We start from the raw sequence: 42,006 nt of genomic DNA, 5'->3' as shown, positions 1-42,006 counted from the left end.
GCCCCGGTCAGCGCGGCGGTGCCGCGGGCGCGTTCGGCCGCCCCGGTGGCGCCCCCAAGCGTGGTCGCAAGTCGAAGCGGGCGAAACGCGCCGAATACGAGAACATGCAGGCCCCGGTCGTCGGCGGCGTCCGGCTGCCCAAGGGCAACGGTGAGACCATCCGGCTGGCCCGCGGCGCATCGCTGTCCGATTTCGCCGAGAAGATCGACGCCAACCCGGCCTCGCTGGTGCAGGCGCTGTTCAACCTCGGCGAGATGGTGACCGCCACGCAGTCCGTCGGCGACGACACCCTCGAACTGCTCGGCAGCGAGATGAACTACAAGGTCCAGGTCGTCTCCCCGGAGGACGAGGATCGCGAGCTGCTGGAGTCCTTCGACCTCACCTACGGCGAGGACGAAGGCGGCGAGGAGGACCTCGAGCAGCGGCCGCCGGTGGTGACCGTGATGGGTCACGTCGACCACGGCAAGACCCGACTGCTCGACACCATCCGAAACGCCAGCGTCCGCGAGGGCGAGGCCGGCGGCATCACCCAGCACATCGGTGCCTATCAGGTCTCGGTGGAGCACGACGGCGAGATGCGGCCGATCACCTTCATCGACACCCCCGGTCACGAGGCGTTCACCGCCATGCGTGCCCGCGGTGCGAAGGCCACCGACATCGCCATCCTGGTGGTCGCGGCCGACGACGGCGTGATGCCGCAGACGATCGAGGCGGTCAACCACGCCCAGGCCGCCGAGGTGCCCATCGTGGTCGCGGTCAACAAGATCGACAAGGAAGGCGCCGACCCGTCCAAGATCCGTGGTCAGCTGACCGAATACGGTCTGATCCCGGAGGAGTACGGCGGCGACACGATGTTCGTCGACATCTCGGCGAAGAACAACGTCAACATCGAGCAGCTGCTCGAGTCGGTGTTGCTCACCGCCGACGCGTCGCTGGACCTGCGGGCCAACCCCGACATGGAGGCTCAGGGCGTGGCGATCGAGGCGCACCTGGACCGCGGTCGCGGCCCGGTGGCCACCGTGCTGGTGCAGCGCGGCACCCTGCGGGTCGGCGACTCCATCGTGGCCGGCGACGCCTACGGCCGCGTGCGGCGCATGGTCGACGAACACGGCGAGGACGTGGACGAGGCGATGCCGTCGCGTCCGGTGCAGGTCATCGGCTTCACGTCGGTACCCGGTGCCGGTGACAACCTGCTGGTGGTCGACGAGGACCGGATCGCCCGGCAGATCGCCGACCGGCGCAACGCCCGCAAGCGCAACGCGCTGGCCGCCCGGGCCCGCAAGCGGATCAGCCTGGAAGACCTGGATTCGGTGCTCAAGGAGACCAGCCAGCTCAACCTGATTCTCAAGGGCGACAACTCCGGCACGGTCGAGGCGCTCGAAGAGGCCCTGCTGGGCATCAGGGTCGACGACGAGGTCGAGCTGCGGGTCATCGACCGCGGTGTCGGTGGCGTCACCGAGACCAACGTCAACCTGGCGTCGGCCTCGGATGCGATCATCATCGGCTTCAACGTTCGGGCCGAGGGCAAGGCCACCGAGCTGGCCAACCGCGAAGGTGTGGAGATCCGCTACTACTCGGTGATCTACCAGGCCATCGACGAGATCGAGAGTGCGCTCAAGGGCATGCTCAAGCCGGTCTACGAGGAGCGCGAGCTCGGCCGCGCCGAGATCCGGGCGATCTTCCGGTCGTCCAAGGTCGGCAACATCGCCGGCTGCCTCGTCACCTCGGGCATCATGCGGCGCAACGCCAAGGCGCGCCTGCTGCGCGACAACGTCGTGGTGTCCGAGAACCTCACCGTCTCGTCGCTGCGACGGGAGAAGGACGACGTCACCGAGGTTCGCGACGGCTACGAGTGTGGTCTGACGCTGACGTACTCCGACATCAAGGAGGGCGACGTCATCGAGACCTACGAGCTGGTCGAGAAGGAAAGGACCTAGGAGCTTCCGCTTATGGCTGATCCCGCACGGGCGAAGCGGCTGGCCAAGCGCATCTCCACCGTCGTCGCCTCGGCGATCGAGTACGAGATCAAAGATCCTCGACTCGCCGGGGTGACGATCACGGATGCCAAGGTCACCAACGATCTGCACGACGCCACGCTGTACTACACGGTGATGGGCCGGTCCCTCGAAGAGGAGCCGGACTACCCGGCAGCGGCCGCGGCGTTGGAGAAGGCCAAGGGGGTGCTGCGGACCAAGGTCGGCGCTGCCACCGGGGTCCGGTTCACCCCGACGCTGGCCTTCGTGCGCGACACGGTGCCCGACGCGGCACACCGCATGGAGGAGCTGCTGGCCCGCGCGCGGGCGGCCGATGAGGATTTGGCCAGAGTCCGCCAGGGAGCCAAGCACGCCGGCGAGTCCGACCCGTACCGTGTAAGCGGGGCGGAGAGCACGGACGGGCCGGACGCTGAGGACATGGGTGACTTCGACACACTCGATGACAGACGCGACTGACACCGCGGTGCCGGGCGCGCGGGTGGATGCCCGTGGCGCTGCGGAGCTGCTGTCGTCGGCGTCGGTCATCAGCGTCGTCTGCCACGTCTTCCCGGATGCCGACACCATCGGCGCCGGGCTGGCTCTCGGGCTGGTGCTCGACCGCGCGGACAAGATCGTCGAGGTCGGCTTCGCCGCACCCGCGATGCTGCCCGAGTCGTTGCGATCGCTGCCGGGTTGCGAGTTGCTGGTGGCGCCGCAGCAGATGCGCCGCGACGCCGATCTGGTGATCACCGTCGACGTCCCGAGTGTGGATCGGCTCGGCGAACTGCGCGACCTCGCCGAGCCCGGCAGGAATGTGCTGGTCATCGACCACCACGCATCCAACGGCCTGTTCGGTTCGGCGAACCTGGTCGACCCGTCCGCGGATTCGACCACGATGCTGGTCGCCGAGCTGCTCGACGCCGCCGACATCCCGATCGACCCCGGGGTGGCGCATTGTCTGTACGCCGGCCTGACCACCGACACCGGATCGTTCCGGTGGGCCAGCCCGCGCGCGCACCGGCTGGCCGCGCGGTTGGTGGAACTCGGGGTGGACAACGCCGCGGTGAGCCGCACGCTGCTGGACACCCATCCGTTCGCATGGCTGCCGATGCTGTCGCGGGTGTTGGGGTCGGCGCGGCTGATCCCAGACGCGGTCGCGGGACGGGGTCTGGTGTGCGCGATGGTCGACCACGACGAGTGGACCAACGCCCGCTCGGAGGAGGTCGAGAGCATCGTCGACATCGTCCGAACCACCCAGCAGGCCGAGGTGGCGGCGGTTTTCAAAGAGATCAGGCCGCGGACGTGGACGGTGTCGATGCGGTCGAAGTCGGTCGATCTCACCTCGGTCGCCACCGGGTTCGGCGGCGGCGGGCACCGGCTGGCGGCCGGTTACACCGCATCCGGAGACGCCGCACAGGTGGTCGCGGCGCTGCGTGCCGCTCTCGGCTGACGGTGACCGACGCAGTCGAGCCGGCGACCAGCCGGCGCATCGCCGCTCTGGCGTTCCCGGCCCTGGGCGTGCTCGCCGCCGAACCCCTCTACCTGCTCTTCGACCTCGCCATCGTCGGCCGGCTCGGCGCGCTCAGCCTGGCCGGGCTGGCCATCGGCGCGCTGATCATGGGGGTGCTTAGCTCACAGCTGACGTTTCTGGCCTACGGCACCACGGCCCGCGCAGCCCGGTTCCACGGAATCGGTGACCGGGTCGCGGCGCTCGGTGAGGGCGTGCAGGCGACCTGGCTGGCGCTGGGCATCGGTGTCGCGATCGTGACCACGCTGCAGCTCACCGCGGTGCCGCTGGTGTCGGTGCTGGCCGGCGATCCGGAGATCACCGCGGCCGCGTTGCCGTGGGTGCGCATCGCCAGCCTGGCGGTACCGGCGATCCTGGTGGCTGCGGCGGGCAACGGGTGGATGCGCGGGGTCCAGGACACCGTGCGGCCGTTGCGCTACGTGGTGGTCGGATTCGCGTTGTCGGCGCTGCTGTGTCCGCTGCTCGTCTTCGGCTGGCTCGGCGCCCCGGAGATGGGGCTGTCGGGATCGGCGGTGGCCAATGTGGTCGGCCAGTGGTTGGCCGCGGCGCTGTTCATCCGGGCGTTGACCGTCGAGCGGGTCTCGCTGCGTCTGCAGCCCGCGGTGTTGCGCGCCCAGCTGGTGATGGCGCGCGATCTGGTGCTGCGCACCATGGCCTTTCAGGCGTGCTTCGTCTCGGCCGGTGCGGTCGCGGCCCGCTTCGGGGCGGCTGCGGTGGCGGCTCATCAGGTGGTGCTGCAGTTGTGGAGTTTCCTCGCGCTGGTGCTGGACTCGTTGGCGATCGCGGCGCAGTCGCTGGTGGGCGCGGCACTGGGAGCGGGCCAGCTGGCGCACGCGAAGTCGGTGGCCTGGCGGGTGACGATCTTCTCCGCGGTGGCCGCCGCGGTGCTCGCCGCGGTGTTCGCGCTCGGCGCACCGGTGCTGCCGAGGCTGTTCACCCATGACGAGGTGGTGCTCGGCGAGATCAGCGTGCCGTGGTGGTTCCTGGTGGCCCAGCTACCGATCGCCGGTGTGGTCTTCGCGGTCGACGGTGTCCTGCTCGGGGCGGGGGATGCGCGGTTCATGCGGACCGCGACCCTGGTCAGCGCACTGGCCGGGTTCCTGCCGCTGATCTGGCTGTCGCTGGCCTTCGGCTGGGGCCTGTTGGGCATCTGGTCGGGGCTGACCACATTCATGGTGCTGCGACTGGTGTTCGTGGGCTGGCGGGTGCTCTCCGGCCGCTGGCTGGTGTCGGGCACCTCCTAGCCTGTTTCCGGCGCGAGTGTGTGTATCTGCGCCGCTGAAGCGGCCGTCGGGACAGGCCAGCCCGGTGGCGTCGTCGAGAACAATGTCGATGGCGGCATTGTCGGCACAGCGCGTAGTCAGCAACGCTGCCAGCCCATCATCGATCTCCACTGCGGTCAGGTGTTGGAGAGTGTTCCCGAGAACGTCGGCTGTGGCACCGTACCTGGGGCCGACTTCGAGAACATCATCGCTCGGACGGGCGTCGGCGACTGCTCACGGCACGATGACGTCACGCATCAGCTGGCGCCACTCGTCGCTTCCCCAGCACTGGTGCGCCTCGTTGATGCCGAAAGACTGGGACGGCGGACGGCCGGTCGTCCCGTCCACACCGGGAGGCGACTCGAGCCGGTCGAACGGACCTGCGCGGCCGGCGATGTCGGCCAGTCTGGTGTCGCGTTGTCCGCCGACTCGCTCGCTCGCGCAACGGTGGATCACGCCGGCCGGCGCCACGGTTGGGCGCCGGCCGACAGGGGTCCATCACTACAGCGGAATGAACGCACCGTTGATCCAGATGCCCCAATGATTCTGGCCTTGGTTCCAGACGACCGGGGCGTTGGGCGCGTACGCCGGCGGCGGCGGAGCGGGGGGTGCGCCGGGCGGCGGTGCCGTGACCACCGGTGGCGGTGGGGGCGGGGCCGGTGCCGCATCGGCGATGCCGGCACCGACCCCGATTGCCCCGGCGCCCAGGGCGCCGGTCAACGCCGCAGATGCAACTACCTTGCGCCAGTTGATCTTCTTCATGGTCCGAGTTCTCCTGTTGCGAGTGTGAGTTCGGTCGACCATTCCTTGGTGCGTCGAGTGGCGGCTTCATGCCCTGCTCAGCGTGTGCCATGACCGGTCGACCGCTATCTACCGGGATGAGTATTCGTGCCGAAGCTATGCACACGATGTGCGAGCTATTGGCGCGGGCTATGAGCTTGTGGGTCGCTGGGCAGGGGGCTGATGCTCTTTCGGTGGGCGTGCGTGCCTGCTTCGAATGCGCCGGCGGCAAGCCGACCATGCGCGGATGGCCGCGACCGTCCAGACCAGACGGCTACGACACGCCGGTACCGCTGATCAGGTCCGACTCGTACACCACTCTGCTGGACGCAACCGCAGGTGGTGCCGCAGTTGTGGAGTTTCCTCGCGCTGGCGCTGGACTCAGGATCGCGTACCGCTGCCGCGGTGTGTGCGGCCGGGCTCGGTATCGCGTTGTCCTTCGGCCACGGTGTCGCAGCGGCTGACGATGACAATTCGAGATCCGCTGGATCGTCGCCCTCATCGACGGATTCTGGCTCTGCCCGCTCTGATTCACCGAGCTCGTCGGTTGACGACTCGGCGCAAACAGGTGCTCCCGACGATGCGACGGTCAACGATGCCGAGACCGACGATACGGCCGCCGAGGGCGATGTGGTCGAGATCGACGATGCCGACGGCGATGTGGTCGAGATCGAAGATGCCGACGACGATGTGTGTGTGTGTGGGCGCCAGTGACTCCGTTGCACCGGTCACCGGCACTGAAGGTGAATCAGAAAGTGAGCCAGAGCAATCCACCACCGAGAGTGCGGCGGCTCCTGCGCCGGAGCAGGTGACGACCGAAGCGGAGGTGCAGCCGCAACCGCCGGAACCAACTGTGATCGACACCGGCGATGCCGACGGGGGTGCGGCCAGTCAGTCCCGTGCCCCGACAGTCCCGGCATCGGCGAGCGCTCTCGCGGATGTTGAATCCGATTCCGAGGATGCGGTCGGCACCGTCGAGGAGACGAGCGATACGCCCCAACCCAAGGAAGTCCGGGCCGCTGATGCAACGCGGAACCGGGTGGGGATCGCCGCGGTTGACGCTGGTGCCGAGGAGATTTCCCCAGACCAAAGTGCGGGGCCGGCCGCTGCCGTGCTCACCGAGCTCATCTCCGGTGTCGCGGCCTTGGTATTCGCGCCGTTCACCGCGACCAGTCCGACCGCACCGGGCGGGACCGCTGCACGGTGTCCTGCAACTGTTCTACGCGGCACGGCGTCTGGTGCAGCAGACCCTCTCCAACCGCACGCCGACCGCGACGCCTGTTCAGCTCGTGCAGGCAGGAAGCGGTGTGGTCACCGGCACCATCGGCGCCGTCGATCCGGACGGTGACCCGATCATATACACCCTCGTCGATCAGCCCGCCCACGGCTCAGTGGCGCTCGCGCGGGACGGCAGCTACACCTACTTCCCAGGCGAAGAACTCGCGGCGACCGGCGGAATGGACACGTTCACGACTCGCATCGCCGACCGCGGCTTTCACCTGCACCTCGGCAACGGCAACGGCACAGTCACCGTCGAGGTGCCGGTTACGGTGTTGCCGAACACCGCCCCGACGGTGACCGCAGCGCCGAGCGTGGGTCAACCCGACGCGACCACCGGTGCGGTCAGCGGCGACCTAGCTGTCGATGATGCCGAGAACCATCCGCTGTTCTACGAGATCGTCACCGCTCCGGCGTACGGCACCGTCGAATTCGCCGACGGTGGATATGTTTACGTTCCCACTCAGGCCGCCCGCCTGCAGGCAGCGGAGTCGGGTGGCGCGGTGACCGATGGTTTCACCGTCTCGGTAACCGACGCGGCGAGCGAACCGGTCGCCGTCGCCGTCAGCGGTCTGGTCATCGCCCCGGGCGCGGCGCAGACCGATACGCCGGTGTCGGTGGGGGACTTTCCCGTCGGCTTGGTGTTGAGTCCAGACGGGACCCGGGTGTACACCGTCAACAGCAATGACGACACGCTGTCGATCGTCGACTCGTCCTCCGGCGCTGCGATCGGCGACCCCATCGCCGTCGGGGACGCCCCGTTCGGCCTCACACTCAACAACGACGGAACCCGCGCCTACGTCGTCAACTCCACCGACGGCACCGTTTCCGTCGTCGATACGTTCAACCGCAGGGTGTTGGGCCCACCTATCAGGGTCGGCAACTCGCCGACCGACGCAGCGCTCACTCCGGACGGCCGCCAGTTGTACGTTACTAACACCAATGACGGCTCTGTGACTGTCATCGACACCGTGACACGGAGAACCATCGCCCAAATCCTGGTGGGCAGTTCGCCTTTCGGCGTGGCAATCAGCCGCGACGGTACCCGCGCCTACGTGACCAACGAAGGTGAGGACACGGTGTCGGTGATCAGCACCGCATCCCAGGCGGTTCTCAGCACGATCGACGTCGGCAACGCCCCGACCGACATCGCCATCACCGCCGACGGGACTCGTGCTATGTCACCAACAGTGGGTCGTCGGCGATCAGCGGCGACGGATCAGTATCGGTCATCGACACAGCGACCAACACCGTGTCGGCCACCGTGAACAACCTGGGCGACTTTCCGGTCGGGGTCGCAATCAGCCCGGACGGCAGCGTGGCTGTTGTCGCAGACTTCTCCTACGGCACCGTGTCGCTGATCGACACCGCCACCAACACCGTCATCGGTGAGCCCATCTCGCCCACAGCCCAGCCCAGCGGAATCGCGATCAGCCCCGACGGCACCAGCGTGTACTTGGCCGCCGGTGGCGACGATGCCATCGCGGTCGTGACACTGCCGGCTGCCTCGAGCTTAGCGCCGCCGCCCGCGTCCCCGGCCGCACTGGTGGCCGGCACGTCGGCCTCGGCTACGGCCGTCGGCACCGGGGCAACCGTCGGCGGCGGAAACAGCAGCCTCGGGTCGGTCACGCGGACGTTCGAGGTCGTCAACCTGACGCAGTACTCTGTCACGCTCAATTCCTACGGGGCTCCGACGAACGCCGACGACATCGCCGGGCCGCCGTTGACGAGTGTGCTCGCCCCCGGTGGGGTTCACACCTTCGAGCTGACGTTCTATTTCTTCAAGGACAATACCTGGACCCCGACGTCCTCGAATCCGGTCGGGGGAGTGTATGCAGCCCAGATGAATGTGGCGCCGGTGTTCGGCTTCACCGATGAACGCTGCTTCTCCTCCGGCGGTGCACGCTGCGATCCGGACTACATCCGCACCAGCAACACCAATACAACGTTCCTGCTGCTGGACAAGCCAGGCACCGTCGTCACCGTGCCAGCCGGGGAAGGCGCCGAACAAACGAACTACCTGAACCACCTATGCGCCGACAACAGTCGCGCGACGTGCCCGTTCGTCGCGAAATCACAAATATCGACCCATACCGACGATCACCCCGTCGGAAATGCGTTCGCCAACAACACCGATGAGACGGTCAGAACCGAGATCAGCATCACCGACACCCAGAGCAACACCGACAGTGTGGAAGTCAGCGCGAAAACGTCGTTCTCCATCGCCAAGATCGTCGACGTGGAGATCAGTGCCAAGTACGGCCACAAATGGACCAACACCCACACCTTCACCCAGAAGCTGAACGTCGAGATCCTACCGCACAAGGCGACCGCGGTAACCGCGCAACAGCCGGTGTACCGGGTCACCGGCGATTTCACGATCGAAATGGGCAACACGACACTCAAGCTCACCGACATCTACCTCGACAGCCCCAACAACGACGGCCAGGGTGTCTACAACGTGCACTACGTGGACGTACCGCCTGACTCCGTGTTGTAGTCGCCTCGATTTCGCACCTCGCCAGTCACGGCCGAGAGGCAGTCACCGCCCGCACCGCACGCTTGTCGGCGTGCCGCGCTGCGACGGCGACGTCGGTGAACCCGGCGAACGGCACAGTGCGGCAGATGATTCAGCCTGCTGGCCCGTCCAGCCGTGGCAGGCGAAGCCGGTTGCGCCGAGCTGGGTCGGCCATGGCTTGATCTTGTTGGTTGAAGCCGGGCTGAACTCAGTGGGACCGCCCCGGGCACATCAGAGTCTCCGGATACGTCGGGGTGGTTCAGATTTGGCCGCCTCGACGTTGCGCTACTACGACGAACTCGGGCTCGTCCGGCCGACGTCACGGCGCCCCGGGAAGGGAATCTACGGAATCGACGAACTGCGCGGTTAGCGCTGCTCAAGGTTGTCCAGCGGCTCGGGCTGTCGGTGGACACGGCAGCCGCGTCGTTCGACGCGCCCAGTGAGCAGTGGCGTGACGTCGTGCGCGGCCAGATTGCCGAACTGGACCGCGCCATTGCGCAGGCGCAGGCGGCCAAACAGTTCCTGAGTCACGCGCTGGACTGTCCGACCGATCATTCGGTACGCGAGCGCTCGATTCTTGACCGGACCGCATCGAGGGTGAGAGCGCAAAGTAACTAGCGGCCAAGCACGTTCATCTTGAGTAGCGAGCCGCGGCTGGGCCCACGGTACCGGCCAGTATCGGGTACCCGCAGCGGGATGAAGACCCTGTTGAGCCAGATTCCCCACTAGTCCTGGCCCTCATTCCAGACGAGCGGTTTCGTTCTCTCAGTCGCAGAACGTGTTTCGAGATGGTGACCTCTTGCTGACCGCGCGTCGACCCAGTTGAGAGAGCGCTGTCTGTCACGCACCCCACGGCCTCAACTGGCCAAACCGCTCACAGGCTTCGACTTTGGCTCATGATGTGCGCGTGCTGAGCTCTGCTCTTGTGCGGTCTATGGCATGTGCAAAGGAGCGGCGGCGTCGATCACAACGTGGTCGCGGCGGCCCGTTCAATCCCGGCTGCGCGCCGGGGGCCAGGTGCTGGGAGTCTGACCTCAACCATGGAGAACCCATTCTTGGGGATCGAAGGAAAGCGATCGCGCACTCTTCGTGAATCAGCTGCAGTGTCGAGAAGTACGCCAACGATGGCATGTGAACGCCAATGGCCAATGTAATCAACAGGGCCGCAGTTGAGGTGATTGACTAGCTTGGGTAACTCCCTGTCCGGTCGAGGTATTCATACCTTCTTCATACGTCATCGACCTACCTCGTAGGATCTAGCGCAGGGTTGTGCCTCGGACCCAGTAACTGCGAGAAGGTGGTCGTTTGTCGTCTTCGGTTCCAAGGGCCGCATCGCAGAGTGGTGGGTTGCTGGCCTTGAACTTCCGAATCGCCGCTGCGGCAGGATACGTCTTCGAACAGTGTTGCCTGGATCCAAACATTTGAATCAATGATCAGGTGCAGGAGAGAATCTAGATCGAATGTCCGGGTATTCATCGTCGCGTTGCCAGGTGTTGATCAACAGCAACCGCACTCGCTGGGGGCAACTAGTCGTCTGCCGTGCCTCTTTGCGACGGTGAATACGCGCGAGAAGTCCGCTTGCCGAATGAATCAGAAATTCCGAGCCGCAATATTCAGGGGAAAAGTGAACATGACGTTTCTGGCGTGCGTAGTCACGCCGACAAAGCTTGTGCGATAAGTCATTTATTGATAGTTGTATAGCGCTCAGGCTAGTTCCGAGTTTCCATGGTTTCGGTGATTTTTCTGTGGAGCAGTCCGTCGTATCGGCACCCGAGAAGGATTGAGAGATGTTCTTGCCAAAGTCGTGTGATGTCCAGTCAGGACCCGCGCAGTGTCCGCAATCCCCGCTCGTCCCGCTGGAGGGTGCGGTCGGAAGTGGTGCTCGTTACGCTGAAGGTCCGCCTGCAGCGCCCTGTCTCGAGTCGTCGCGAGGTGAACCTACGGCGAGGGCTGCCCGAGCCTCCGCGCTGTTCGGCGCGCTGGGCTTGGGAATCGCCCTGATTGCGAGTCCAGCTGTAGCAGTCGCTGATACCGCGGATACGTCAGGTAGTTCGGCTTCGGGATCAGCTTCGTCGGGTCCATCGTCGACTTCTCAACCCCGGACCGGTTCGGGTGGGTCGGGAAGCTACTCATCCCGAGCGGCTTCGAAAGACGCTACGGGGGAGAATGATTCACCGGACGAGGCGGATAGCGATGATGCTTCGATCGGTGTCGGCGCTGATTCGAGCGGGGCGGAACGCGAGGGATCGCTGACGTCGGAGGCCGATGACAGCGATACGGCGGACTTGGACGATGACAGCGATTCGCTGGACTCGGACGACGCCGAATCCGCGCACGAAGCAGACGGTGTAGCTGCCATGGCAGGGCAATCCGAGCCTCAGGTGAGTGACACGGCGGATACTCAAGATCCCGGGCAGGTTGACGTGACGGTCGAGCCGCCCGTACTCGGCGACGGGTCGACCGGCGGGAGTTCTGCTGCTGGTGTCGAGCCAGATGTCGCCGACAATGATCCGACCGATGAAGAGACCTCGAGCCAGGAGGCCCCCAGCGGTGCCCAGCATGAGGGACCAGACCTCGAGGACGGCGCAGACCTCGACTCTGTTGCGACGCAGACCGAGGCCGAGGCGCTGAGTGATCGGGGTGGCATCGTCGATAAGGCTCGGGCCGAACGGATCTCGCAGTCGACGACCGGTGCGGGTCGTGCGGGAGATGAACGCGGTGTTATGGTGGCTGCGCTCGCTTCATCTGCCGCGGCCCCCACCGGTTCGAAGACCGCGGCCGCGGCGGCGTTGGCTGCGCCTGTCGACGAACCCGCAGTGGGAGGGGAGAGCCAGACATTCGTGAAGGCCGTGAGTAACTGGCTAGGCCTAGGCCCGGTAGCTGCCAGCGGTGGACCGCAGGCCCCGGCTCAGGAGCCGGTGCTGTGGGCAGTATTCGCATGGGTCCGCCGGACGTTCTTCAATCAGTCGCCCACCATCGCCTACGACCCGATGGCGACGCGCCTGACCCTGGACGGAATCGTCGGCAGCGTGGGGGCAACCGATCCCGATGATGACGAACTCGTCTACACCGTGGTCGAGGGGCCGGCTCACGGCACGCTGACCGTCGATGCCGCTGGTAATTTCGTCTACGTCCCCGATCCGGATGCGTGGGGAATGGACGATCAGTTCGTTGTGGAGGCCCGTGAGGCCGAATGGCGTTGGCACTGGCTCGATTCGATACTCGACCCGCATGGTGCCGGGGCCACCGAGGGCGTAGTCACGGTGAGTGCGCCACAGCTCTACGAGATCACTGCTGTCGACGCGGAAACCGGCGAAGTCTCGGGTGTGATCACCCTCTCTGACGTGATCGAGGCGGGTGAGCTCACCTACGGATTTGACCTCGGATCCGTCGAGTACCAAGATGTGGCTGTCGATTTTGTGGAAGGCCGCTTTTGGTTCACCCCCACCGAGCAGCAGCGGTTGGCGGCTTCGCAGCCGGACGCGACCGATGAGGACAGGTTTGTCGAGTTGCCGTTGATCGTCGGCGACGGTACCGGCACCGCCACTCTCGCGGTGGCCGTGCGAGTGCCGGTGGCCGGCGTTCCCGATCGTGTCATCGCCACGATCGACGTGGGGGCGGATCCAGTGGCGGTATTGGTCAACACCGGTCAGCCGGTCGAGCCGGCGATCTATGTCGCCAACGCGGGCAGCGGCAGCCTGTCGGTGTTCGACGCCCTCACGAACCTGGCGATCACCACCATCGACGTGGGCGGTCAACCCACGGGATTGGCGGCCAGCCCGGACCGCACCCTGCTGTATGTGACCGACACCACGAACGACAAGCTCCTGGTGATCGACACCAAAGACAACAGCGTGCTGTACGAGATCACCGTCGGCGCCGCACCTCACGGTGTAGCGGCCAGCCCCGACGGTGCCTTCGTCTACACAGCCAATAGCGGTGCCGACACGGTCTCGATCATCGACACCAACACCTTCACGGTGGTCGAGGAGCTCGAGGTGGGGGTTTCGCCCCGCGATATCGCCACCAATGGCACGAACGTCTACGTGCTCAACTACGGTGACGCCAGCCTGACGGTGATCGACACCAGCGGTCCGATCGCACACACCACCACGGTGGCCACCGGAGCCAACCCGATCGGGCTGGCCGTGAGTGACAACGGCGTCGCCTACGTGGCCAACAACGGCGCCAACAGCCTCACGCGCTACGACCCGGCGACCGACGACGTCACCAACATCGCTTTGGCCAAGACTCCCCAGGACCTGTCGATCGGATCCGACAACACCCTCTACATCAGCAACGCCGATGACACTGTCACCGCCTTCGATCCGGTAACGCTAACGCCGCGGGCTTCCATTGCTGTCGGCGACGATCCCACCGGGCTGGCGGTTAGCCCCTTCGGTTACACCTACGTCGCCAACAGCGACGACGCTACTGTCTCGGTGATCCACACCGCCGAAGCGCAGTCGGTGAAGAACAAGTTCGTCGTCTACAACCTGTCGGGCCGACCCATGAACTTCCTTGGCTGGTATCACACCGGGGGATGGAGGTCGACATCGGAGCTTCCCGCGGACCTGCGGGAGCTCGTTGTTGCGGCGCCATTCCAAGGCCAGACGGTGCTACCTGGGGAATCGTTCGCGATCACGCTGAAAGCTCCGATCGCATACGTTCCGAACTTCTATCCGGCCTTCATAACTGATGCCCCAGTGGTGGACAGAACGATCTACCAACTGCGGCTATGGGACCAATCGGGCAATCCGATGACGTCGTGCAGCGTCGAAGCGGGTTCGGGGGAGTGCGGTCCAGCCAAGCTGAAGCACGGGCTCGACGTCGAGTTGTACGACCCTCCCGGTACGGTCATCACCTACGACGCGGACGACAAGCAGCAGCAAGCCCAGATCCTCAATGCGCTGTGCCTCGATGGATCCAGGGCGGTCTGCACCTTCAACGTCCTCGATGAGGTGGCGACGCTGGGAGACAAGCACGTGGTGGGGAACCAGCTCGCCAACAACACCGGGATCAACCAGTCCTACAAAGTCATCATCAAAGATTCCCAATCGGAGAAGACCAGCGTCAGCGTCTCAATCAAGGCCAGCCCCAAGATATTCAAGTTGGTAGCTATCGAGGTTTCATCAACGTACGGACACGAGTGGACCAAGACCCACGAGTTCACGGAGGAAATCAACACCGTGGTAGAGCCGTACACGGTGGGTACCATCTACGCCCAGCAACCTGTCTACCGAGACACCGGTGACTTCACCTTGGTGGTGGGCAACACAACCTGGCACATCAACGGCGTGTACTTCGACTCGCCCGACCCGGACTCGTATGGCAAGTACACCGTCGACGCAGAACCTCTGGTGCCAAACGTGTCCTGAGAGGCTCTAGCTGCCGTGCTGTTGCCCTCGCCCGATACCTCCCTCGCATCGCGGGTTCGGACACGCCGTCCGTCGGTTTGCTGAAACTGGAACACGTGGGAGCCAGAGCAGGGTGCGCGGCTCGGTGGGAAAACCCTTCGTGAGCCACCCGCCTTTCATGTTCGTTTCCCGAGGATCGGATGTTGTGATGTCCCGGGACACCGTTGATAGGTGTCCCGGGACATTGTCTACATCTGGGGTCTGTTTCTGGGGGAGTTTCCGGGTTTTATGCCGCGTGGTTGTAGTCGCGGGTGGGGTCGAGGGTGAGTTTGCCGATCGGGTGTCCGGTGTCGTGGTGGATGACGCGGATGTCGGGGTCGTTGATCAGTACCGTGACTTTGGTACCGCGCAGGTGTTTGGACAGTCCGATGTGGTGTAGCCGGCTGTTGTAGCGGATGGTGATTGAGCCGCCTTTGTCGATGCGGTCGGTGCGCACGCGGTAGTGCGGGGGGATCTGGTAGCCGGTGGGGAGTGCCTTGGGTCGGCTGTCGTAGGCCTGTTGTGGAGTGCGCCGGCGCAGGGCGCGGTGGGGTCGTTCGGTGTTGTAGTAGCCGGTGAAGGTGTCGAGTTGGGTTTGCAGTTCGGCCAGGGTTTCTGCAGGAGGTCGGCGCGTAGGTATCTCTTTCTCGGTCTGGTGGAAGCGTTCGATGCTCCCATGTTTGTCAAGCTGCCGCGGGGTGGCGGTTCTCGGTCAGTGTTTCGGCGTGTGGTCGTGGGAGGTTGGTGTAGATCTCGCGGGCGATGTACCGCTTGAGGCAGCGGATGATCTCGCGTTTGGTGAGTCCTTCGTTGGTGCGTCGTTCGACGTAGGCACGAGTGGGTTCGTGGTGACGTAGTCGTACGATGGCGACGATGTAGAGGGCGCTGTTGGCTTGGCGGTCTCCGCTGCGTGATAGACGGTGGCGCCCGGTGGTGCGGCGCTGCTGGTTGGTTGTGGGGCCACGCCGCAGAGTTTGGCGGAGGCTTTCTCGTTGCGGATGCGGTCGGTGTTGTCCCCGGCGGCGACCAGGAATTGGCCGGCCAGTTCCACGCCGACGCCGAAGAGCTCGACCAGATCGGGGGCGGTGGAGCGAACCACGTTGTCGATCTGCTTGTTGAGTGTCTTGATTTCGTTGTCGAGTGCTTTCCATCTGCGGGCCAGCTCTCGCAGGGCGGTCTTGATGCCGGCGATCAGAAGACGCTCGGGGTGGCTGCGCAGCTGGGAGAAATCGGTGGATTCGGGTCGAAGTCCGAGGCAGCGATTGATAAGTGTCGGTCAGATCCGTCTGGCCGGTGCGCGCCGCGATGCTGCACCAGCCCGGTCGACAAATCGAACGCAGGACACCATGGTCATACCTCGGCCGGGGTCAGACCGAGCCGGTGCAGCATCGCGTCCCAGTCTTCACGGACCTTGCCGCAGGTCTGCGGGTAGATAGGGGCGGGAGTGGTCGTAGCGGATGCCGAGCTCGCCAAGGATGATCTCCAGGGTGGTGCGGCCGTGGCCGCGTTGTCGGGCGGTGAAGATGGCGCCGTTGTCGGTGAGCAGGCCCGCTGGGGTGCCCCAGGTGGCGATCGCGGCCAGGAAGGTGTCCACGACGTCGGGGCCGGTGGTTATGGTGTGGGCGTGGCTGGCGAGGGCCACCCGGGAGTGGTCGTCGATCACGTTGAGGATCTCCACGGTGGTGCCGTCGGCTAGGTGCCAGTGGGTGACGTCGGCTTGCCATCGCTTGGGTTGTTGGGCTTCGAAGCGCATCCACGAGGATCGGGGCCTTTTGTGGGGTTGGGGTGTGACGAAGCCGCGCCGGGACAGTACTCGCCAGATCGTCGATACGGCGGGGAATTTCGCTTTATCGGGGTCGCGGTTGAGGTGTTCGGCGATAGTGGCCGTGCCGGCGTCGTAGCCGGCTTTGGTCAGTGTCTTGCGTAGACGGACGATCTTTTCTTCGATGTCGTGGTCGACGGCGTTGGGGTGGTGATGAGATTTTCGTGAGCGTGGCTCGAATGCTGCGGGCCCTTCGGTCTCGTAGCGTTTGACGAGTTGTTGGACCCAGTAGCGGGAGACGTCGTAGTCGCGGGCGACTTCGCTGTCGCTGCGTCCTTCCACCACGACGGCGGTGATGACGAGCTGGGGCTTGGACATGGCCGACCTCCCCGGTGCAACGAGGTGTCAACTATGTCCCGGGACAGCTGCCCACTATGTCCTGAAATCAGACACCGAGGATCGGATGTGGTTGCGAGTGCTGGTGTGGAGCCCCTGGTGGGCAGACACAGCTGACTGCCTGTCGCATACTTTGTAGGTGCATCCGATGCGGGGAGTCTGCCGCGGGCCGAGGTCGGTAGCCGCCGCCAGGATCTTTGCTGTTGACGCGGGAGGTGATCCATCAGGTTGACGCTTGCGCGCTCGGGGCAGGCCGTTGATCGGCAATCAGCAGAGACGCCGATCCGTAGGACCGGGCTGCGCCAAGAGTGGGTGCTGTCCCGGCATCCGGGATTGATCGACGCTGCGCTGGGACTGATAGTGGCGGTCTTGTCCATCGCCATCATCCTCGTCGGACCAGGCCCACAGCTGGACTCGCGGCGACCGGACTCGGTGGATGTGGCTGTGGCGCTGGGGGCGGCGGTGTTGATCACGATGCGTCGACGCTGGCCGCTGGCTGCGCTGACGCTGGCGAGTGTGCCGGCGCTATTGATCGGTACATTGAGCAGCCGGCAGACCGGTTTGGTGGTCGCCACCCTGATCATCTTGTGGACGGTCGCCTATGCGAGTAGTCGGCGCGTTGCGTGGACCGCCGGGGCCTGTGTGGGCATCGCGATCGTGGTGGGCACGGTTCGGGCGCCGGGTGATACCTGGATCGACACTGAGACGCTTCTGGCTTGGACGGTGGTGACGGTGGCTTTGGGCGACGCCGCGCGGTCACGACACTCGTACGTGATCGAGGTGGAGCGTCGCGCCCGCAGCGCCGAACAGTCCCGCGACGAGGAAGCCCGGCGCCGGGTTGTCGAAGAGCGGATTCACATTGCGCGTGAACTGCATGACGTGGTGGCCCATCACATTGCCCTGATCAACGTCCAAGCGGGTGTGGCCGCTCATCTTCTTCGCTCGCAGCCCGACGCGGTGGACGAGGCGTTGGGCCACGTCCAGGAGGCTGCGCGCACAGTGATCTCGGAACTGGCCGTGATCTTGCGGGTGCTTCGATCTGAGGACCACGACCAGACATTGGAGCCGGCCACCGGGCTCGAAGGAATGAAGACCCTGCTGGAGTCGTTGTCGGCGGCCGGCATGCAGGTCGAGTACCGTGTGGAGGGTCAGGCCCGCGACCTGCCACCGGCGATCGATTTCGCGGCCTATCGGATCGTTCAGGAGTCGCTGACGAATGCGCACAAACACGGCAGCCGGAATTCCGCACACTTGGTTCTGCGGTATGACGCCGACGGGCTCGGCATCGAGGTGGACAACCCGGCGGCCGGTGACGGCGCGGACGGTATGGGTTACGGCCTGTTCGGGATGCGGGAGCGCGCGGCCATGGTAGACGGCACTTTGCAGACATCCTGCCAGGATGGGTTTTTCGTGGTGACGGCGTTCCTTCCGGTCCCGGGTGAGCTCTGATGGCGATCCGGGTGCTGCTGGCCGACGACCAGGCGCTGATCCGGGCCGGATTCAAGGTCTTGCTCGACAGCGCGCCGGACATCGAGGTGGTCGGTGAAGCCGGCACCGGCACCGAGGCGGTGCACCTGGCGGGGGAGTGCGACGCCGATGTGGTTCTGATGGACATCCGGATGCCCGGCCTCGACGGAATCGAGGCGACCCGCCAGATCGTGTCCGACGAGAGCCTGGCCGATGTCCGGGTTCTGATCCTGACCACGTTCGAGGTCGACGACCTCGTTTTCGGAGCGCTTCGTGCCGGTGCCAGTGGGTTTCTCAACAAGGGGGTTGAGCCCGAGGCACTGCTCGAGGCGGTCCGGGTGGTCGCGGCCGGTGAGGCGCTACTCTCTCCCCGTGCGACCCGCAGCCTGATTTCACGGGTGGTGGCGCAGCCTGACCCCGGGCTGGTGTCGGATTCGAGTGAGCTCGCTGTGCTGACCGACCGTGAGCGCGAGGTGCTGCAGCTGGTTGCCGCCGGGTTGTCGAATGCCGAAATCGCCGAGAAGCTGGTCGTGTCCGTATTGACCGTCAAGACGCACGTCAATCGGACCATGACCAAACTCGGCGCCCACGACCGGGCACAGCTGGTGGTGATCGCCTACCAGAGCGGCCTCGCGCAGCCATATCAGCAGCCCGCAACGTAGCCGCCAACCGGCGTACTCCAGCTGTAGTACCGCGAGATCCTCCCACGGCACGACGACTTCGGCGCCGCGTCCGGGCAGGCTCATTAGCATGACATGGGCGATCATCCTGGCGGTTACCTCAGCGGCGTTCTACGCGGGCGCGGCCGTGCTTCAGGAACATTGGGCTCGATGCAGTCGGGGGGCCGGCGCCTACTGCGCCGGAGCCATCGGTTTGACTGTGCTGGGTGGAACCACCCATGTGGCAGCTCTGGGACTGGGAACCGTGGCGGTGGTACAGGCACTGAGCACCCTGACCTTGCTCTTGGGGTTGCTGTTCAAAGCAGCGCGCGACCAGACGCCGATCCCGCTACCCGCCTGGCGCAACGCCGGGTCGACGGTGGCAGGACTGGCGGTGTTGATGTGCTTGGTCAAGGAGTCTGGCACCGCGACAACGCCATCCGATGCATGGTTGCCGTTGGCGCTGGGCGGCGCCGCCGTCGCCGTCGTGTTGTCGTGGCTGGCCTGGCGTGTCGGCGCCTCGCCGACACGCAGCCTGTTCCTCGCGGCGGCCTCCGGTGTCGGCTACGGCGTGGTGTCGGTGCTGATCAAGCTGACGACCACATCGTTCTCGGTGATGGTGGCAGCGACGGTGGTAGTGCTGGCGGCGGCCTCATACCTTCTGGGACAGTTGTCCTATCGAGGCGGCCTGGCTGCGCCGTTGGCCATGGTCAGCCTGGCCAATCCCGTCGTCGCCGCCTCGCTGGGGTTTATGTTCCTGGGTGATGACTTCCGGTTCGGCACTGTCGGTGCTGAGTTCGCCATGGCCGCCGCGGTGCTGGCGGGCATCGGTGTCGTGGGTCTGGCGCGAGGTGGTTCATCCCCTTCGGCCGCCCAAGCTGAGCCGTGTGTGGGTCCGCCCGACCCCGCCTTGACAACCGAGACTCCTCGGCCAGCAGACATGCCGCGCATCTGTGCTGATCAACCGGCGCTGGAATTGCGCTGGGCTCAATGGCCCAGCAGCACCGAGCGCAGTCTTGCCAGCTGGTCGGCGGTCACTCCGGCGGCGTCCAAGTAGCCGCCCAGCGAGCCGTAGCTGTCGTCGATGGTGCGTCGTGCGGCCGTCAAGTAGTCTTCGCGAACGCTCAATACCTCGTCGGTCAGCCGGGCTTCGGCCAGGGCGAATGCCTCCGGGGTAGTCAATTCGCCGCGGTCGCGGATCTGTGTGAGAACACGTTCTCGGAACAATCCCACCGAATCGTTGCTGGCCAGGTAATCGGAGTCGATCGCATCGCGGTCTACGCCGACCGCCTCGAGAACCACCGCCACGGTGAAACCCGTGCGGTCCTTGCCAGCGAAACAGTGCGTGATCACCGGGCGGTCGCTGGACAGCAGGGTCACTACCCGGTGTACTGCCCGCCTGGCTCCGCCCAGTAGCGGGAACCGCTGGTACTCCTCGGTCAGATAGCGTATGGCCGCCGCCGAGACGTCGTCGGTCTCGGGCCGCTTCGCCGTGACCTCGCCCATGATCCGCCGGAAGGCCGACTCGTGCGGAGCCTCGCCGTCGGCGCTGCCGTGGTCGGGAAACGGCAGCAGGTGAACCTCGACCCCGTTCGGCACCAAGCCGGCGCCGCGGCGCTCGACCTCTCGCGGGGTCCTCAGATCCGCTACGTCATTGATGCCGAGCCGGCGGATGAGGTCTCTGCCGGCGTCGTCGAGTCGTGTCAGCTCACCGGATCGGTAGAGTCGTCCCCCCGCGATGCCGGTCCGGTCCGCGACGTCGCGAAAGTTCCACGCGCCCGGAAGTTCTCCGAGTTCGACGGCCACTATGGCGTCCTGCTGATGGCGGGAACCGAGACGGCAAATCTCGAGGCGTGTCCCCGGGTCCGGTCGTCGAGCATGGGTCGCACTCGAGCTAGCGCGTTGTTGTGTCGCACCCTGCTCCTCGGGTTCGCTGCGGCTTGAGCAGCCTGTGCCGGAACACGAGCGCGACTGCTGTCGTCAGCGCGGCGCATTGCACGAACGCTGCCCGTACCGACAACAGGTCGGCCGTCCCACCCAATACGGCCGCCGCGATCGGACGTGAGCCGAAGAACGCTACCAGCCACAATGACATGATCCGACCCCGATACTCATCGGGTGCACGCTCCTGGACGAACGTGGTAAGACCCGCCATCGCGTAGCCGAAGCCGAACCCCGCAGCGGCGAAGCCTGCCATGGCTGACGGGAAGTTCGTGGCAATGGCCAGCAGCACAGAGCCGACGGCGAGTAGCCATAGTCCGATCGATGACGTCCGTGCTGAAGACAGTCGTCCTTGTTGCCACGCTAACAGCAGGAGAGCGATCGTTGCCCCGACGCCGAAGGCGGCGGACAACAGGCCGACCGAACTGACGCCACGGCCGAGTTCCTCAGCCAAGGCCGGTGTGAGGGTGACAGAAGGATCCGATGCGAATCCGATTGCGGCAACGGCTAGCAGCGCCAGCAGCAACGGGCGGTCGTGCCACACGTAGCGTAGCCCGGTTCGCACCCGGTAATCGGTACTGGGACCTCGTTCCGTTGGGGCCGGGAAACGGACGGCCAGCAGAAGCACTGGGAGGACGGAGTGCAGGCCCGTGCTGACCGAGAACGCCGGTGCCGCACCTAGGTTCGCGGCGATGAGCGCGCCCACGGCGGGACCCACCATCAGTCCGATCGGCATCGGAGCGCTGCTGAGCGCCATCGCAGTGGGCAGCTCCCCACTGCGAATCAGGCTCGGCACGATGGATTGTATTGGCGCGCTACTCACTGCGAAACCGATTCCGACAACAAGGGTCCCGAGTAGCACCGCGACCTCGTCGTGGCTTGACGCGAGCCCCAGCCAGGCCGCCGTAGCGCCGGCACCGATCACGCACAGGATTCTGCCGAAGAAAATCTGACGTGCCGGATCTCCAGAGTCCGCCCATTTGCCACTGGTCGGACTCAGCACCACCTGCGGCCCGAACTGCATCACCGCCAGGAGGCCCACCATCGTTGCGGAGCCGGTCGCATCGTAGATGACGATAGCGGCCACAATGCTCTGCGCCCATATCCCGACGATGCCCAACAGCTTGCCCCAGAAAAGCGCGCCGAAGGCTGGATCGCACATCAAGGCGATCGCACCGCGCCCTCGGTTGGTCGAGGCAGATTCTGTGCTCATCGGTTGCGCTCCATGATTTCCTGGGCGGCGACACACCTAGACATGTCGGGCCGCCTACCTAACGGGAGTGCGTGGCAGCTTTGTTCCGAACTCCTTGTTAGGGGCCCACTGCGAGAGCCGACGCTGCGGGCAACCGGCGGGATTCGTCGCTGTCGGTTTGCGACAGTCAGCTAACCAGTGACTCGAAACAATTTGGGCCGTAGCACGTCTGGACGATCGATGGGACGGTTGAGGTTGGCGGCGGGCCTCGGCCCGGCGCGTTCGGCGCGCTGGTGCGACTGCGCTGATAGGGAGTTCGCCGGCTTCGCACGAGACGGCGCTGATGGCACCGCTCATCCAGGGCGCCTTGGTGGTCCTAGGTGATCTAGAGGATGCAAGTGTGCAATTTGCCGCAAGTTCAGCAAACAGGGCGACCAGTTTTGCGTACTCGATGCAGCCGAGAGTTGACCCTTCTTTTAAGAACCGTTTCGCAGATGTGTACGTGAACGCCGTGCCGGCACAGTGGCCGATATCATTCGGCGCCGGAATGCTGGACATCGCTGAGCAAAGCAACGACGCACTGGGCACGGCATTCCTGGCAGAAGTGGGATTAGCCGATATCGTCAACCTCCCGAAGTCTGCCGAAAATAGCTGCTGAACAATGTGAGTCAGACTCCAACGCAGGATGCGGGAAGCATGAACCGAGCATCTCTTCGGCTCTTGTGTACCGGATCGAAAACCGAGAGTCCATTGAATCGAAAGTAGTGACCCATCGATGCAATAGTTATTATCCTGTTCGTGCGAACGCCACGTAAACCCGTGTCGAACTAGGGCAGTCAGTTTGTCGGCGCAACCATGTCACCCAGCAAAAAAGTCCAAACGATCATGGCTAATCAGTCGCGGCTTGATGAATCCCAGAAGATGACTGGTGTGGATCGTCAACTCCTGCTAGGAATTGTCTATCCGCCAAACCTGCGCGATGCCCGCCATCGACGTTGCAGGCGAGCGATTCGATATGCATTGTGCTCGCCGGCTGATGGCAGTCACCGCTACGGCCGAGGTCGGTCCACAGTAGTGAGCCTGTCAAAAGCACTATTTGACCAATGAACTGGAGATGCCCTCGATGAGTGCAACTGAACAGAACGGATCGAACGGACCGGTCGAACCTTCCATCGGCGAGGGTACCGGTACTTCGCGGGTCAAGCGTGGCATGGCCGAAATGCTCAAGGGCGGCGTCATCATGGATGTCGTTACGCCTGAGCAGGCCCGCATCGCTGAGGCGGCCGGGGCCGTTGCGGTGATGGCTCTGGAGCGCGTGCCCGCCGACATCCGGGCACAAGGTGGGGTGTCGCGAATGAGTGACCCCGACATGATCGAGGGGATCATCTCGGCGGTCACGATTCCGGTGATGGCCAAGGCGCGCATCGGGCACTTCGTTGAAGCGCAGGTGTTGCAGAGCCTGGGGGTGGACTACGTCGACGAGTCCGAGGTGCTGACGCCCGCCGACTTCGAGAACCACATCGACAAGTGGAGGTTCACCGTACCGTTCGTGTGTGGCGCGACCGACCTCGGCGAGGCATTGCGGCGTATCACCGAGGGGGCGGCGATGATTCGCTCGAAAGGTGAGGCTGGTACCGGAGATGTGTCCAACGCGACGACACACATGAGGCGCATCGGTGCCCAGATACGCAGGTTGACTTCGATGAGCGAGGACGAGCTGTTCGTTGCAGCCAAGGAGCTGCGGGCGCCCTTCGACTTGGTGCAGGAGGTGGCGCGGGCGGGGAAGTTGCCGGTGACGTTGTTTACCGCCGGTGGTATCGCCACCCCGGCTGACGCGGCGATGATGATGCAGCTCGGGGCCGAGGGCGTCTTCGTGGGATCGGGGATCTTCAAATCCGGTGACCCGGCCCAACGAGCGGCCGCCATCGTCAAGGCAACTACCTTCTACGACGACCCGGACGTGTTGGCAAAGGTGTCGCGGGGGTTGGGCGAGGCCATGGTCGGTATCAACGTGGATGATATTCCGGTGTCGCACCGGCTGGCCGAGCGCGGTTGGTAGCCCCGGGGGCGCCTTAGGGGACAAGCGGCAGCTCACTTGTGACGTGGGTGTGCCTCATGGTTCCGTCTGCGAGGCGACGACAGGTGCCGCGGCCGTGAGCCCCAGACCCAGATAGGTGAACGCAGTGCTCTACGAACGTCCTTCGCTTCCTCACCTACCGGGTGGCGTGACGCGAGCTGCGCCCCCGGTCCGCGGCAACGCTCCTCGGATCGGCGTTCTCTCATTGCAGGGCGACGTCCGCGAACACGTTGCAGCACTGTACGACAGTGGTGCGGCACCGCAGCAGGTGCGACGCCGCACCGAACTCGAGGGGCTTGACGGGCTGGTCATCCCAGGCGGGGAGTCCACCGCGATCAGCCACCTGCTGCGCGACCTAGGAATGCTCGAACCTCTGCATGCATTCCTTGGCGATGGTATGCCGGCGTTCGGGTCATGCGCCGGCATGATCATGCTTGCAGACGAGATCGTCGACGCCGGTGTGCCGGGTCGGGAGGCTCTACCACTGCATGGCATCGATATGACAGTTCGGCGAAACGCATTCGGCCGCCAGGTTGACTCATTTGAACGAGACCTTCCGTTCGACGGCTTCCGGGAACCGGTGCGCGCTGTCTTCATCCGGGCCCCGTGGGTAGAACGCGTCGGCGCCGGGGTGACGGTTCTGAGTCGCGATGGCGATCACATCGTCGCGGTACGTCAGGGCCGGGTCCTCGCGACGGCCTTTCACTCGGAGATCACCGCGGACCGTCGAGTTCATGGATTGTTCGTCGACATCGTGACCGGCGACGCATGAGCGCAGGAGGGTGGCCACTACGGTGCCGGGTGGTGGGTGATCGAGCGTTGTCTCCCTTTTAGGGCGGGTCATTCACCTACCGGAGCTAGCGGCCCCCGCTTGGGGTTTCGCTGACCATTGTGCCATTGTGACCGGGGATGTGCCGGCGACCCGAGGTTGTGACCGGCTCGGCCGCGTGTGACTCGCGCCGCCGGTGCGTTGTGCAGAGATGCACAGGACGGCTGCAGGGTCGGCATGTGGTCGTCACGTTGACAGCGACATGGGGGCGCTGTTGCACTGTCGCCGCGGCGGCCGGCTGATCGACAGCCCTGGAATGGGCTGGGACGGCTAGGCGATGGTGCGTAGCGGCTGCCAATCCGAGCCAGGCGGCATGTTGGTGCCGTCACGGGCGCACAGGAGAGTGTGCCGCAGGGCGCCGACGCCACCGACTTGTGCATGGAGTGTGCCGGTGGCGGCGTCGACGCGCGGCCCCACCACCGGCAACAGTGTCTGTCGTGAATGGTCGGCCACGTAGTCCAGATCGGAACGACACAATGCGATGTCGCGCACCCCGTCCCCGTGCGCGGCCAGCCACTCGGCGACCGGACCCTGGCCGCGTGGCTCTGTGACGATCAGCCGGGTCGGTCCTCTGCTCAACAGCACGCTGTAGCGGTCCGGGTGCTCCGCCAGTGCACGGGCACTGAAGCCCAGGGCGGCGGTCAAAGTCTGCAGCGCTGGAACGGCATCCGAGACATACAACTCCACATATGCGATCGAGTCGTCGGTGAACTTCGTCGGCATGACGCTGGCCTCGAATCGTCGGAGGAACAGGGCAGCCAACCCCGCCGGCGACTTGGTGCAGACTTGTCGGACACTTCGGCCGGCGACTTCGTTGGCTGCGTAGGCATGAATGAACCTAGCACCATTTTTGTTCCTGGGGCGACTTAGGCAACGGCATCTACTGAAGCTAAAGTAGTTGTCCGGCTCAGCAATTGATGTATTTCTCGTGCGCATTGATTCCGACGTTCGGATCCGCGAGGAATCGACTTGCCCCAGTCTTCAGAGGAAGTTCCCCTTCGATCGGGCGGCACCTGGTAAGCGGTCGATATCAAGTCTCGTAGGAGAATTCGGCTGTCGTCTGGCAGGCCTTGCTCGAGTTTCGGCGGATACTGAAGTCCGAGTTCGGCCGCGGACGTTGAGAACGTCTGGAACCTGGGGCCGGGCATCGAATGCCCTAGCTGTTCGTGAATGGCGCGATGTGCAATGCGGCTGACCCAACGCGGTCTGGGTGAAGGCGACTGGGTTCCCGAAGCGCCGGCTGCGACACTTAGCCTATCGCGAAGTGTATTCGTGCACCGGCTACCGGTTGTTGCATCACCGCTGCGGCGATACAGTGTGTATCACACGCTGAGGTGGCCGGGCCGAGCGCTCGTGACACCTGGCGCGTCCACGAGATGCGGAGGCAGAATGGAACTTCCCTTTGTTGATCGCCCACCCGTGCTGATCGTGGGCGGTGCGCTTAGCGGACTCTCCAGCGCTGTGTTCTTGAGTAGTCATGGCGTTCCGTGCATGTTGATTGAACGACATCCCGATCTCCTGGTGCACCCCCGGCTGCACGGCATCACGCATCGCTCGGCCGAGATCTACCGCCAGTGCGGGCTGGGTGAAACGATCACGGACGCGAGTGATCCGCGTGGGGTGACCATTGCGCGCGCCGGAACTCTCTCGGACGAATGGGAGATGGTGCCGACCGGCAACGAGGAACTGGTCATGATCGACCAGGACAAGCTGGAAGGAATCCTGTTCGCCGAAGCGAAGGGTAGGGGTGTCGACCTTCGATTCGGAACCGAGCTCGTCTCATTCGCAGAGGACGGTGATGGTGTCACCGCCGTAATCCGGAACCGCGACACAGGCATCGAGACATCCGTTCAAGCCGACTACATGATCGCGGCCGACGGTTCGGACAGTCCTATCCGCAAGCGGTTGGGTATCGACTGCGACGGCCTGGGTACCGTGGAACGCCGACTCACGGCGATGTTCGCCGCCGATTTGAGTGACGCGACCCGGGGGCGCTTCGCCGACTTCGCCTTCCTCACACAGCCACGGGCGGGAACGATATTGTTCCCCACCGGGGATACCGGAGCTCGGTGGTCGTTTCAGGTGGGCTATCCCGCCGACCTGGAGTCGCTCTCCGACTATCCGGAGGAGCGGTTGGCCGGTCTGATCCGCGAGGCAGTCGGGCTGGCCGACCTCGACCTCACGTTCATGTCCCACATCCCGGGGCTTGACGTCAAAGTCCTGGACTTCAACTTCGGTGCGCAGCTCGCGCGGCGCTACCGCCAGGGGCGGGTCTTCCTGGTAGGCGATGCGGCTCACATCATGCCCCCTACAGGTGGATTCGGCGGAAGCACGTGTATCCAGGACGCGCACAACCTGGCCTGGAAGCTGGCCTTTGTGCTGCGCGGAGAGGCATGTCCGGGTCTGCTGGACAGCTACGAGGCGGAGCGGCGGCCAGTGGGGGCGCAGACCCTACAGCAGGCCCTGGCTCAGATGTCCAACCGCCATCCCGCGGCCCTGGACGGACACACCATCCCCGCGATGGCGCCGCACCCGGCCGTGGTCTTCGGTTACCAGTACAGGTCGGCCGCCGTGCCCGGCGCACTGCCCAGCGATACGAGTCTCGCGCTGCTGAACCCGGAGGATCTGGCCGGTCAGCCGGGCACTCGCGCGCCCGGCGTACCGATCGCCGCGGAACAGCACGAGTCCACGCTGGACGTGTATGGAAACCGGTTGGTGGTGCTCGCCGGCCGGGACGGGGAGCCGTGGCTGGGGGCCGCCCGCTCGCTATCGGATGACCTGGCCGTACCCGTCGACGGCTACCGCCTCGGCCACGAGCTCGTGGCGGCCGATGATACCGACACGCACGCTGCTCACGGTATCGGCCCGGACGGCGCGATCCTGGTGCGCCCGGACGGGTTCGTCGCGTGGCGCTCTGAAACGGCAGCCCCCGACCCCGAGCGTATGCTCCGAACAGCCGTGACCGCCGTGCTCGACCGTGCCGGAGAGTAGGGGCTGAAGATGGCCAAGCACCGCGACATCCTCATCGTCGGGGCAACTGTTGAGGGAATATGTTCGGCGATAGCATTGGACGCGACCGGTCGGAGCGTAGAGCTCGTCGAGGCCGAACCGCCCCCGATGCTCACAGGGGCTCTCCCTGTCGACGGGGTTGGCCCAGCCGGTCCTGGGGTTGCACTGGTGGGCAACGCAATCCGGGCGCTCGACACCTTGGGACTCGCCCGCGCGTGTATTTCGCGCGGTGCTGCAATCGAGACGACGTGCATGCACCGGCTTGACGGCACGCTACTGAAGACGGTGCCGGCCAGGCCCGAAGCTGGACCAGGTCTGCCGCCGATGCTGGGTATCCTGCGCGATGATCTGGTAGGCGTCCTGCTGGCCGCGGCGATCGAACGCGGAATCTCCGTCACTGCGTCCCGGGCCGTGGCGGCCATCGAGCAGCGCGCCGATTGGGTCGCGGTGACATTCTCCGACGGGAGCTCGGCGGAGTACGACGGCGTCGTTGCCGCTGACGGCATTCGCTCAGTGATGCGTCCCATGCTGTTCGGCGACCTCGGTAAGCCGGAGGCGACCGGGCAGTCGAGTTGGCGATACACGCTACCGCGCCTCGATGATCTCGAGGGTAGCCATCTCTACTTCTCACCGGATGGCAGCAAGGTCGGCCTGGTACCTCTCCGCAACGACCTGATGGATCTGTTCCTGAACGTCAACCAGGCTGAACCGGTAGCTACGACGCCCCTCGACGAACAGCTCCGTGAGCATCTGGCGCCGTTCGGCGATCTCATCGCCGAGGTACGTGATGACATCCGCGGTGCCGATCGCGTGAATTGGCGGCCCTATGAGGTGGTCAACCTGCCATCGCCGTGGTTCGACAGACGGGTCATCGTGATAGGGGACGCCGCCCACGCCACGACTTCGCATCTCAAGCAGAGCGAAGCGCTGGCGATAGAGGACGCCGTCGTGCTCGGTGAGGAACTGGCCAGCAACGACGAAATACCCGATGCGTTCCAGGCATTCATGGTCCGGCGGTTCGAGCGCTGCAAGGCTCTGACCGATGCCTCCCTGGCGATCTGCGAATGGGAGCTGGGAGGGACCCAAGACGTCGACCGTGACTCGATCACCGCCGCAGCGCATAGCCGCATGGCCGAAGCCATCTGACATGTTGTCGGGGAGCGCAAGCGTGCGATTCGGCCGGTACCGAGTTGGTCGGCGCGCTGTCCTGAATTTGTTGGCGCAAAGGGAGTGCTGAAATGCGGCTGATCGGCGCGGGCTTGCCCCGCACTGGGACAATGACCCAAAAGGTCGCCCTGGAGACGCTGGGCCTTCGCTGCTACCACATGCAGCACCTGTTGGAGAATCTGACCGAGGTCGAGCTCTGGGAGCGAGCCCGAGACGGGCACACAGCCTGGGCCGAGATCTTCGACGGCTTCGAAGCCACCGTCGACTGGCCCGCCGCATACCACTGGCGTGAACTGATCGACGTCTATCCAGACGCCAAGGTGTTGCTCAGCGTGCGCGACGGCGAGTCCTTCGCACGTAGTGTTCTCGACACATTGTGGTCGGTCGAACTCGGTAACTCGCTGATGTACCACCTTTCGCGGGCCCGCACGTTCGTTGACGATGACTATCGACGCTTTCTCGACCTGGCCATCTCGACGAAATGGATCGGCACTGCGCCCTTCGCGGGCACCTTTGGTCAACAAGAGCGACTCGTCGAGATGATGGAATGCTGGAACGACGAGGTGGTACGGACGGTCCCCGCCGATCGGTTGTTGGTCTGGAGGCCACAGGATGGGTGGGAACCGTTGTGTCACTTCCTCGCCGTCCCCGTACCCCAGGGGCCCTTTCCTTCGCTCAACGAGTCGCACGGTTTCAAGCAAGCAGCCATTGCTCGCGACATGGCAGCACTTCTCGCATGGTGGGAGAACGAGAAACAGCCGCAAGGCTGAGCTGTCACCAATTGGGAGCCCGGCCCACCGAGGCTAGTTGCGGTCGAGAGCCTACTACCGGATTGCGTCTGTCCTCGCCGCATCCGTTGTCGAGTCCACCTTTGTGGCGCAGAGGATCCCGAGCACCGCAAGCTTGTCTGGCGGCATCTGCCTCACATCTTCGGCGATGGCTTTTGTGACTGTGAACCCAGACGACTCGATCCATGTCTGGTAGGTAGACAGCTTCTGTGGCCCACCCTGTCCCATGGTGCATCCGAGGAAGTAGGCAGGGAAGAAGTCAGCAGAAGGCCAGGACTTGAGGTCTTCGGGATAGACCGGGACCAGGACGCAGATCTGGCCGCCCGGATTGAGTGCGTCGTGGGCCGCCTGCAGGACCTCGAGTACGTTCTCCATGTCAAACATGTCCAGGAAATGCTTGATCAGGACTACGTCGAACCCTCCCGGAAGCCCGGCGAACACGTCCCCGCCCACGAATCCGCAGTGCTGTTCGACGCCGTGAGCCTTGAAGTTCTCGAGCGCCGCCGCTTCCTTTTCCGGAAGGTCGAAACACGTGATGTGTAGGCCCGGAGACCCTTTGAGCTGCCAAGTGAGAATCGCTCCTAGGCCGGTGTTACCTGCGAGGTCGAGTACCTTTGCGCCCGCGCTGATCTCCACATTGGCGAAGAACCACGGATCGGTCAGCCCCGTGACCCTGTCCATCCGATTGCCCCAGGTAAGTCGAAGGTCTTCGTGAACTGAGCATGCGTCGTACAGCGTGCCGTCGAATCCGTAGAACTCCTTGAGTCCCACTACGCTGCCCGTCTTCACACTCTCGGTCAGGAAGTAGAGCTGGCGTAGACAGACCGACTTGATCATGCTGGCCTGAGACAGGATGCGCGTGAAGTCGTCCTCCGATAGGTATGCCAGTCCGTCGAGTGCGTAGGACATCGACGATGCGTCATAGCTGAGGAAGTCATCTTTGATGAGAAGCTGCAGTAGCTGTTCGATCCTCGCTTGCGGTGCGCCCGCCCGGGCGGCCAGTTCTTGCGCTGTCATTCGACCGCCCGGGCTCTCCCGCAGCGCATCGACGACGCCCAGTTCGAAACAGCTGAGCAGGGTCATGAATCGCGTAGGTCCGAGCATGTAGTCTCGAAACGTCGTGAGCACCTGGTGAGCCCTGCTCGCTTCCGTCACCGGATCTGCGCCGTAGCCGTCGCCGATCACGACGGCCCGATTTCGGTACGAGATGCGCCCGCAGAGGCCGAGTCGAGCACCAGATCATAGGCATTCGCAGACAATATGCCCTCCTGAGCGACAACGAGATGTTTGTTGAGTCCGCCCGATGCGTCGTTCACGCCGGCTCAACCCGCGCCACTGGACGATGCAGGACCGATGTCATGACTCTGCGCAACTCATCCGCCGGACTGGCGATCCCGGTCTTGACCTGCCATGCGACGAATCCGTCCGGACGTACCACAAGAGCGCCGTGAGCCCCGATGCCATGGGCCTCATGTGCATCTCTACCAACCGACTGCAATTCGTGGCCGAACCGGTATCCGGCAATGGGAATGCCCAGATCAGCGGCGAGCGAATGTGCCACCTGCAGCCAGCTGCCACCGGCGCATCCAGCTAGTATCACGAAGCCTGAACCATACAGATCGAGAGTCGAAATCTCCTGTCCATCAAGGCATACCGTCACAAAAGGAGCTCTAGTGCCGGGTTGGCCGCGTTGTTCGTCGGGCGGCAACAGTCTGGAAGCTGCGGCGTCGGGTGCGCCGAGCACGGCGCTGGACCGGTACTGATACCCCGATCCCACGGCCAGGTGAGGCTCGATGGACGAGATCTGGGTATTGGCAGGTAGTAGGTTTCGCTCCGCCAGGCGGGCGAGTGCCTGCTGCATGCTGGTCACTCCGACTGGGCGACGCTCAGCGTGGTAGGTATCGAGCAGGTCGGTTCCCGCCTGACCGTGCAACACGGCGGCCAATTTCCAGGCCAGATTGTGTGCATCCTGCACACCGGCGCTTCCCCCGAATCCCCCGGCCGGCGGCATGAGGTGCGCGGAATCGCCGACGAAGAACACTCGGCCCAGGCGATACTCCTCAGCAACGCAGGCGCCGAACACGAACTCGAGAACCCGCACATCGCTTCCGGGAACTAGAGGCAGGAACCGGCGGATTCTCAAGTCCGGAATACCTACCGCCTCGCGAATGAGGCATCTTAGTCGCTCCGAGGAGTAGTTCTTCAGGGACTCTTCCTTCTTGTAACTAGTCTGAAATCGCCAGTGCCGGCCACTACTGTCAGCCGGAAGAAGGACAGTGCCCGGTCGCGGTCGCCGCAGGTGTGCAATGTCGAAGTGCCGCCCCTGGAGGGCAGGCTCCAAGTCAGCCTCGAAGAACACCGTGAATCTGCGGTCGATGATCCCCACGCCCTCGGACTCAACACCCAGCGTGTTCCGTATCTTGCTGTCGGCGCCGTCCGCAGCGATGACATAGTCGGCCCGGACAACGGTTTCCGTGTCTGAGTCATGATCCCGCAGGGCTGCGGTGATACCCGTGGTGTCTTCGGTGAAGGAACGCAGTTCGGTGGCAAAGCGCAATTCAGCGCCTCGACGCTGAGCTTCGGCTCGCAGGATCGCCTCCAGCCGGTGCTGGGGAATCGACGTTCGTTTCTCCCCGGCACCGAGCTGTAGCCAGTCCCGGTCGGCGATCGTCTCGGCGTTGATGACCTCCACGCGGGTGATCTCGCTGGCTTCGGCTATCTGATCTGCCAGTCCGAATTGGCTGTACACCTCCACTGTGCGTGTTGTGATCCCGCTCAGTCGTGGGAAAACGAGGAGATCGCGATGGCGTTCGACGAGCAGGCATTCGATTCCCAGACTTCTCAGGAACAGTGCGCTGGACAAGCCGGACAGTGCACCCCCGACGACCAGTACTGACGTGCGAATCTCAGCTGGCACTTCACCGTATCCCTTGTCGAGTTACCAATTTCCCAACGCTTCTGTGAGCTGTGTGCTAGCTCGGTGCGATGTACTCGAAGACCGACCCGTCCGGGTGGCGGGCGATGAGCCGCTCACCGTTCGTCGTGGGTGAGGGTCCTTCGAGAGCCTCGCCGCCGGCTTGTTCCAGAGCCGCCATCACCGACGCCATGTCGTTGACCACCAGTGTGGCGACCCGATTCCGGTAGGCGGCGGTGTTTCCACTGAGCAGCAGGAACGGCCCCACGCTGGCGAGGTTCACATCCCGGAAGCTGAATTTGTTGACGTCGTCGACTCCGGAGAGCTTCTGGTACAGGGGCAGTGCGTCGTCGAGATCCTCGACGAAAACCCGCACGACGACTTCGGCGATGTTCGACACTCGATCTCCTACCAAGTCACCGGCAGCGCGTCGACGCCATGGGTAGCGTTCGACGTGCGCACCGGAATTTGCTCGAACGGCACCGCCAGACACAGGTTCGGAAAGCGGTTCAGCAGTGCCGGGAAAGCGATCTGTAGTTCCATCCTGGCCATCGGGGCGGCGACGCAGCGGTGGATACCGAACCCGAACGCGAGCTGGTCTCGCTTCGGCTTACGTGAGACATCGAAACGGTAGGGATCGTCGTAGCGGGTCTCGTCCCGGTTGGCCAGCGGTATCGACACGATCAGCAGTTCTCCTTTCTTGATCAGCTGTCCGCCCACCTCGATGTCCTGCAGCGCAGTCCGCACGGCACCGTGGTTGGCGATCGAGATGTAGCGCAGCAATTCCTCGACGGCACCGGCGACAAGTGCAGGGTCGTCGCGCAATGCCGTCATCTGTTCGGGATGTTGGAGGAAAGCGAGCGCGCCGATGCCGAGCATCATCGCGGTGGTCTCGTGGCCGGCGATCAGTAAGAGGTTGCCGATCCCGACCAGTTCCTCGTCGTCGAGTTCGTCTCCGTGCCGGAGGATCAGCCGTCCGAGGATGTTGTCACCGGGATCGTGTCTTTGTTGCTCGACGTGTGCCCGCATGTATCCGCGCATCGCGTCTCGTGACACCAGGAGTTCCTCGGCAGATGCCATCAGATCGGTCATCACCTTGGTGTGGCTCGCGAAGTCGAAGCCGTCATCAATCGGCAGGCCGAGCATCTCGCAGATCACCCGGGAAGGAAGCGGCAGCGCGAACGTCGTCACGAGGTCGACGGGTGGGCCAGCGGCTTCGGTGGCGTCGAGGCAGCTGGTGGTGATTGCCTCGATCCGTGGCCTGAGCCGACGCATGGCTCCTGATGTGAATTCACCGGCTACCACCGCGCGAAGACGGGTGTGATCAGGCGGGTCGTACTCGAGGAACGTGCCCGGTTGCCGGTGGCTGAGTTCCTCTTCGAGCGTGCGGTCTTCCGGTTTCGGCAGCGCCGATCCGGGTGTCGTGACGCCGCTGCTGATGCGCGCGTCGCCGAGGACTCGTCTGGCGTCGGCGTAGCGTGAGATCAGCCACACGTCGAGGCCGCTGGTCAGTGACACCCGGGCAACCGGGTGCTCGGCTGACAGGTCGCGCAGTTCCTGAGCTGGGTCGTACGGGCAGCCCGGATTGCGTCGATAGGGCAGCGGTGGGGTCTGAGTCGATGTCACGCGCGTCGCGTCTCATCGGGGGCGCCGAGCCCGGCATCCTCGCCTGGGCGGTGACAGACCCATCGACAGCCGCGGTGCTTGAGCTCGTGCGCGGCCGACATACCCAGATTGGCAGCGGTGTGGTTGTGCAGGTCGACACAGAACTCGCAGGGAATCGGCAGGGTGAGTTCGACTCCCTGGTCGCGGGCACGCTCGCGGTAGTCGTAGATTCCGCAGCGGCGAACATCGAGGCGGTAGACGCCGTCGTTCTCAGTCAGCGTCTTGTCCGAGCCGTAGACGTCGAGCATCTTGGCGAGTCCACCGAGTACGCTACGCTCCCGTTCGACCGGGTCCGACAGCCGTTTCTTGGTCGCGTCGGTGTTCATCTTTGCCACGTGAGCCGTCCACTCCGGCAGGCGTTCTCGACCCATGTACTTCTCGATCGCCGCCTGCGTACGGAAGTAGACGCCCAGCACGAACTCGAACTTTTCGCGATCGGTCAGTGCGGCGGGGAGCTGATCTTGCTCGTTGCCTATCATGCGACTATCTCCCGAGACTCGTTGAATGCTTTTCGGACAAGTGGCCTCAGCGAAGCCGGGAGGCGGTTCCACGCCCGTTCGTCGCTGAGATCCAGTATTCGTGAGAGTTTCCAGCCCAGGTCACCGCTCAGGGACGCGAGTGGGGACAGCACCTCGACGGGCTGCACGACAAGCCGATGCGTCGGGTACAACGGGTCGAGTCGCCGCGCGACGTCGTTCGCCCAATCTCCATCGGCGGGAAGGTCGGTGGTGACCAGACAGATCAGCGTGTCTCCTCGGACGACGAGCATGTAGTTGAGTGGGGTGGGGCCCGACAGCCCGTCGGCCCACAGTGCGGACTCGAGATCCTCCTGGCGGACTGTGCCGCCGGGCATGTCGTGGACGTCTTTGGCCCGTCCCAGGGTGCGCACGACCGGCAGTGGCAGCCCGCACGGGCATGGTTGGTCATCGACCTCGATCAGGTCGCCCGTCCGGTATCGCAGCAGTGGCCGGCTCAGTAGATCCAGTGTGGTGACGACCATCTCGCCGCTGTCGGCGGATCCGTCGACCATGCGGGTCTGTCCCTGCTGGTCCATCACCTCTACGACGTAACTCTGCAGCTGCAGGTGTAGTTGGCTACGCTCGCAGGTCACTGCTGTCGTGCCGGTCTCAGACGAGCCGTAGCTGCCGACATGAGCTCCCGCGCCTGTCAACCGGCTCAGGTGGCGAAGCTGCGCGGGACCTGTGTGTTCGGCGATCAGCAGGAGATGGTCGAAGCGCGGGACAGCTCGATCGTGTCTTACCGCGAATTGGATCATTGCCAGTAGACGCGAGGGCGCTCCGACGAACACATTGATCGCAAGCATCTCGATGAGGTCGAGTACCTTCGTGTAGTCGCCGTCGATGTAGTCCACCCACGGTTTCACCGACATGATGCCCAAGTACTCGAACACCTTCTCGAATTGGTAAGGGGCGGGCCCCATTGGGGCGATGATGAGGATCAGCGCAACATCGTCTGGTTTGAGCAGTCGCGCCCACATCTCGCCGATGTTCACCGTGTTGACGATGAGATCGTCTATCGCCTTCGGTGCCGCCGATGGCGGGCCGGTTGTTCCGGATGTCTCGTAGTAGTGCAGGAACTCGCCCACCGGTTGGGCGAAAGCGTCATGGCTGCGCTGGCCCCAGTCGCGCTTGCTGAGCAACGGAATCCTACCCATGAGGGTCTCCAACGACTGGTCCGCGGTGCCTTCGTTGAGCAGCGCCGGTAGCCAGCTTTCGTACAAGGGCGCCTTGGACGCTGCCAGCAGGGTTTCCGGGAGCTTCACCGAGTGCAAATGGGGGAAGTCCGCACGGCCGGCGAAAACGTCGGCGATCACTTCGCGATGCCGCTCCAACCGAAATGTAGCGTAAGCCTGGTACTGCGTGTCACGTACGAGTAGCACCGTTGGCTCCTTGTTATCTAGTCACTCGGACGAGCGGTCGGCGAAGCGCAGCGGGAGAGATTCCGGGCCGTGGATCATCGCCGTTGGCGGCGGCCACTTGATCTGGCCCACCACCGACGGTGCGCCGAGCCTGCCGGTGAGCGCGATGAGTCCTTCGGCGAGCTCGACCCGCGCGGCACTCATCCCGAGGCACACGTGGATGCCGCCGCCGAAGACCAGCTGGCCTGCTGTTCTCGGTACGGTGATGTCGAACCGTTCCGGGTCGGCGTACGCCCGTGGATCCCGGTTGCCTGCGACGATCGACACCAACATCATCGTCTCGGCCGGGATGGTCAGTCCGTGCATGCCGACGTCCTCGGTGGCAAAGCGGAACGTCACCCGAGCCTGCGGGCTCCACCGGCAGACCTCCTCCACAGCCTGCTCGGCCATCGCCGGGCGGGCCGCGAGTATCTTCCATTGGTCAGGGTGCTCGCTGAATGCCAGCAGCGCCCGGCCGAGCTGGCGCGTTGTGGTGTCCTGGCCGGCCCATACCAGCAGCAGCACCATGTCGTGGAGCTCCTTCGCCGTGAGCCTGTCGCCAGCCTGCTCGGCTGTGATCAATGAGGAAAGCAGGTCATCACGGGGATGCGCGCGACGTTCTGTGATCAGGTCGTTGACGTACTCAGACATGCCGATCAATGCAGCCTCAGACCGGGGGAACTCGCTCGCGGTGTTGAACACCAGGCCCAGGTCGTCGACCCACCGCGTGAACTGTGTGTAGTCGGCGGCCGGAACACCCAACATCTGGCACATCACCAACCCTGCGACGGGTCGAGCGAAAGCGGCCACGAAGTCGCGCTCCTCATCGTGGGAGGCCAATTCGTCAGCCAGCCGTTCGGAGGTGGACCGCACAAACGGTCGCAGGCTCTCGACGAACCGCTTGGTGAATGCCTTGTTGACCAGCCCCCGCAACCTTGCATGGTCGGCGCCGTCGCGGCTGGCCAGCATGCCGGTGAACCAGTCGTACAGTGGGCCCTCGGTGATTCCCTGCGAGTGCATGTAGCGGCGGCCACCGGGCACAAAACGCCGGTCCCGGAGGATCTCCCACGCTTGGGCGTGGCGTAGCACGATGGGCCCCAGCGGGGTCGTCGCGTACCAGCTCGCTTCCCGGGCCGCGGCCACCTCAGCCGATTCGTAGTCGAAGTCCGGGTCGAGGATGTCCAGATGCGGCGCCGCGACGCTCGTGTCAGCCCTAACGCTCACGTACAGACCTCCCCGACGTCCGTTCGGCCATCACCTACTGCCATGATACAGAGTGTATCGCCGGATGCAGAGTTTGAACTGGAAGCTCCTGACCACAGACCAAGGGCTGCCCATTGTGAGGCAGCCCGAACTCGGCGTTGACTTCTGACTGTGGAGCGGCGCGCAATCTCTAGTCGCCGCCGCATGCTGTGTCCCTGAAAGCGCTGGGCGACAATAGATGCTGATGCGTGAGGGCATCCGCGGCGACCAACTCTTGCGGACGATTCGTCTGCGGGCTGCTCTGCTTCCGCGACCCCGAACGCGCGGGATCTTGTGTGGTTATGCGCTCAGTATCGCGACCGCCTCCACGCCGTTCCCGGATGGTCAACCACCGGATGCACGGCTGTCACCGCGTAAGCTGAATTCGTGAGTGGCAAGCAGGTCTCGCCCGACGGGCGTGCCGAACCCCGAGTGGCCGATCGGCGTGACGAGATCCTCGCCGCCGCGGGCGCTGCCATCGAGGAACTCGGGCCAGACGCACAGACCGGCCAGATCGCCGAGCGCGGCGGCGTGGCCCGCCCCAACTTCTACCGATACTTCGCCAGCAAAGACGACTTGGACCGGGCACTGGCACTGCGGGCCTACAACCAGCTACGCAGAGCCGTCGCCGACCGCCTCGGGAGCGCGTGCCTTCCCCTCGAAGTAGTGCGTGCGCCCATCGAGGCGCAGGTTGATTGGGCCCAACAGCACCCCAACCTGTATCGCTTTCTGGTCGGTCGAGGTATCCAACTCGCCACGCACGGAACGTGGCCCGCTGCGCGTGGTGACGTCGCCGCCGAACTGGCCACGGCCGTCGCCCGCTATCTCCCAGGCTTCTCGGACGACCCAGATGCCGCGGAAGCCGCCTTGGTCGGAATCATCGGCCTGGTCGACGCATCCGTCCTGCGTTGGCTCGATCGCCGCAACGAGGATCGCAACGGGCTCATTGATCGGTTGACCGCGCAGTGCTGGCTGCTTGTTGACCGCCATCTGCACGAACACGGGATCCACGTGGACCCGACGAAACCAATGCAGTCGAACTCCGGCGGCATTTCGAATACGGATGTCGGCGGTCGCCTCGCCACTTGACGGCAGACCTGCCGGCATCCGGCACTCCAGCAGTCATCGTCTCTGTGGCGCTGGAGTGCCCCTGAAACACGCTAGCCAGCGGTCAGGGGGCTGTCGATTGGCCGGCGTTTCGTGGGCGAACGGGCGGCGCGCAGTCGCGTCCGGCGTGCTCGACGACGGTGGAACTCACCAGCTGTCCGTGACGGAAAACCATTCGGTCGGTGAAGGGGTTTGCGAGAGCATCGCGGACGGATGAGGCGCGGATGGCCAACAACTCGGCAGCCGACCCACGAGATAGCGTCGCGGGGGGAAGCCCCATAAGCCGCCGCGCCTGGCTGGACACCGTGTCGTAGGCGCGCTCGGGTGTGAGCTGGCCTGCGGTGACCATCAGTGCTGCAGTCTCGAAGGGGTCTGCCCGCCCCAACGGATAAAACGGGTCAGCGATGTTGTCGCCGCCGGCTGCCAGTAGGACGTCCGCCGATTCGAGTTCGGCGATGGCCGTGAGCGCTCGGGGTGGTTGCGCTCGACCACCGCGGCCCTGTAGGTAGAGATTGGTTGCCGGGCAGGCGACTACGGCGATGTCACCCGCAGCGAGTGCGCAGGCGACCTGCTGTCTGACGTCAGGTTGTTGCACGCCCAGGCTAACGCAGTGGCTGGCCACGACGCGGTGAGTGATGCCCGCCCGCCTGCGTTCCTTGGCGAGGCTGGCCACGGTGAGTACGTTGGGCTGGAGGGTCTCGTCCATGTGTAGGTCGGCGGGCAGACCAGCGGCCGCCGCGATCTCGAGCAGCAGCCGCTGACAGGCGATCGGGTGAGGATCGATGAACGGAGTGCCGCCGATGACGTCGGCACCCAACTCGACGGCTTGTTCCAGTTGGGCTAGATTGTCACGCCCCTCGTCCCCGGTGATCGGCATGTTCACCATCGCGACCACTTGTAGGTCGAACAGCTGACGGCATTGTTCCCGGAGTGCAAGGATCGGCTTCAGAAGCCGGCATTCCATCGCCGCCCCGACGTCGACGTGGCTGCGGATGGCAGTGGCGCCGTTGCGTAGGAACGCCATTGCGGCGTGGTGCGCGCGTTCGAACACGTCCTCGCCGGCGAGTGTCGCGCGATGCTGGCGCCACGCTGCGATCGCGCCATGCAGATCACCCGTCGCGTTCGGCATGCAGTCGGCGGTGAATGCCTTGTCGAGATGGGTGTGTGGCTCGGCCGGCGCGGTCAGTAGCAGGTAACCGCGAAGATCGATATCACCACCGGTCGGCCGGCGGCGCGCGCTCTCGACGTCAACGATGCGGCCGTCGGACAGTCGTACGTCCACGACGGTGCCGTCCGCCAGGCGGGCGCCACACAACACCGTATCGACACGAACGGTCCTCGTCGTCATGGCGACGACCACGAAGCATGCATGGCCCGATCATCAACGACCAGCGTGCGCTACGCAAACCGCGTGTACTGCTCGTGGCGAATGATGCTGCGCAGGAGCGATTTATCGTGGTAGCTTTCGCTGGGGCGCAGCCGTCGGTAGCGCCGGCCCCGTCGCGGGAGCATGTTGAGGGCTGACTGCCGAGGTGGTGTCGGGCCAGTTGGTGCGATCATGTCAACACAGCAGAAACGAGCGGCGCAATGACGCAATTGGTCACGGGCTTCGGGGTTCATCTGAAAGTCGCCTCGGTCGAGCGTTCACGAGCCTTCTACGAGGACTATCTCGGGCTGCGGCCGAGCCTTGCCTACGGCGACGGTGAGTTCGTGGCGACGTTTTCCGACACTACATCGACCGAGCTTGACCGACACCGTGGGGTGATGTATGCGATTGACGGTGGAGGTTGTATCGAGATAGCAGACGGACATGCTTCGATTCCAGACAAGTCGATATTCGCTTCTCGGATAGAATCGCCCAAGGTGTCGGCCGTACTTCGTGTCAGTTCTCTGATCCCCTTGCTTGACAAGTCGTCGGTGCGGCCGAGATCAGCGATAAAGAAGTACTATTGGGGAACCATCGAGATGGTCCTGCAGGACCCAGACGGATGGGTCATCGCGGTGGTAGCGCCGTATTCACCTCGGGAGATGGACGAGGTTCGGTCGCGTTGGCCGATCGAGGTTGTCGAGCCGTCCTAGATTCCGCGAGACGGGCGGCACTCCAGCTTCTGGCCTCATCGGAGACCTACCGGTTTCATCGGTCGGACTCCCACGTCCACGAGATCGGCAGTTCGCGGATTCCCACGGAGTGCAAGCCCTTTCGTTTGGAGCGCAACGCTGCGTGGTCCACCGCGAGGTGCACGTCGGGTAGGTGTCGCAGTACCGCACGCAGCGCCGAGGTGAGTTGGGCGCGAGCCAAGACAGAGCCTGCACAGACATGGGGGCCGAACCCGAAAGCCAAATGCGGTTCAAGGCTCCTGTCGATCTGGAACCGATCGGGGTCGCAGAACTTACCTGCGTCACGATTGGCGGACGCGATCGACGTGAGCACCGGACTGCCGGCGGGGACAACCGCGTCGGCCAAGGTGACCGGCTCGGTGGTGATTCGCAGGTGCTCAACCTCGACCGGTGCGTTGTAGCGCAGGATCTCCTCGACCGCACCCGAGGCGAGAGTGGGATCGGCGGCCAGCTTGGCGAGTTCATCCTGGTGGCGCAGCAGGTTCGCCATCCCGTTTCCCAATTGCACGATCGGCGTTCCGATTCCTGCGGCCAGCAAGGTGACTACCAGACCGATCAGGTGCGATTCATCGACTTCTGATTGCTGCTCGAAATTGGCAAGCAGACGGGTGAGTAGATCGTCGTGGACGCTGCCACGCTTCTCCTCCAGCACCACCAGTACGAGATCACGAAAGGCTTCCCAGCCGGCCTGGATGCTCGCTTCGAGAGCGGGGTCGATGGCGATGAGTGCGTCGTAGTGTCGAGTGAGTTGTTCCAACACTGCGTCGTCTACGCCAAGCAGCGCAGCCATCACCTGCTTGGAGAAAGGTACGCAATACTGGGCGACGAAGTCCGCCGGCGGGTCCTGCGCGGCGAGTCGCACGGCGTTGGCTTCGGCGATTGCGTCGAGCCGGGGCCGGAATGCATCGATGTCGCTTCTGGTCAGCGCTCTAGTGGTCCGTCTGCGTTTTGATCTGGTGGAGGGTGGCGCGGCCGCGTTGGACTTTGGTGATGATGTCTTGGGCGGGGGCCTTCCAGATG

General features: G+C 64.5%; 35 protein-coding genes and 2 pseudogenes. 19 read left to right on the top strand and 18 right to left on the bottom strand.

The window, feature by feature from the left end; all coding sequences use genetic code 11:
- From infB to ACXAID_RS10280, 4 genes are all read left to right on the top strand, one after another.
- Positions 1 to 1,937: translation initiation factor IF-2 (gene infB / locus ACXAID_RS10295; protein ID WP_475022104.1), on the top strand; the 1,937-nt coding region annotated here is incomplete at its 5' end.
- Positions 1,938 to 1,949: 12 nt separating this feature from the next.
- On the top strand, positions 1,950 to 2,450 hold the full coding sequence (gene rbfA / locus ACXAID_RS10290) for a 30S ribosome-binding factor RbfA (protein WP_475022103.1): 501 nt from the start codon (positions 1,950 to 1,952) through the stop codon (positions 2,448 to 2,450).
- Positions 2,434 to 3,423, top strand: a complete 990-nt coding sequence (locus ACXAID_RS10285) for a DHH family phosphoesterase (RefSeq protein WP_475022102.1) — start codon at positions 2,434 to 2,436, stop codon at positions 3,421 to 3,423. Before rbfA ends, ACXAID_RS10285 begins: the two co-directional genes overlap by 17 nt.
- Before the next feature lie 2 nt (positions 3,424 to 3,425).
- Positions 3,426 to 4,745: an MATE family efflux transporter gene (locus ACXAID_RS10280; protein ID WP_475022101.1), complete on the top strand. Its 1,320-nt coding sequence runs from the start codon at positions 3,426 to 3,428 to the stop codon at positions 4,743 to 4,745.
- Positions 4,746 to 4,823: 78 nt separating this feature from the next.
- Here ACXAID_RS10280 and ACXAID_RS10275 read toward each other — a convergent pair.
- From ACXAID_RS10275 to ACXAID_RS10265, 3 genes and pseudogenes are all read right to left on the bottom strand, one after another.
- A pseudogene (locus tag ACXAID_RS10275) lies at positions 4,824 to 4,976 on the bottom strand (rRNA adenine N-6-methyltransferase family protein); the annotation flags it as partial.
- A gap of 288 nt (positions 4,977 to 5,264) precedes the next feature.
- On the bottom strand, positions 5,265 to 5,525 hold the full coding sequence (locus tag ACXAID_RS10270; protein ID WP_475022100.1) for a hypothetical protein: 261 nt from the start codon (positions 5,523 to 5,525) through the stop codon (positions 5,265 to 5,267).
- A 549-nt stretch (positions 5,526 to 6,074) separates the two neighbouring features.
- Positions 6,075 to 6,407: a hypothetical protein gene (locus ACXAID_RS10265; protein WP_475022099.1), complete on the bottom strand. Its 333-nt coding sequence runs from the start codon at positions 6,405 to 6,407 to the stop codon at positions 6,075 to 6,077.
- Between the two features lie 374 nt (positions 6,408 to 6,781).
- Between ACXAID_RS10265 and ACXAID_RS10260 the strand changes: the two genes are divergently transcribed.
- From ACXAID_RS10260 to ACXAID_RS10245, 4 genes are all read left to right on the top strand, one after another.
- Complete coding sequence (locus ACXAID_RS10260; RefSeq protein WP_475022098.1) at positions 6,782 to 8,089, top strand: Ig-like domain-containing protein; 1,308 nt, start codon at positions 6,782 to 6,784, stop codon at positions 8,087 to 8,089.
- Entirely contained in the window at positions 8,026 to 9,321 is a 1,296-nt protein-coding gene (locus tag ACXAID_RS10255; protein ID WP_475022107.1) for a YncE family protein, read from the top strand. Before ACXAID_RS10260 ends, ACXAID_RS10255 begins: the two co-directional genes overlap by 64 nt.
- 423 nt (positions 9,322 to 9,744) lie before the next feature.
- On the top strand, positions 9,745 to 9,957 hold the full coding sequence (locus tag ACXAID_RS10250) for a hypothetical protein (RefSeq protein ID WP_475022097.1): 213 nt from the start codon (positions 9,745 to 9,747) through the stop codon (positions 9,955 to 9,957).
- Between the two features lie 1,667 nt (positions 9,958 to 11,624).
- The gene (locus ACXAID_RS10245; protein WP_475022096.1) at positions 11,625 to 14,717 is read left to right on the top strand and encodes an Ig-like domain-containing protein; all 3,093 of its coding nucleotides are present in this window, start codon (positions 11,625 to 11,627) and stop codon (positions 14,715 to 14,717) included.
- Positions 14,718 to 14,982: 265 nt separating this feature from the next.
- Here ACXAID_RS10245 and ACXAID_RS10240 read toward each other — a convergent pair whose 3' ends face one another.
- From ACXAID_RS10240 to ACXAID_RS10230, 3 genes and pseudogenes are all read right to left on the bottom strand, one after another.
- Complete coding sequence (locus tag ACXAID_RS10240) at positions 14,983 to 15,192, bottom strand: hypothetical protein (RefSeq protein WP_475022095.1); 210 nt, start codon at positions 15,190 to 15,192, stop codon at positions 14,983 to 14,985.
- A gap of 126 nt (positions 15,193 to 15,318) precedes the next feature.
- Positions 15,319 to 15,375: pseudogene (locus ACXAID_RS10235) on the bottom strand (hypothetical protein); the annotation flags it as partial.
- 762 nt (positions 15,376 to 16,137) lie between these two features.
- On the bottom strand, positions 16,138 to 16,875 hold the full coding sequence (locus ACXAID_RS10230; protein ID WP_475022094.1) for a DDE-type integrase/transposase/recombinase: 738 nt from the start codon (positions 16,873 to 16,875) through the stop codon (positions 16,138 to 16,140).
- 246 nt (positions 16,876 to 17,121) lie between these two features.
- On the opposite strand from ACXAID_RS10230, the gene ACXAID_RS10225 reads away from it, so the two are divergent.
- The 3 genes from ACXAID_RS10225 to ACXAID_RS10215 all read left to right on the top strand — a co-directional run bounded on the left by ACXAID_RS10225 (position 17,122) and on the right by ACXAID_RS10215 (position 20,076).
- Positions 17,122 to 18,342, top strand: coding sequence for a sensor histidine kinase (locus tag ACXAID_RS10225; RefSeq protein ID WP_475022093.1), 1,221 nt, complete (start codon positions 17,122 to 17,124; stop codon positions 18,340 to 18,342).
- On the top strand, positions 18,342 to 19,022 hold the full coding sequence (locus ACXAID_RS10220; RefSeq protein ID WP_475022092.1) for a response regulator: 681 nt from the start codon (positions 18,342 to 18,344) through the stop codon (positions 19,020 to 19,022). The genes ACXAID_RS10225 and ACXAID_RS10220 overlap by 1 nt, the downstream gene beginning before the upstream one ends.
- An 88-nt stretch (positions 19,023 to 19,110) precedes the next feature.
- Positions 19,111 to 20,076, top strand: a complete 966-nt coding sequence (locus tag ACXAID_RS10215) for a DMT family protein (protein WP_475022091.1) — start codon at positions 19,111 to 19,113, stop codon at positions 20,074 to 20,076.
- Here ACXAID_RS10215 and ACXAID_RS10210 read toward each other — a convergent pair.
- Together ACXAID_RS10210 and ACXAID_RS10205 are read right to left on the bottom strand one after the other, a co-directional pair.
- A complete protein-coding gene (locus ACXAID_RS10210; RefSeq protein ID WP_475022090.1) occupies positions 20,007 to 20,825 on the bottom strand; it encodes a tyrosine-protein phosphatase in 819 nt (272 codons plus the stop codon). The genes ACXAID_RS10215 and ACXAID_RS10210 overlap by 70 nt on opposite strands.
- Before the next feature lie 88 nt (positions 20,826 to 20,913).
- A complete protein-coding gene (locus ACXAID_RS10205; protein WP_475022089.1) occupies positions 20,914 to 22,173 on the bottom strand; it encodes an MFS transporter in 1,260 nt (419 codons plus the stop codon).
- 379 nt (positions 22,174 to 22,552) lie between these two features.
- Between ACXAID_RS10205 and ACXAID_RS10200 the strand changes: the two genes are divergently transcribed.
- The 3 genes from ACXAID_RS10200 to pdxT all read left to right on the top strand — a co-directional run bounded on the left by ACXAID_RS10200 (position 22,553) and on the right by pdxT (position 25,001).
- Positions 22,553 to 22,810, top strand: a complete 258-nt coding sequence (locus ACXAID_RS10200) for a hypothetical protein (RefSeq protein WP_475022088.1) — start codon at positions 22,553 to 22,555, stop codon at positions 22,808 to 22,810.
- A 465-nt stretch (positions 22,811 to 23,275) separates the two neighbouring features.
- The gene (gene pdxS / locus ACXAID_RS10195; protein ID WP_475022106.1) at positions 23,276 to 24,211 is read left to right on the top strand and encodes a pyridoxal 5'-phosphate synthase lyase subunit PdxS; all 936 of its coding nucleotides are present in this window, start codon (positions 23,276 to 23,278) and stop codon (positions 24,209 to 24,211) included.
- 166 nt (positions 24,212 to 24,377) lie between these two features.
- On the top strand, positions 24,378 to 25,001 hold the full coding sequence (pdxT, locus tag ACXAID_RS10190) for a pyridoxal 5'-phosphate synthase glutaminase subunit PdxT (protein WP_475022105.1): 624 nt from the start codon (positions 24,378 to 24,380) through the stop codon (positions 24,999 to 25,001).
- Positions 25,002 to 25,328: 327 nt separating this feature from the next.
- On the opposite strand, the gene ACXAID_RS10185 is transcribed toward pdxT, so the two are convergent.
- Positions 25,329 to 25,781 carry a hypothetical protein gene (locus tag ACXAID_RS10185; protein WP_475022087.1) on the bottom strand — a complete coding sequence of 151 codons (453 nt, stop codon included), beginning with the start codon at positions 25,779 to 25,781 and terminating at the stop codon, positions 25,329 to 25,331.
- 666 nt (positions 25,782 to 26,447) lie between these two features.
- Between ACXAID_RS10185 and ACXAID_RS10180 the strand changes: the two genes are divergently transcribed.
- From ACXAID_RS10180 to ACXAID_RS10170, 3 genes are all read left to right on the top strand, one after another.
- On the top strand, positions 26,448 to 28,049 hold the full coding sequence (locus ACXAID_RS10180) for an FAD-dependent monooxygenase (protein ID WP_475022086.1): 1,602 nt from the start codon (positions 26,448 to 26,450) through the stop codon (positions 28,047 to 28,049).
- A gap of 9 nt (positions 28,050 to 28,058) precedes the next feature.
- Positions 28,059 to 29,213, top strand: a complete 1,155-nt coding sequence (locus ACXAID_RS10175; RefSeq protein ID WP_475022085.1) for an FAD-dependent monooxygenase — start codon at positions 28,059 to 28,061, stop codon at positions 29,211 to 29,213.
- 92 nt (positions 29,214 to 29,305) lie between these two features.
- On the top strand, positions 29,306 to 30,004 hold the full coding sequence (locus ACXAID_RS10170; RefSeq protein WP_475022084.1) for a sulfotransferase family protein: 699 nt from the start codon (positions 29,306 to 29,308) through the stop codon (positions 30,002 to 30,004).
- A 54-nt stretch (positions 30,005 to 30,058) separates the two neighbouring features.
- Here the strand turns inward: ACXAID_RS10170 and ACXAID_RS10165 are convergent, their stop codons facing one another.
- The 7 genes from ACXAID_RS10165 to ACXAID_RS10135 form a co-directional block, all read right to left on the bottom strand.
- Positions 30,059 to 31,207, bottom strand: coding sequence for a class I SAM-dependent methyltransferase (locus tag ACXAID_RS10165; RefSeq protein ID WP_475022083.1), 1,149 nt, complete (start codon positions 31,205 to 31,207; stop codon positions 30,059 to 30,061).
- 127 nt (positions 31,208 to 31,334) lie between these two features.
- Positions 31,335 to 32,939, bottom strand: coding sequence for an FAD-dependent monooxygenase (locus ACXAID_RS10160; RefSeq protein ID WP_475022082.1), 1,605 nt, complete (start codon positions 32,937 to 32,939; stop codon positions 31,335 to 31,337).
- 55 nt (positions 32,940 to 32,994) lie between these two features.
- On the bottom strand, positions 32,995 to 33,336 hold the full coding sequence (locus ACXAID_RS10155) for a VOC family protein (protein ID WP_475022081.1): 342 nt from the start codon (positions 33,334 to 33,336) through the stop codon (positions 32,995 to 32,997).
- A gap of 8 nt (positions 33,337 to 33,344) precedes the next feature.
- Complete coding sequence (locus tag ACXAID_RS10150) at positions 33,345 to 34,562, bottom strand: cytochrome P450 (RefSeq protein ID WP_475022080.1); 1,218 nt, start codon at positions 34,560 to 34,562, stop codon at positions 33,345 to 33,347.
- Entirely contained in the window at positions 34,559 to 35,080 is a 522-nt protein-coding gene (locus ACXAID_RS10145) for a hypothetical protein (protein ID WP_475022079.1), read from the bottom strand. Before ACXAID_RS10145 ends, ACXAID_RS10150 begins: the two co-directional genes overlap by 4 nt.
- Positions 35,077 to 36,435: a phenylacetate--CoA ligase family protein gene (locus tag ACXAID_RS10140; RefSeq protein WP_475022078.1), complete on the bottom strand. Its 1,359-nt coding sequence runs from the start codon at positions 36,433 to 36,435 to the stop codon at positions 35,077 to 35,079. Before ACXAID_RS10140 ends, ACXAID_RS10145 begins: the two co-directional genes overlap by 4 nt.
- Before the next feature lie 87 nt (positions 36,436 to 36,522).
- A complete protein-coding gene (locus ACXAID_RS10135; RefSeq protein WP_475022077.1) occupies positions 36,523 to 37,743 on the bottom strand; it encodes a cytochrome P450 in 1,221 nt (406 codons plus the stop codon).
- 405 nt (positions 37,744 to 38,148) lie between these two features.
- On the opposite strand from ACXAID_RS10135, the gene ACXAID_RS10130 reads away from it, so the two are divergent.
- Positions 38,149 to 38,850, top strand: a complete 702-nt coding sequence (locus ACXAID_RS10130) for a TetR/AcrR family transcriptional regulator (RefSeq protein WP_475022076.1) — start codon at positions 38,149 to 38,151, stop codon at positions 38,848 to 38,850.
- A gap of 82 nt (positions 38,851 to 38,932) precedes the next feature.
- Here the strand turns inward: ACXAID_RS10130 and ACXAID_RS10125 are convergent, their stop codons facing one another.
- The gene (locus ACXAID_RS10125; protein ID WP_475022075.1) at positions 38,933 to 40,228 is read right to left on the bottom strand and encodes an amidohydrolase family protein; all 1,296 of its coding nucleotides are present in this window, start codon (positions 40,226 to 40,228) and stop codon (positions 38,933 to 38,935) included.
- Between the two features lie 227 nt (positions 40,229 to 40,455).
- Between ACXAID_RS10125 and ACXAID_RS10120 the strand changes: the two genes are divergently transcribed.
- Complete coding sequence (locus tag ACXAID_RS10120) at positions 40,456 to 40,947, top strand: VOC family protein (RefSeq protein ID WP_475022074.1); 492 nt, start codon at positions 40,456 to 40,458, stop codon at positions 40,945 to 40,947.
- Positions 40,948 to 41,002: 55 nt separating this feature from the next.
- Here ACXAID_RS10120 and ACXAID_RS10115 read toward each other — a convergent pair.
- Positions 41,003 to 42,006 (bottom strand): cytochrome P450 (locus tag ACXAID_RS10115; RefSeq protein WP_475022073.1); only part of this gene is annotated, 1,004 nt, incomplete at its 5' end.

This window comes from Mycobacterium sp. ABE4_509 (assembly GCF_056160785.1).
Note: the sequence above shows the minus strand (reverse complement) of the source record. Positions and strands in the feature narration are given on the sequence as shown.

Excerpts from the sequence above, each read along its gene's own strand:
- rbfA (WP_475022103.1), top strand. The coding sequence starts at position 1,950 with ATGGCTGATCCCGCACGGGCGAAGCGGCTGGCCAAGCGCATCTCCACC.
- ACXAID_RS10285 (WP_475022102.1), top strand. The coding sequence starts at position 2,434 with ATGACAGACGCGACTGACACCGCGGTGCCGGGCGCGCGGGTGGATGCC.
- ACXAID_RS10270 (WP_475022100.1), bottom strand. The coding sequence starts at position 5,525 with ATGAAGAAGATCAACTGGCGCAAGGTAGTTGCATCTGCGGCGTTGACC.
- ACXAID_RS10230 (WP_475022094.1), bottom strand. The coding sequence starts at position 16,875 with ATGTCCAAGCCCCAGCTCGTCATCACCGCCGTCGTGGTGGAAGGACGC.
- ACXAID_RS10220 (WP_475022092.1), top strand. The coding sequence starts at position 18,342 with ATGGCGATCCGGGTGCTGCTGGCCGACGACCAGGCGCTGATCCGGGCC.
- ACXAID_RS10215 (WP_475022091.1), top strand. The coding sequence starts at position 19,111 with ATGACATGGGCGATCATCCTGGCGGTTACCTCAGCGGCGTTCTACGCG.
- ACXAID_RS10205 (WP_475022089.1), bottom strand. The coding sequence starts at position 22,173 with ATGAGCACAGAATCTGCCTCGACCAACCGAGGGCGCGGTGCGATCGCC.
- pdxS (WP_475022106.1), top strand. The coding sequence starts at position 23,276 with ATGAGTGCAACTGAACAGAACGGATCGAACGGACCGGTCGAACCTTCC.
- ACXAID_RS10185 (WP_475022087.1), bottom strand. The coding sequence starts at position 25,781 with ATGCCGACGAAGTTCACCGACGACTCGATCGCATATGTGGAGTTGTAT.
- ACXAID_RS10180 (WP_475022086.1), top strand. The coding sequence starts at position 26,448 with ATGGAACTTCCCTTTGTTGATCGCCCACCCGTGCTGATCGTGGGCGGT.
- ACXAID_RS10175 (WP_475022085.1), top strand. The coding sequence starts at position 28,059 with ATGGCCAAGCACCGCGACATCCTCATCGTCGGGGCAACTGTTGAGGGA.
- ACXAID_RS10170 (WP_475022084.1), top strand. The coding sequence starts at position 29,306 with ATGCGGCTGATCGGCGCGGGCTTGCCCCGCACTGGGACAATGACCCAA.
- ACXAID_RS10145 (WP_475022079.1), bottom strand. The coding sequence starts at position 35,080 with ATGATAGGCAACGAGCAAGATCAGCTCCCCGCCGCACTGACCGATCGC.
- ACXAID_RS10120 (WP_475022074.1), top strand. The coding sequence starts at position 40,456 with ATGACGCAATTGGTCACGGGCTTCGGGGTTCATCTGAAAGTCGCCTCG.